This is a genomic window from Novosphingobium sp. BF6 (genome assembly GCF_058273105.1).
Window position 1 is genome coordinate 3,075,737 of the sequence record NZ_CM177775.1, and the last position, 52,798, is coordinate 3,128,534.

Annotated in this window: 63 protein-coding genes (1 of these 63 only partly in view); 31 read left to right on the forward strand and 32 right to left on the reverse strand. The window is 65.4% G+C overall.

The window, feature by feature from the left end:
* Positions 1–134: 134 nt before the first annotated feature.
* The 5 genes from AC4D6D_RS14980 (at position 135) to AC4D6D_RS15000 (ending at position 4,571) form a co-directional block, all read left to right on the forward strand.
* Entirely contained in the window at positions 135–878 is a 744-nt protein-coding gene (locus AC4D6D_RS14980) for a hypothetical protein (RefSeq protein WP_147219528.1), read from the forward strand.
* Positions 879–1,102: 224 nt separating this feature from the next.
* A complete protein-coding gene (gene dapD / locus AC4D6D_RS14985; protein WP_491325910.1) occupies positions 1,103–1,939 on the forward strand; it encodes a 2,3,4,5-tetrahydropyridine-2,6-dicarboxylate N-succinyltransferase in 837 nt (278 codons plus the stop codon).
* A 164-nt stretch (positions 1,940–2,103) separates the two neighbouring features.
* On the forward strand, positions 2,104–2,310 hold the full coding sequence (locus AC4D6D_RS14990; RefSeq protein WP_147219526.1) for a hypothetical protein: 207 nt from the start codon (positions 2,104–2,106) through the stop codon (positions 2,308–2,310).
* Between the two features lie 108 nt (positions 2,311–2,418).
* Positions 2,419–2,652 carry a hypothetical protein gene (locus AC4D6D_RS14995; RefSeq protein WP_147219525.1) on the forward strand — a complete coding sequence of 78 codons (234 nt, stop codon included), beginning with the start codon at positions 2,419–2,421 and terminating at the stop codon, positions 2,650–2,652.
* Between the two features lie 335 nt (positions 2,653–2,987).
* Positions 2,988–4,571 (forward strand): GMC family oxidoreductase, encoded by a 1,584-nt coding sequence (locus tag AC4D6D_RS15000; RefSeq protein WP_491325911.1) that lies wholly within the window; start codon positions 2,988–2,990, stop codon positions 4,569–4,571.
* Positions 4,572–4,589: 18 nt separating this feature from the next.
* Here AC4D6D_RS15000 and AC4D6D_RS15005 read toward each other — a convergent pair whose 3' ends face one another.
* Complete coding sequence (locus AC4D6D_RS15005; RefSeq protein WP_491325912.1) at positions 4,590–5,384, reverse strand: sugar phosphate isomerase/epimerase family protein; 795 nt, start codon at positions 5,382–5,384, stop codon at positions 4,590–4,592.
* A 205-nt stretch (positions 5,385–5,589) separates the two neighbouring features.
* Here AC4D6D_RS15005 and kdsA point away from each other — a divergent pair, with 205 nt between their 5' ends.
* A complete protein-coding gene (gene kdsA, locus AC4D6D_RS15010; RefSeq protein WP_491325913.1) occupies positions 5,590–6,432 on the forward strand; it encodes a 3-deoxy-8-phosphooctulonate synthase in 843 nt (280 codons plus the stop codon).
* Positions 6,433–6,455: 23 nt separating this feature from the next.
* Here kdsA and AC4D6D_RS15015 read toward each other — a convergent pair whose 3' ends face one another.
* The 3 genes from AC4D6D_RS15015 to AC4D6D_RS15025 form a co-directional block, all read right to left on the reverse strand.
* On the reverse strand, positions 6,456–7,265 hold the full coding sequence (locus AC4D6D_RS15015; protein ID WP_491325914.1) for a 3-deoxy-manno-octulosonate cytidylyltransferase: 810 nt from the start codon (positions 7,263–7,265) through the stop codon (positions 6,456–6,458).
* A gap of 7 nt (positions 7,266–7,272) precedes the next feature.
* Complete coding sequence (locus AC4D6D_RS15020; RefSeq protein ID WP_491325915.1) at positions 7,273–8,262, reverse strand: KpsF/GutQ family sugar-phosphate isomerase; 990 nt, start codon at positions 8,260–8,262, stop codon at positions 7,273–7,275.
* A 319-nt stretch (positions 8,263–8,581) separates the two neighbouring features.
* Positions 8,582–9,619, reverse strand: a complete 1,038-nt coding sequence (locus AC4D6D_RS15025) for a phytanoyl-CoA dioxygenase family protein (RefSeq protein ID WP_491325916.1) — start codon at positions 9,617–9,619, stop codon at positions 8,582–8,584.
* 137 nt (positions 9,620–9,756) lie between these two features.
* Here AC4D6D_RS15025 and AC4D6D_RS15030 point away from each other — a divergent pair, with 137 nt between their 5' ends.
* The 3 genes from AC4D6D_RS15030 to AC4D6D_RS15040 are packed head-to-tail and all read left to right on the forward strand — an operon-like array spanning position 9,757 to position 13,370.
* Entirely contained in the window at positions 9,757–10,875 is a 1,119-nt protein-coding gene (locus AC4D6D_RS15030; RefSeq protein ID WP_491325917.1) for a DUF2279 domain-containing protein, read from the forward strand.
* A gap of 39 nt (positions 10,876–10,914) precedes the next feature.
* Positions 10,915–11,763, forward strand: coding sequence for an inositol monophosphatase family protein (locus AC4D6D_RS15035; protein ID WP_491325918.1), 849 nt, complete (start codon positions 10,915–10,917; stop codon positions 11,761–11,763).
* A complete protein-coding gene (locus tag AC4D6D_RS15040; protein ID WP_491325919.1) occupies positions 11,760–13,370 on the forward strand; it encodes a capsular polysaccharide export protein, LipB/KpsS family in 1,611 nt (536 codons plus the stop codon). The genes AC4D6D_RS15035 and AC4D6D_RS15040 overlap by 4 nt, the downstream gene beginning before the upstream one ends.
* Before the next feature lie 9 nt (positions 13,371–13,379).
* On the opposite strand, the gene AC4D6D_RS15045 is transcribed toward AC4D6D_RS15040, so the two are convergent.
* Both AC4D6D_RS15045 and AC4D6D_RS15050 read right to left on the reverse strand, forming a co-directional pair.
* Positions 13,380–13,922 carry an Ivy family c-type lysozyme inhibitor gene (locus tag AC4D6D_RS15045; RefSeq protein WP_491325920.1) on the reverse strand — a complete coding sequence of 181 codons (543 nt, stop codon included), beginning with the start codon at positions 13,920–13,922 and terminating at the stop codon, positions 13,380–13,382.
* 109 nt (positions 13,923–14,031) lie between these two features.
* Positions 14,032–14,343: a hypothetical protein gene (locus tag AC4D6D_RS15050; RefSeq protein ID WP_491325921.1), complete on the reverse strand. Its 312-nt coding sequence runs from the start codon at positions 14,341–14,343 to the stop codon at positions 14,032–14,034.
* A gap of 696 nt (positions 14,344–15,039) precedes the next feature.
* On the opposite strand from AC4D6D_RS15050, the gene AC4D6D_RS15055 reads away from it, so the two are divergent.
* The 4 genes from AC4D6D_RS15055 to AC4D6D_RS15070 all read left to right on the forward strand — a co-directional run bounded on the left by AC4D6D_RS15055 (position 15,040) and on the right by AC4D6D_RS15070 (position 16,587).
* A complete protein-coding gene (locus AC4D6D_RS15055) occupies positions 15,040–15,270 on the forward strand; it encodes a DUF2061 domain-containing protein (protein WP_491325922.1) in 231 nt (76 codons plus the stop codon).
* A gap of 140 nt (positions 15,271–15,410) precedes the next feature.
* Positions 15,411–15,839 (forward strand): OsmC family protein, encoded by a 429-nt coding sequence (locus tag AC4D6D_RS15060; RefSeq protein WP_491325923.1) that lies wholly within the window; start codon positions 15,411–15,413, stop codon positions 15,837–15,839.
* A 141-nt stretch (positions 15,840–15,980) separates the two neighbouring features.
* Positions 15,981–16,289 carry an alkylphosphonate utilization protein gene (locus tag AC4D6D_RS15065; RefSeq protein WP_491325924.1) on the forward strand — a complete coding sequence of 103 codons (309 nt, stop codon included), beginning with the start codon at positions 15,981–15,983 and terminating at the stop codon, positions 16,287–16,289.
* Between the two features lie 100 nt (positions 16,290–16,389).
* Entirely contained in the window at positions 16,390–16,587 is a 198-nt protein-coding gene (locus tag AC4D6D_RS15070; RefSeq protein WP_186830009.1) for a hypothetical protein, read from the forward strand.
* Here AC4D6D_RS15070 and AC4D6D_RS15075 read toward each other — a convergent pair.
* On the reverse strand, positions 16,539–17,024 hold the full coding sequence (locus AC4D6D_RS15075; RefSeq protein ID WP_491325925.1) for a COG3650 family protein: 486 nt from the start codon (positions 17,022–17,024) through the stop codon (positions 16,539–16,541). The two genes, AC4D6D_RS15070 and AC4D6D_RS15075, sit on opposite strands and share 49 nt — an antisense overlap.
* Before the next feature lie 326 nt (positions 17,025–17,350).
* On the opposite strand from AC4D6D_RS15075, the gene AC4D6D_RS15080 reads away from it, so the two are divergent.
* Positions 17,351–17,632 (forward strand): hypothetical protein, encoded by a 282-nt coding sequence (locus AC4D6D_RS15080; RefSeq protein WP_491325926.1) that lies wholly within the window; start codon positions 17,351–17,353, stop codon positions 17,630–17,632.
* Positions 17,633–17,717: 85 nt separating this feature from the next.
* Here the strand turns inward: AC4D6D_RS15080 and AC4D6D_RS15085 are convergent, their stop codons facing one another.
* Entirely contained in the window at positions 17,718–18,116 is a 399-nt protein-coding gene (locus AC4D6D_RS15085) for a hypothetical protein (RefSeq protein ID WP_491325927.1), read from the reverse strand.
* Between the two features lie 161 nt (positions 18,117–18,277).
* Between AC4D6D_RS15085 and AC4D6D_RS15090 the strand changes: the two genes are divergently transcribed.
* A complete protein-coding gene (locus tag AC4D6D_RS15090; protein WP_491325928.1) occupies positions 18,278–18,799 on the forward strand; it encodes a hypothetical protein in 522 nt (173 codons plus the stop codon).
* Between the two features lie 11 nt (positions 18,800–18,810).
* On the opposite strand, the gene AC4D6D_RS15095 is transcribed toward AC4D6D_RS15090, so the two are convergent.
* The 6 genes from AC4D6D_RS15095 to thiC all read right to left on the reverse strand — a co-directional run bounded on the left by AC4D6D_RS15095 (position 18,811) and on the right by thiC (position 23,508).
* Positions 18,811–19,197: a YybH family protein gene (locus AC4D6D_RS15095; protein WP_491325929.1), complete on the reverse strand. Its 387-nt coding sequence runs from the start codon at positions 19,195–19,197 to the stop codon at positions 18,811–18,813.
* Positions 19,194–19,508, reverse strand: coding sequence for a YciI-like protein (locus AC4D6D_RS15100; protein WP_491325930.1), 315 nt, complete (start codon positions 19,506–19,508; stop codon positions 19,194–19,196). The genes AC4D6D_RS15095 and AC4D6D_RS15100 overlap by 4 nt, the downstream gene beginning before the upstream one ends.
* Before the next feature lie 89 nt (positions 19,509–19,597).
* A complete protein-coding gene (locus tag AC4D6D_RS15105) occupies positions 19,598–20,194 on the reverse strand; it encodes a hypothetical protein (RefSeq protein ID WP_491325931.1) in 597 nt (198 codons plus the stop codon).
* Positions 20,195–20,390: 196 nt separating this feature from the next.
* Complete coding sequence (locus AC4D6D_RS15110) at positions 20,391–21,176, reverse strand: DUF72 domain-containing protein (RefSeq protein ID WP_491325932.1); 786 nt, start codon at positions 21,174–21,176, stop codon at positions 20,391–20,393.
* The gene (locus AC4D6D_RS15115) at positions 21,173–21,466 is read right to left on the reverse strand and encodes a hypothetical protein (RefSeq protein ID WP_147219502.1); all 294 of its coding nucleotides are present in this window, start codon (positions 21,464–21,466) and stop codon (positions 21,173–21,175) included. The genes AC4D6D_RS15110 and AC4D6D_RS15115 overlap by 4 nt, the downstream gene beginning before the upstream one ends.
* A 158-nt stretch (positions 21,467–21,624) precedes the next feature.
* Positions 21,625–23,508: a phosphomethylpyrimidine synthase ThiC gene (gene thiC / locus AC4D6D_RS15120; RefSeq protein WP_491325933.1), complete on the reverse strand. Its 1,884-nt coding sequence runs from the start codon at positions 23,506–23,508 to the stop codon at positions 21,625–21,627.
* Between the two features lie 245 nt (positions 23,509–23,753).
* Between thiC and AC4D6D_RS15125 the strand changes: the two genes are divergently transcribed.
* A complete protein-coding gene (locus AC4D6D_RS15125) occupies positions 23,754–24,377 on the forward strand; it encodes an SOS response-associated peptidase family protein (protein WP_491325934.1) in 624 nt (207 codons plus the stop codon).
* 166 nt (positions 24,378–24,543) lie between these two features.
* On the forward strand, positions 24,544–25,848 hold the full coding sequence (locus AC4D6D_RS15130; protein ID WP_491325935.1) for a sensor domain-containing diguanylate cyclase: 1,305 nt from the start codon (positions 24,544–24,546) through the stop codon (positions 25,846–25,848).
* 209 nt (positions 25,849–26,057) lie between these two features.
* On the opposite strand, the gene pnp is transcribed toward AC4D6D_RS15130, so the two are convergent.
* The 5 genes from pnp to AC4D6D_RS15155 form a co-directional block, all read right to left on the reverse strand.
* A complete protein-coding gene (gene pnp, locus AC4D6D_RS15135) occupies positions 26,058–28,385 on the reverse strand; it encodes a polyribonucleotide nucleotidyltransferase (protein WP_491325936.1) in 2,328 nt (775 codons plus the stop codon).
* 168 nt (positions 28,386–28,553) lie between these two features.
* On the reverse strand, positions 28,554–28,823 hold the full coding sequence (rpsO, locus tag AC4D6D_RS15140) for a 30S ribosomal protein S15 (RefSeq protein WP_021232261.1): 270 nt from the start codon (positions 28,821–28,823) through the stop codon (positions 28,554–28,556).
* Positions 28,807–29,763 (reverse strand): tRNA pseudouridine(55) synthase TruB, encoded by a 957-nt coding sequence (gene truB / locus AC4D6D_RS15145; protein WP_491325937.1) that lies wholly within the window; start codon positions 29,761–29,763, stop codon positions 28,807–28,809. The genes rpsO and truB overlap by 17 nt, the downstream gene beginning before the upstream one ends.
* 48 nt (positions 29,764–29,811) lie before the next feature.
* Positions 29,812–30,498, reverse strand: coding sequence for a site-2 protease family protein (locus tag AC4D6D_RS15150; RefSeq protein WP_491325938.1), 687 nt, complete (start codon positions 30,496–30,498; stop codon positions 29,812–29,814).
* A 40-nt stretch (positions 30,499–30,538) separates the two neighbouring features.
* Positions 30,539–31,129: a thymidine kinase gene (locus tag AC4D6D_RS15155; protein ID WP_147219495.1), complete on the reverse strand. Its 591-nt coding sequence runs from the start codon at positions 31,127–31,129 to the stop codon at positions 30,539–30,541.
* Positions 31,130–31,255: 126 nt separating this feature from the next.
* Here AC4D6D_RS15155 and AC4D6D_RS15160 point away from each other — a divergent pair, with 126 nt between their 5' ends.
* Complete coding sequence (locus AC4D6D_RS15160; protein WP_491325939.1) at positions 31,256–32,731, forward strand: DUF1963 domain-containing protein; 1,476 nt, start codon at positions 31,256–31,258, stop codon at positions 32,729–32,731.
* Positions 32,732–32,743: 12 nt separating this feature from the next.
* On the opposite strand, the gene rbfA is transcribed toward AC4D6D_RS15160, so the two are convergent.
* The 11 genes from rbfA to pspF form a co-directional block, all read right to left on the reverse strand.
* Positions 32,744–33,139 (reverse strand): 30S ribosome-binding factor RbfA, encoded by a 396-nt coding sequence (rbfA, locus tag AC4D6D_RS15165; protein WP_147219493.1) that lies wholly within the window; start codon positions 33,137–33,139, stop codon positions 32,744–32,746.
* An 89-nt stretch (positions 33,140–33,228) separates the two neighbouring features.
* Entirely contained in the window at positions 33,229–33,762 is a 534-nt protein-coding gene (locus AC4D6D_RS15170) for a DUF1697 domain-containing protein (protein WP_491325940.1), read from the reverse strand.
* Positions 33,763–34,198: 436 nt separating this feature from the next.
* Positions 34,199–36,991, reverse strand: coding sequence for a translation initiation factor IF-2 (infB, locus tag AC4D6D_RS15175; protein WP_491325941.1), 2,793 nt, complete (start codon positions 36,989–36,991; stop codon positions 34,199–34,201).
* A gap of 23 nt (positions 36,992–37,014) precedes the next feature.
* Positions 37,015–37,743: a DUF448 domain-containing protein gene (locus tag AC4D6D_RS15180; RefSeq protein WP_491325942.1), complete on the reverse strand. Its 729-nt coding sequence runs from the start codon at positions 37,741–37,743 to the stop codon at positions 37,015–37,017.
* The gene (gene nusA, locus AC4D6D_RS15185) at positions 37,724–39,343 is read right to left on the reverse strand and encodes a transcription termination factor NusA (protein ID WP_147219489.1); all 1,620 of its coding nucleotides are present in this window, start codon (positions 39,341–39,343) and stop codon (positions 37,724–37,726) included. Before nusA ends, AC4D6D_RS15180 begins: the two co-directional genes overlap by 20 nt.
* Before the next feature lie 3 nt (positions 39,344–39,346).
* Entirely contained in the window at positions 39,347–39,907 is a 561-nt protein-coding gene (gene rimP / locus AC4D6D_RS15190) for a ribosome maturation protein RimP (RefSeq protein WP_491327258.1), read from the reverse strand.
* Between the two features lie 396 nt (positions 39,908–40,303).
* Positions 40,304–40,651, reverse strand: coding sequence for a JAB domain-containing protein (locus AC4D6D_RS15195; RefSeq protein WP_491325943.1), 348 nt, complete (start codon positions 40,649–40,651; stop codon positions 40,304–40,306).
* Entirely contained in the window at positions 40,651–41,154 is a 504-nt protein-coding gene (locus AC4D6D_RS15200) for a hypothetical protein (protein WP_491325944.1), read from the reverse strand. Before AC4D6D_RS15200 ends, AC4D6D_RS15195 begins: the two co-directional genes overlap by 1 nt.
* A gap of 42 nt (positions 41,155–41,196) precedes the next feature.
* Positions 41,197–41,496, reverse strand: coding sequence for a hypothetical protein (locus AC4D6D_RS15205; RefSeq protein WP_147219634.1), 300 nt, complete (start codon positions 41,494–41,496; stop codon positions 41,197–41,199).
* A gap of 86 nt (positions 41,497–41,582) precedes the next feature.
* Positions 41,583–42,092: a LuxR C-terminal-related transcriptional regulator gene (locus tag AC4D6D_RS15210; protein WP_491325945.1), complete on the reverse strand. Its 510-nt coding sequence runs from the start codon at positions 42,090–42,092 to the stop codon at positions 41,583–41,585.
* A gap of 157 nt (positions 42,093–42,249) precedes the next feature.
* The gene (gene pspF, locus AC4D6D_RS15215) at positions 42,250–43,317 is read right to left on the reverse strand and encodes a phage shock protein operon transcriptional activator (protein WP_491325946.1); all 1,068 of its coding nucleotides are present in this window, start codon (positions 43,315–43,317) and stop codon (positions 42,250–42,252) included.
* 159 nt (positions 43,318–43,476) lie between these two features.
* Between pspF and AC4D6D_RS15220 the strand changes: the two genes are divergently transcribed.
* From AC4D6D_RS15220 to AC4D6D_RS15255, 8 genes are all read left to right on the forward strand, one after another.
* Positions 43,477–43,677 carry a hypothetical protein gene (locus AC4D6D_RS15220; protein ID WP_491325947.1) on the forward strand — a complete coding sequence of 67 codons (201 nt, stop codon included), beginning with the start codon at positions 43,477–43,479 and terminating at the stop codon, positions 43,675–43,677.
* Positions 43,674–44,507 (forward strand): phage shock protein PspA, encoded by an 834-nt coding sequence (gene pspA, locus AC4D6D_RS15225; protein WP_491325948.1) that lies wholly within the window; start codon positions 43,674–43,676, stop codon positions 44,505–44,507. Before AC4D6D_RS15220 ends, pspA begins: the two co-directional genes overlap by 4 nt.
* 137 nt (positions 44,508–44,644) lie before the next feature.
* The gene (locus AC4D6D_RS15230) at positions 44,645–45,049 is read left to right on the forward strand and encodes a PspC domain-containing protein (protein ID WP_147219483.1); all 405 of its coding nucleotides are present in this window, start codon (positions 44,645–44,647) and stop codon (positions 45,047–45,049) included.
* Positions 45,050–45,082: 33 nt separating this feature from the next.
* Entirely contained in the window at positions 45,083–45,367 is a 285-nt protein-coding gene (locus tag AC4D6D_RS15235) for a hypothetical protein (RefSeq protein WP_491325949.1), read from the forward strand.
* Positions 45,364–45,648: a hypothetical protein gene (locus AC4D6D_RS15240; protein WP_491325950.1), complete on the forward strand. Its 285-nt coding sequence runs from the start codon at positions 45,364–45,366 to the stop codon at positions 45,646–45,648. Before AC4D6D_RS15235 ends, AC4D6D_RS15240 begins: the two co-directional genes overlap by 4 nt.
* 18 nt (positions 45,649–45,666) lie before the next feature.
* A complete protein-coding gene (locus AC4D6D_RS15245; protein ID WP_491325951.1) occupies positions 45,667–46,005 on the forward strand; it encodes a hypothetical protein in 339 nt (112 codons plus the stop codon).
* Positions 46,002–46,241, forward strand: coding sequence for a hypothetical protein (locus tag AC4D6D_RS15250; RefSeq protein WP_147219480.1), 240 nt, complete (start codon positions 46,002–46,004; stop codon positions 46,239–46,241). Before AC4D6D_RS15245 ends, AC4D6D_RS15250 begins: the two co-directional genes overlap by 4 nt.
* Before the next feature lie 180 nt (positions 46,242–46,421).
* Entirely contained in the window at positions 46,422–47,105 is a 684-nt protein-coding gene (locus AC4D6D_RS15255) for a head GIN domain-containing protein (RefSeq protein WP_491325952.1), read from the forward strand.
* A gap of 10 nt (positions 47,106–47,115) precedes the next feature.
* Here AC4D6D_RS15255 and AC4D6D_RS15260 read toward each other — a convergent pair whose 3' ends face one another.
* The gene (locus tag AC4D6D_RS15260) at positions 47,116–49,146 is read right to left on the reverse strand and encodes an NAD(+) synthase (protein WP_491325953.1); all 2,031 of its coding nucleotides are present in this window, start codon (positions 49,144–49,146) and stop codon (positions 47,116–47,118) included.
* Positions 49,147–49,248: 102 nt separating this feature from the next.
* Here AC4D6D_RS15260 and AC4D6D_RS15265 point away from each other — a divergent pair, with 102 nt between their 5' ends.
* Together AC4D6D_RS15265 and AC4D6D_RS15270 are read left to right on the forward strand one after the other, a co-directional pair.
* Positions 49,249–49,680 carry a SufE family protein gene (locus AC4D6D_RS15265; protein ID WP_491325954.1) on the forward strand — a complete coding sequence of 144 codons (432 nt, stop codon included), beginning with the start codon at positions 49,249–49,251 and terminating at the stop codon, positions 49,678–49,680.
* Positions 49,677–50,036 (forward strand): YbaN family protein, encoded by a 360-nt coding sequence (locus AC4D6D_RS15270; protein WP_147219476.1) that lies wholly within the window; start codon positions 49,677–49,679, stop codon positions 50,034–50,036. The genes AC4D6D_RS15265 and AC4D6D_RS15270 overlap by 4 nt, the downstream gene beginning before the upstream one ends.
* 7 nt (positions 50,037–50,043) lie before the next feature.
* On the opposite strand, the gene AC4D6D_RS15275 is transcribed toward AC4D6D_RS15270, so the two are convergent.
* Positions 50,044–50,565, reverse strand: a complete 522-nt coding sequence (locus AC4D6D_RS15275) for a sterol desaturase family protein (RefSeq protein ID WP_491325955.1) — start codon at positions 50,563–50,565, stop codon at positions 50,044–50,046.
* Between the two features lie 299 nt (positions 50,566–50,864).
* Here AC4D6D_RS15275 and AC4D6D_RS15280 point away from each other — a divergent pair, with 299 nt between their 5' ends.
* From AC4D6D_RS15280 to AC4D6D_RS15290, 3 genes are all read left to right on the forward strand, one after another.
* Positions 50,865–51,239, forward strand: a complete 375-nt coding sequence (locus tag AC4D6D_RS15280; RefSeq protein ID WP_147219474.1) for a hypothetical protein — start codon at positions 50,865–50,867, stop codon at positions 51,237–51,239.
* A gap of 115 nt (positions 51,240–51,354) precedes the next feature.
* The gene (leuC, locus tag AC4D6D_RS15285) at positions 51,355–52,788 is read left to right on the forward strand and encodes a 3-isopropylmalate dehydratase large subunit (protein ID WP_491325956.1); all 1,434 of its coding nucleotides are present in this window, start codon (positions 51,355–51,357) and stop codon (positions 52,786–52,788) included.
* Between the two features lie 7 nt (positions 52,789–52,795).
* Positions 52,796–52,798, forward strand: the beginning of a protein-coding gene (locus tag AC4D6D_RS15290) for a hypothetical protein (protein WP_021232333.1). It continues 162 nt past the right edge of the window; only the first 3 of its 165 coding nucleotides appear in the window; its start codon is at positions 52,796–52,798; the stop codon falls past the right edge of the window.

The window sequence follows — 52,798 nt, forward strand, 5'->3', positions numbered from 1 at the left end:
GGCTGGTGCCGCCTCGAAAATGCCCTGGAAGGGCATTTTCCAAACAATCCTGACCCGACTTTTTCCTGCCTCGGCGGGCACCTGCGCCGGGTTCACGCGTAGATAACCGGAAACGCTCGGCACGGGAGAAGATCATGACTCTGCGACGAAACCCGCTGGTGCAGGCCCTGCCATGGGCTTGCCTCTTCGCCCTTTCGGCCTGCGGTTCGGCTTCCCGCGAGGAAGCGACCGCAAGCCCTCAGGCCAGCGCGACGGATACAGAACAGCCCGCCGCCACGGCAGCCCCCCCGTCGCAAAGCCTGCCGCCTGCCGAGCCGCTGTCCTGCGCGGAGGAGATCGGCGCCACCGCCGCGCAGAAACGTGCGGACTTGTGCCGCAATGTCTCCCCGGCCACGCATCCGCCCTGCAACGTCGCCAATTCCTGCGCAATGATCGAGGACGAGATCGCTCGCAGCTGCGCGCTGTTCGATTCCAAAGGCGACCCGATGCCCGAATGCGCCGTCGATCCCAGAAGCAAGGAAGCGGCCGCCGCAGTCGTCGAGCGCTACTATTCCGCACTCAACGCGCGCGATTATGGCACGGCCTGGCAGCAATGGGGCGACAACGGCCCGCCGAACCAGACTCTGGAGAAATTCCAGGCCGGTTTCGCCCATACCCGTTCCACCCATGTCGCGATCGGCAAGCTGGAGCCGGGAGATGCCGGGGCCGGCTCGATCTACCAGCCCGTTCCGGTTACGATTGACGCCACGCTCGACGACGGCACCCACCAGCGCTTTCGCGGCACTTACGTGGTTCGCCGCGTGAACGATGTGGACGGTGCCAGTGCTGCGCAGCTGCGCTGGCATATCGATTCGGCCAAACTCACACCTGCGCGTTGAGGTCGGGCATCGGCGGCGGGTCCTCTCCTCCGCCCGCCCCACCCGTTTCCTCCGTCGAGGCGAGGACCCGCTTCCTAAGCCGAGCGCAAGATCGATGGGATCGACATCGGCGCCCTTTGCCTCAGCTTATGGCCGCCCGAGTCCTTCTTTCTTGTCCTCGCCCCCCGCACCCTTTAGGCGCGCCTGCGAACCTGCCTTTTGGCCGACTTTCTGGAGACGCGAACATGTCCGAACTCGAAACCGCGATCGAAGCCGCCTGGGATGCGCGCGACACCGTCACCCCCGCCAGCGAAGACGTGCGCAAGCTCGTCGACGAAGCGCTCGGCCTCATCGAATCGGGCGCCGCCCGCGTCGCCGAGCCGGACGGTAACGGTGGCTGGAAGGTCAACCAGTGGCTGAAGAAGGCCGTGCTGCTTTCGTTCCGCCTCAACGACAACGCCCCCGTCGCGCACGGCGCCGGTGGCGCGCCCGCCTTCGACAAGGTGCCGGTGAAGTTCGACGGCTGGGCCGACGAAGACTTCCGCAAGGCCGGTTTCCGCGTGGTTCCGGGCGCCGTCGCCCGCCGCGGCACTTACATCTCGAAGGGCGTCGTGCTGATGCCGAGCTTCGTGAACATCGGCGCCTACGTCGGCGAAGGCACCATGGTCGACACCTGGGCGACCGTCGGCTCCTGCGCGCAGATCGGCAAGAACGTCCACATCTCGGGCGGCGTCGGCATCGGCGGCGTGCTTGAACCGCTCCAGGCCGGCCCGGTCATCATCGAGGACAACTGCTTCATCGGCGCCCGTTCGGAAGTGGCCGAAGGAGTCGTCGTCGGCGAAGGCGCGGTGCTGTCGATGGGCGTCTACCTCGGCGCCTCGACCAAGATCGTCGACCGTGCGACCGGCGAAGTCCACATCGGCAAGGTTCCGCCCTACTCGGTGGTCGTCCCCGGCTCGCTGCCCGGCAAGCCCCTCCCGGACGGCACCCCCGGCCCGTCGCTTTACTGCGCGGTGATCGTCAAGACCGTCGACGCGCAGACCCGCTCGAAGACCGGCATCAACGAACTGCTGCGCGACTGATCGCGACTTCGACACTGCTTCCGGAAGGGGTCGGATGGCACGCCATCCGGCCCCTTTCGCGTTTCGGGAACCGAACAGCCTGCCGGGCGTTTTCGTAGTCGGCCCTAAATGTACGGCGGCCGCGGAAAGCCGCTCCCAAAGCTGCGGGCCATGGGAGAGCCGAGATGCAACGCATCGGTGACGAAGTTCATCTGGACGAGGACGAAGCCCGCTCGGGCAGCACGCCCCATATCGTGCGCTATGTCTTGATCGCCAGCCTGTTACTCGCGATTCTGGCCATGTCCGCGATCTGGATTTCGCGTGCCTGGTGGGACCAGCCGCCGCCTCAGGGGCATCCGGTCACGGCCGAGGAACACGCGCTGGGCGGTTGAACGGTCGAATTCGCTTGCCAGAGCGGCCGACTCGACTGATCCTGTCCCCGGAAAACAAGGAACTGCGCGCTTCCGGGCGATGCAGAGTTCTCAGGACAGGAGAAGCGGATGCAGGATGAGGTAATCACGCCCTCGCACGGCCGTCACGCCGCGCGCATTCCCCATGGCAACGCCACGCTGAAAATTCTTCCGCATATTCTGGCCGCCATCTTCGGCGTCTTTGCGGTGGCAATCGCGATTCTCTGGCTTTCCATCGGCATCTGGAGCCGCCCCGACCCGGATCAACTCGCTCCCGGCGCCGCGCAGCAGCAGGCGCCAGCCGAACCCACGCACAAGCTTTAGAAAAAGCGAGCCGCCGATGGAGGCGTGTCCCGAGCATGGCCAAGGCCGCGCTCCCGCCATGGACCTGCCGTTCGCCCCCCGACGTACGACCGGCCCCTGCACCGACGGCTCCCGTGTGAACGACGGTCAGGCGCCGTTCTCTACTGGTCCGATCCTGCGTTCGGTGGCGCGTGTATTCGCCATGTCCCGCAGCGAGGACAGGGCGTTGCAGAAATTTAACGCCCTGTCGGGCGAACCTTTCAGTCCACCATCGCCGGAGCGGGTTTCGCGCGAGCATAGTCAAGACGCGAAGGGGAGAGCTTGATCGTCCAAAGGCGGCGTCCTAGCCCTTGGCCATGGGAGAGTTCGACTACATCGTCGTGGGCGGCGGCAGCGCCGGCTGCGTGCTGGCGAATCGGCTGAGCGCGGACCCGCGCCGCCGCGTGCTCCTGCTGGAGGCGGGCGGCAAGGACGATTACATCTGGATCCGGGTGCCGGTGGGCTATCTCTACTGCATCGGCAACCCGCGCACCGACTGGTGCCTTTCCACCGAGGCGGAAGCCGGTCTGAACGGGCGCAACCTGCGCTATCCGCGCGGGAAAGTGCTGGGCGGCAGTTCCTCGATCAACGGCATGATCTACATGCGCGGGCAGGCGGCCGACTACGACCATTGGCGACAGGCAGGCAATCCCGGCTGGGGCTGGGACGACGTCCTGCCCTACTTCACCCGCGCCGAGGACCATTATGAAGGCGCCAGCCCCTTCCACGGCAGCGGCGGCGAAATCCGGGTGGAGAAACAACGTCTGCGTTGGGACATCCTCGAAGCCTTCCGCTCCGCCTGCACCCAGCAGGGCATTCCCGAGGTTTCCGATTTCAACCGGGGGGACAACGAAGGCTCCGGCTTCTTCCAGGTCACGCAGCGCCGGGGCTGGCGCTGGAGCGCTTCCGACGCTTTCCTGAAACCCGTACGCAGCCGCGCCAACCTCAAGGTCGTGACCGGCGCCGCAGTCGACCGCGTGCTGTTCGAACAGGGCCGCGCCGCAGCGGTGATCTACACGGTCGGCGGCGAGGAGAGGACCGCCCACGCCTGCGGCGAAGTCGTGCTTTCGGCAGGTGCCATCGGCTCGCCCGCGATCCTCGAACGCAGTGGCGTGGGCGCGGCGGCCCGGCTTTCTGGTCATGGCATCACGCCGGTGCTGGACCTTCCCCAAGTTGGCGAGAACCTTCAGGACCATCTGCAACTGCGCTGCGCGTGGCGCGTCACCGGGGTTTCCACGCTCAACGGGCGCGCGGCCAGTCTCTTCGGCAAGGCGCGGATTGGTCTGGAATATGCCCTCAGCCGCAGCGGGCCGATGGCCATGGCGCCCAGCCAGCTCGGCATGTTCACCCGCAGCCATCCACGCCATGCCACTGCGAACCTGGAGTACCACGTCCAGCCGCTCAGCCTCGAAGCCTTCGGCGGCGCGCTGGACCCGTTCCCGGCCTTCACTGCCAGCGTCTGCAACTTGCGGCCGGAAAGCCGGGGCAGCACCCATGTCACCGGCGCCGATCCCGCCGCCGCACCGAGCATCCGGCCCAACTACCTCTCGACCGAGGAGGACCGGTTCGTCGCGGCGCAGTCGATCCGGCTGACGCGGGAGATCGTCGCCCGCCCGGCCCTGGCCCGCTACGCCCCGCAGGAACTGCGCCCCGGCCCCGAATTCGCCAGCGACGAAGACTTGCGCCGGGCGGCGGGCCTGATCGGCACGACCATCTTCCACCCGGTCGGCACCGCAGCGATGGGCCGCGTGGTCGATGCCCGGCTGCGGGTCATGGGGATGGACGGCCTGCGCATCATCGACGCATCGGTCATGCCGACGATCACCTCGGGCAACACCAATGCACCGACGATGATGATTGCGGAAAAAGGGGCGGAAATGATGCTGGCCGATGCCCGTTAGCGGGCGGCCTCGAATTGTTTACGCCAGAAGCGCCCGCGTGCGGGCCACCACTTCCACGAGGTAGTCGCGCGCCGCCTCCACGCCGAGCGCGGCCTGCGGCAGGGCCATGTCCAGCCCGAGCGTCTTGCCGCGCGGCAGCGCATCGACGAATTCGCGTAGCGGCAGGTCGCCTTCACCCGGAATCAGCCGCCCACCGCCCGGCTCGCCATCCCCCTTGAGCATGGCATCGCAAAGCCGGACGTGGCCGATCAGCGCGGCATCGAGTTCGGCCAGTTCCCGCGCGGCGCCGCCGGAGCGGAAGAAATGCAGCGCGTCCACCGTCACGCTCACCCGGTCCCCGCCGATGTGGGCGACCAGCGCCAGCGCCTCGGCAAGATTGCGGACGGTCATGATCGGCGAGAATTCGAAGGCGAAGTCCATGTCCCGCGCGCGGGCCATTTCGGCAAGGCGCGCCATGTAGTCGAAGGCCTGCCCGCGTTCGAGGCCATTGTCGCGCGCGCCGATGCGGCGGGTGCCGAGTTCGGCGAACACGTCCATGTCTGCCGCATGGTCTTCCGGCGTCAGCGTTGTCGAACCGTTGATCCCCTCGCCGAGGCCGATGCGCAGGCCTGCGTCCGTCAGCGCCGCCCTGACCTCGCGGCGAAGCGCCACGTCCTCGCGCAGCGACCACGGCGCATAGCCCTCGGGTTGCCCGGCCGGTTGCTCCAGCCCCAGCGACACCGCCTTGCATTCCATCTGCGCGGCAAGGCGGACATGCTCGACCGGACCCATGCCGGCGACCGTGCGCATGTCGATGCCAAGGGGATGGGGCATGATGATAACCTCGTGAACCGTGGAGGGATGTGAAGACATCCTGAATAGCCGTCATTTCCCGCGCCGCGAAGCCTCGATCGCAGGAAAGCCACAGTTCGCGCGCCTTCCCCCTGCTCGCCGCCCGCTCCGCCTTTCGAAACAGCTTGACGGCAAGGCCCGCCCCGGCGACGGGCAGGGCCTTCATCGACAAGGACAGACCCCAGCCATGATCGCATCCGTTTCCCTGCCTTCCGGCGTCACTTTCGCCAACGACCGGCCTTTCGTGCTGATCGGCGGCATGAACGTGATGGAGAGCCGAGAGGCAGTGATGGACGTGGCCGCCGAATTCGTGCGCGTCACCGGGGACCTCGGCATTCCCTATGTGTTCAAGGCCAGCTTCGACAAGGCGAACCGCTCGTCGATTGCCTCGTTCCGCGGCCCCGGCCTCGACGAGGGCATGAAGATCCTGGCCGAAGTGAAGGATCGCTTCGGCGTGCCGGTGCTCACCGACGTCCACGAGCCGTTCCAGGCCGAGGCGGTGGCCGAAGTCGCCGATATCCTCCAGCTTCCCGCCTTCCTCGCGCGCCAGACCGACCTCGTGGTGGCGCTGGCCCGCACCGGCAAGGTCATCAATGTGAAGAAACCGCAGTTCCTCGCCCCGCAGGAAATGCGCCACATCATCCGCAAGTGCGAGGAAGCCGGGAACGGCCAGGTGCTGCTCTGCGAGCGCGGTTCCTCGTTCGGCTACAACAATCTCGTCGTCGACATGCTGGGCATGGACGAGATGAAGGCGATGGCGCCGGTGGTGTTCGATGCCACCCATGCGCTCCAGCGCCCCGGCGGCCGCACGGACAGCGCCGACGGTCGCCGCACCCAGGCCGCCGCGCTCACCCGCGCGGGCATGGCGCTGGGCATCGCCGGGCTGTTCCTGGAAGCGCACCCCGATCCCGACAAGGCGCTCTGCGACGGCCCCTGCGCGCTGCCGCTGGACCGCCTGCGCGCCTATCTTCAGCAGGTTCAGGCCATCGACCGCGTGGTCAAGGCCTTCCCCCCGCTCGATATCGACTGAGGTGAAGTGGCGCGGCCCGCCTCTTAGGCGATGCCGCGCTCTTTCAGAATGCGCTCGATCACCGGCTTGTCGCCCGGATTGTTGAGTTCGATCGCGTCCCACGACAGCGAATCGAGCGTGACCACCGAGACCGGCAGGCCGAGGTCGAGGAAGCGCAGCTGCTCCAGCCCTTCGAGCAGTTCAAGCTCGCAGGGCGGTGCCGCGACATAGCGCTCCAGCGCCTCGCGGCGATAGGCATAGAGACCGAGATGCAGGTGCACCGGCGGGAATTCCCGCGCCGCCGCTTCGGCCGGAAGATAAGGCAGCACCCGCTTCGAGAAATAGAGCGCCCGTCCCCGGCCGTCGATCACGGCGGTGGTCCCGCCGACGCGACCTTCGGCCTGGTCCTGCACCAGATGCTCGTAGACCGAGCGCGAGGCGCGAACCGCCGGGGTCGCCATGATCGCCTCGGGATCTTCCAGCAGGCGATCCACCAGCGCGGGCACGACACCCGCAGGGGACAGCGGCGCATCGCCCTGCAGGTTCACCACGACATCCGCCACCGGACCGAGGGTTGCAATGGCCTCTGCACAGCGCTCGGTGCCGTTGGCGCAATCGGGCGAGGTCATCACCACCTGCCCGCCGAAGCTTTCCACTTCCGCGGCGATCCGCGCGTCGTCGGTGGCAACCCAGACGCCGGCGGAACCGGGTACGCCCATGGCGCAGTCCCAGCTACGCCGGATCAGGCTGCGTTCCTCGCCGGTGGCCCCGGCGAGACGAACGAGCGGCTTGCCCGGGTAACGGCTCGACGCATAGCGCGCCGGGATGACGATCGCAAAACTGGTAGACGTCACGGAAAGGTCAGCTCAGCCCTGCGCGGAGGAAGTCGTGCAGGTGGATGATGCCGACCGGGATCTGGTTGATCGTGGCGACCATCTCGTCCTCGACCACGGCGCAATTGGGGCCGTCTTCACCGACCACGAAAGCGCAGGTGATCTGGGCATCGTTAAGGAAGCGCAGGGCATCCTCGGCCGCCATGTCGGCGCGCAGCATCTTCGGGCGCGGCGTCATGACTTCGCGCGCGCAGACCTGGTCGAGCATCTTGAAGTGACGGCGCAAGTCGCCGTCGGTGATGATCCCGGCCAGGCGGCCCGCCGGATCGACCACCCCGGCGATGCCGAAGCCCATCGAGGTCATGCAGGTGATCACATCATCCATCGGCAGGTCGAGATCGACCAGCGGCAGCTTGTCCACGCCGTGCATGATCTGGCTGACCGAAGCGAGACGCAGGCCGATCGAACCGCCGGGATGAAGCGCCTTGAGGCTCTCGCGCGAGATGCCCTGCATGTCCATCAGCACCATCGCGATCGCATCGCCGAGCGCGAGCTGCTGCGTGGTCGAGCTGGTCGGCGCAATATTGGCGGAGCAGGCCTCGGTCGCGACAGGCAGCAATACGCAGACGTCGGAACGACGCTCGACCAGCGAATCGACGTAGGAGGTCATGCCGACGACGGGAATGCCGCAGCGCTCGGCATGGTCGAACAGCACCTGAAGCTCGGCAGTATTGCCCGAGTTGGAAATGGCGAGCACCACGTCGCCCTCGACCACCATGCCGAGATCCCCGTGCGCGGCCTCGCCGGGATGGAGGTACATGGCGGGAGAGCCGGTGGCGGAAAGCGTTGCCGCGATCTTGCGCGCGATATGGCCCGACTTGCCGACCCCGGCGACGACGATGCGGCCGGAAGCACCGGCCAGAAGCTGACAGGCCTTGGTGAAGCTCGTTCCCAGCGACGCGCCGAGCTCGTCCAGCGTGCGAGCCTCGATATCGATGACTTCGCGCGCACGGGACACGATGAAATTGCTAGCCCCGACGGCTATCGGGACAACCGAATTCGACAACTTTACCCCCCTGGCAGCGTGCTTTCGATGGATTCGCATCGCCTATACCTTGCTTGTCGCAGCGCACAACTCCCGACTCCTGACATGTATTGTTAGGCATCGGCATAATCCGCGATTTTGTGCTAAGCAGCATGAGCAAGTCTGTAAACCCCGCAATACCGCCGTTTTCCTCCATTTACCGCAAATCCGGCACAGGGGTCGGTCAATAGAAGCGCGATATAGTTGACGGAATTTAATCGTGACATTTTTGCGGCAAACAAACCCGGCCCATTCAGTTTGACGCATCTACGGGACGACGCCTGCCGACACGCTGCCAGGGCTGGCCCGCCACTTTCTCGAACTTGTCCCGGATCGCCCAGAGCCAGCCGATACGACGCTCGGCAAGGCCGGGCAGACTGAGCAGATCGCCGCCCAGCCAGGGCAGGAACGGGTTCCGCCGCGAATAGGACCAGATCTCCACGCGCTCGATCGGCCGCACCGAGTCGCCACGCGCGTGAAAGCCCAGGGTGTCGGCGACGACCAGTGTGTTGCCGGGCACCGCGAGCGGCTTGGGCGGGGGGAGCCGCATCTCCGCCAGATCCTCCGCGCTTACCCGGGGCGATCCACGTGCGGAAAGGCGATCGATCGCGTCCGGATCGGCCAGGCTGCGGCGATATTCCCAGTCCAGCCGCTCTTTCGTCAGGCGATGCGAGCCGGGCACGAAGGTGAAAGGCGCTTCGTCCGCCGTGACCGGGTTGAGGAAGAGCCAGGCCTTGAGCGAGGAATGGAAGGCATCGGCATGGAGCGCTTCCTGCGGGTCGGCTTCGTTGCTGGCATCGTGGGTAACGATGGTCTGGATATAGTGCACCGGACGGATCCGGAAACCGGCGACATATTCGAACAGGGCATTGAGATCGCGGCGATCCAGCACTCCACGCAGCTGCGGAATCGCGTGCAGCATGGCCGGATCGATCGCGAGGCGGCGGGTGATCGCATCGCCCTGCCGCATCTCGCGCGCTTCGCCTTCGTAGGAGAGGATCGCGGCGCGCAAGGCGGCGAACCGTTCAGGCGGAATCACGTTTTCGATCGCGACATAGCCGTCACGGTCGAAGGCCTCGCGCCAGTCCGCGCGAACCTTTTTAGCCAGCCGCCAGCGCCGCCAGGCACAGAGCGCGCCGGCCAGCCTGACCCGCCCCCGATGCAGCCCCAATCGATTGAGTCGCGGTGAGCCGATCAGGGGATTGTCGAGAAAACTTTTGGCCGATGTCCCTAGCTGAAAGAGCCAGACAGGTGACAGGAGTAGCAATTTTATCGACTTCGGAACTCTCATAGGAAGGGCGCTACCGATTTCCCGAAAGCAGGGCAACAGCCCGTTGGGGCAATCGTCGGCGACGGATTTCGTCTTCTTCGGGGCGCTGAACAGGCTTGGCCGAATACCCGGCTCAGCTTTTCAGGATGAGAAGATACATGAGGATGGGTTCTTCCAGCGGCATCGCGCTGGCACTGGCCATCTGCCTTTCAGCGACACCGGCACGGGCAGATGAATGGGATGGTTCGCCGCCCTTTTCGGCACCGGAAATCCCCGCAACCGACACCTCGATCGGGGCCTTGCCGATCACCGTATCGCGATGGAATCTCGCCGATATCGCCTCTCCCGAATCCTCGCCCGCCCTGATCGACCTGACTCCGGCGACGCTTGCCCAGCCGGCGGAAGAGCCAGCCGATATCTACGGCCCTGCCCAGCCCCTCTCGCCCGGCGGTCCTCTCGACGCTTCGGGACATATCCCGCGCGAAGACGCTCCCTATCGCGGCTTCTTCCAGCAGGCCGGAACGATCAAGACCGAACTCGCGATCCTGTTCGTCTACATGGGCGCGCAAAGCATTCCCAAGCTCTTCAAGAAGACCGCCCCGTTCCATTTCAAGGACGAAGGCTGGTTCGGCAAGGACACCGCGAACATCGGCATGGACAAGCTCACCCATGCCTTCAACACCTACCTGATCGCCGACATTCTCCATGCCCGCCTGCACCGCAATACAGAAGGTTCGGAAGGCGATGCCGTGACCGCAGGCGTCCTCGCCGCCGGTGTCATGGCGCTCAACGAGATATCGGACGGTATCGAGACCGACAGCGGCTATTCGATGCAGGACATCGCCATGAACCTGACCGGCGCGACGCTCTCCGTGCTGCGCAACACGGTGCCGGGCCTGAAGGACAAGTTCGCCTTCAAGATCGAGATCATGCCGAACGACCAGATCTACAGCCACGTCGGCAAGAAGCACTATGCGCAGCAGCGCTTCCTTTTCGCCCTGAAAGGCGCCGGGTTCGAAGGCCTCCAACACAGCCCGCTGCGTTTCCTCGATCTCCAGATCGGCTATTACGCCACCGACTTCCTCAACAGCGACCGCGCCAGGGGTATCGAACCCAAGCGGCACCTGTTCTTCGGTCTCGGCCTGAATCTGGGCGAACTGCTGTTCGGCCGCTCGGAGTCGCGGTTCGGCAAGGCCGCCTATTCGGTGCTCGATCACGTCCAGCTTCCCTATACCTCGCTGCGTGTCGACACGCACGGCGACTTCGGCCATTGGTGACGGCTAGCTTCCCGTTCAGACCCTCAAGGCCCGCCGATCATGAACCGAAATCTCACGCCTGCCGTCGAGCAGGCGATGCGCGAGGCGGCACGTCTCGCCATCCTGCCGCGTTTCGGCACCGCGGGCGCTGCCCCGGTAGAGGACAAGGCCGAGAACCCCGGTGACAGCGAGCCGGTAACTGCCGCTGATCGGGAATGCGAAGCGATCCTGTCCGATCGCCTCGCGGGCCTGATCCCCGGCGCTCATGTCGTCGGCGAGGAAGCCGTGCATCACCGGCCGGAACTGCTGGACCAGCTCGGCTCGGGCACCTGCTGGATCGTCGACCCACTGGACGGAACCGCCAATTTCGCGGCGGGAACCGGTCCCTTCGGCCTGCTCGTGGCGCTGGCGCAAGACGGGATTCCGGTCGGCGGCTGGATCCTCGATCCGCTGTCCGGCCGCTTCTGCGCGGCGCTCTCGGGCAAAGGCGCGACGATCGACGGCGCGGCGTTCCGCGCACCGTCCGTCGAACCGACGCGTCCGATCGTCGCGGTAACACGGCTCATTCCCGACAAGGAGCGACGCGCGCGCCTGCTCACCGCTCTCGCCAAGGATGCCGAAGTGCTCGACAGCCCCCGCTGCGCCGCCGACCAGTACCCCCGCATCGCCACGGGCGGCAACCATGCGACCCTGTTCACCCGCACCCTGCCCTGGGACCACGCGGCAGGCGTGCTGTTCCTCAACGAAGCCGGAGGCCGCGCCGCCCGACCCGACGGCACCGCCTATCGCTGCGACGACCGGCGCGAAGGCCTGATCGCCGCTGCCTCGCAGAAGACGTGGGAATGGGCGGCGGATCGCCTCTCGACACTTGGCGATTCGCTTGTCGTGCAGCTAGAGACCGCGCGATGACGGTTCCCTTCCTGCGCATCCCGCCCTTTCCGGGCCATCGCGCCGCGCCTCTCGCCGAGGCCTCCCCCAGCCGCAATGCGGACGATCGGAGCTTGGCCGCCGCTCTGCGCGAAGCACGCGTCGGCGGTGCTTACTGGGGCAAGCCGGCCTCGCTACCCGAAGGCCGCTCCATTGTCGTTTCTGCGACAAAACCCGAAATAGCAGGCGAAGCCACGCGGTATCTGCGCGCAGCAGGCTTGGAATCGCAAGCCGTCTCGTTGGATCGCCTGCCCGCCGATGCCGATCCTTGGAGCCTCTGCGCCGCCGCCGATCTCGTGATCGCCGATGCCGACGACGAACTGCTGCTGGTCGCCGCCCTCTCCGGCTGCCGGGTCGAACCGCTCGGCACGGGCCGCTTCGCCGCGCTGGCCGACGCCACGATGCTGGAGGAGACACTCGCCGCCGAACTCGGACGCTGGACCTATCGCGATCCCTTCACCGGCGATGTGCTGGAACCGCGACAGGCGATCACAGTGCTGGCCCGCTGGCGCCGCCTGATCGACGCGAACCGCGCCGTCGCCGCGATCTATGGAATCGCGCCATGGAAGCGCATCACCGCCGACGCCCTGCTCTGGGACGGCTCCGGCCCGGTGCGCCACGCCAGGGCCGCCGAGCTTCCCGCCCCGCTCCCCACCGGAGCCTCGCAAGTGCTCGCCTGGATCGCGCGCAGCGACGCCCGCACCCTGTCGCGGCTCGAATCGCGCGGCGTGCGGATCGGCGAGATCGAGGACGGCATGATCCGCTCGACCGGCCTCGGTGCCAATTGCGTGCCGCCGCTCTCGATCGTCGTCGACGCGCACGGCCCCCACTTCGACCCCGCCCAGGCGAGCGAGCTGGAACTGCTGCTCGAAACCGCGACGATCCCCGAGGACATGCTCCGCCGCGCGGTGGCCTTGCGCGAACGGCTCGTTTCGGGCGGGATCAGCAAGTACGGACAGGACGCCGAACGCCTCGCCGGGACAAGAGAGACCAGCCGCAAGCAGGTGCTCGTGACCGGACAGGTCGCGGACGACCGCTCGGTGCTGCGCGGCGGCGGCGGGCTGGACAATCTCGCCCTGCTGCGCCGCGCCCGGGCCCATGAACCGGACGCGCACATCGTCTTCAAACCCCATCCCGATGTCGAGGCGGGCCACCGCAAGGGCCACGTCCCCGATGCCGAGGCGCTGCAACATGCCGACGAGATCGACCGCACCTCCTCGATCGCCGCGCTGCTAGACCGGGTCGATGCCGTGCATGTCCTGACGTCGCTAGCCGGGTTCGAGGCACTCATGCGCGGCCGCGAAGTCGTCACTCACGGTGTGCCGTTCTACGCCGGATGGGGCCTGACCCACGATCTTGGCGCCGTGCCCGCCCGCCGCACCCGCCGGCGCGGGCTCGACGAACTGGTGGCGGCCACGCTCATTCTCTACCCCCGCTACCTCGACCCGGTCACCCGCCTGCCCTGCGAGCCGGAAACCCTCGTGGAGCGGATCGCGGGGGGACAGGCCGAAGTCCGCTCCGGCCTCATCCGCCTGCGCGAGGCCCAAGGCCGGATTAAGCGCCTGCTGGGCTGGATGATGGGCCGATGAAGGCCGTTCTCAGCCGACCGAGCAGCCGTCGCCCTCGCTGACTTTCGACCCGTCCGGCTTGTACCAGGTGGCGATCGGCCCGGTCTGCTCGTCGTAATAGCAGACCGAGGATACTGTGTTCGTCGTTGCATCGACGTGGATTGCATAGTTGTGGGCGCCGCAGTCGTGCTGCTGGCACTGCGAGGCGGCGATGTCGTTGTCCTTGCGCATTACCGGCCCGACCGGCCCCTTTATCGCCGCGATGGCGGCGAGGACCTTCGGATCGGTCACCGCGCGGGACAGGCCTTCCTGCACCACGGGATGCTGGAAGAACGCATAGTCGCCCACTTTGTCGAGAGGGTACTTGCCGACATAGGCAGACAGGCTGGCCACCGCGCCGGTGGGGGCGCCGGTAGCGGCTTCGTCCGTTGCAACGCCCGCATCGGTCGGCTCGGTGACAAGGGAGGAAGGCACCGCGTCAGGCTCGGCGCCCTTGTTGCAGCCCGTCAGGCTGCCAAGAGCGAGAACGAGAGCGCCGCCCGCCGCCAGGGCGCGCCAATCAGGGTCATGCATCCGGTATCCTCCGTCACGTTCGACTCCTGTCGAATCGCATCGGAGCATCGCCGGTTCCCGCCCTCCCTGCAATCGCGCCGGAGAAAGTCCGATTTGTCAGCCCGATCGCTCAGCCGCGGATCGCCGGACGCAAGCGCATCGCGAAGGACAGCACGAAGGGCCAGAACAGCGTGGCGATCACGTCGCCGATCGTATCGTGCCAGGCCCAGGACCCATGCGCGAGCCGGTCGATATATTCGTTTCCGAGTTCGAGGATCACCACCATGGCCAGCGGCCAGTTGGAGCTGAGCTTCTTCTTCATCAGAATCGCGGTGAGAAGCCATATCGTCAGGCCCGCGTAAGTATGCGCGAACTTGTCGGGGGCCGGGCACTGCGCGACGATCCAGGTTATCGCGCGCTCATATTGGTGGACGAATTCCATGCCGCCTTATGCTGCGCCGCATCATCCCGGTCCAGTCGGAACGCAGTCATGGCAATGGAGGGACCCGCCGCCCCCGAAACATCAGGGCGCGACCGACCTCAGTCCGCCGCGCCCTGACTTTCTCCCTTCCCTCGGCCTTTTGCCGCACATGCCTACAACGCCCGCCTAGGCGCCGTACTGCAGCACATGCCGCCTGCTCCCTGTCGTCAGACCAGCTCGCGCCGGAGCCTGACCGAGGGGTCGTCGATCGCGTCGCGCCCCGTATTGCTGGCGTTTCCCGATAGACGATCCGCCCTCATCCAGGGAACAAACCGTCGCCACGCCGTCGCAAAACGATCGGGGCGAATCCCGGTTTGCATTGGATGAGGGCGAAATCGTCCGCTCGGGGAACCGGGCTATCCTGCATGAGAGCGGCACCGATCATGCTCAGCGTCATCGCAGTGCTCGCTTATCGGCCCGCACGTAACGAACCGGCTTCGATCCGATTTGCCACGAACGGGACAAGTTCCGCCTGCGATACCGTCATGAATTGCTTCACGACGTCCTTAATTCCTGGCCCTCTTCCCAGTCGGCACCGTCTTTCGCGGCCCGCCTCTCTTCTGGCTGAACACATAGCAGGCGATCAAGGAAACCGGAAGCGATCATTGGCGCAAACCCGCGGGATTCCGATATTTTGCACTGCGAAAAGAATTCGGCATGCCCTGCGATCCCACCAAGACGCTGACGTACTTGGGCCTCCACCTGACGGTAGGCTTCACCGTTGCCCATGTAATGACAGGGTCGCTGGCCCTCGCGGGTGGGATCGCGCTTGTAGAACCCGGCATCGACGCGGTAGCATTCCGGTTCCACGAACGCGCCTGGAAACGATTCAATGCTGCATCCGCTAACGTCGAAAATCCGGGCTTTCCGGCATTGCACCCTGCCTGAGCATCCGTTTGCGCCATGACAGGGCGTCAGCGAATCGGGAACGACATCTGCGGCGTCGCGTTTGCCCAGGTTCGCGGCCGAAATGTTCCGCATCCCTTTTTGCCCATCCCTTCCCGTAAATCCATGAAAGGAACACCGGCATGACGACGAACTCAGCCTCCGCCCGCTACACAGGTCTCGGCAAGGAGGGCAAGGGCGCGATCACCACCCGTTCGGGCGTGCTCAGCGACCAGCCCTATGGCTTCGGCACCCGCTTCGAAGGCCAGCCGGGCACCAATCCCGAGGAACTGATCGCCGCCGCCCACGCTGCCTGCTTCACCATGGCCACCAGCTTCGCGCTGGCCAAGGCGGGCTTCGCCGACGGTACGCTGGACACCCAGTGCACGGTCACGCTCGACAGCGCCGACGGCGGCTTCGCGGTGACCAAGTCCGCGCTGACGCTCAAGGCCAGCGTTCCCGGGATCAGCGCGGAAGATTTCGAGCGACTGGCCGACGAAGCCAAGGCCGGCTGCCCGATCTCGAAACTGCTGAACTGCGAGATCACGCTCGAAAAGACGCTGGAAGGCTGAGCATTTCCAGGTTGACCGTTTAGGGTCAAAAACTCGGAAAAAGCAGTATCAAAGTCCTAGGGTGTCTTCACCGAACGTGAAGACGCCCTAGGAAAAGCCGTCGTCGCCTGTCATGGCCGTCGTTTCAACGAAAGGACGATCATGGCAGGCGACGACGAAGATTATGTCTACGACGAGGAGAGCGGCGAATGGATGCCCGCCTCCGAACTGGCAAGCAAACGCGCCGCCGCGAATGCAGTGGAAGTGCGCGATGCCGTCGGCAATCTGCTGGCGGACGGCGATCAGGTCACGCTGATAAAGGACCTTGAGGTCAAGGGCGCGGGGCAGACGCTCAAGCAGGGTACGCTCATCAGGGCGATCCGTCTGACCGGCGATCCGCAGGAGATCGACTGCAAGTACCCCGGCATCAAGGGCCTGGTCCTGCGCGCGGAATTCGTGCGCAAGCGCTGAATGGGGTCCCCGGCCGCCCTCCACGGAACGGCCCGGAATTTCAGGCGTTTTACTCTCGGAAGGGGGCAATCGGAGAACCGCATTGCCGATGAAGACGCCAATGAAGATTCCCATGCTCGGCGCGGTGGTCGCCGCCATCGCGCTCGGAGGCCTGGCGGGCGCTTGCCTGCCTGCCGGGGCCGAGGCGGACGATCCGCCGACAGCAGCCCAGACGCCCCGCGAAGCCGCCTCTTCGCCCCGTCCGGACGCTCAGCGCGGCCCGGAGGCGCCCGAAGTTTCCCCGCCGCTCGGCCGCTGACGATCCGTCCAGGCACAGCCCTGCCGGGTCTCTTCACCGATTTTCAGCATTACCGTTAAGGGATAGGCACGATCGGACATCCCGTCGCTGCATTGTCCCGGTGCGACCGCCAATGTCAGTTCGGCACCGCCGCGCATCCCGGTGAACGACAGCCCGCCGCGCCCGGCAAAGCGTGTGACAGGGATGATCTCCCCCGTTTGTGAGTCCGGCGTGGAATAGGTCATCCGCTTGCCGGTTACGTCGCCACCCCAGAACGGTTCCGTACCAAGAAAGTGAACGGTGTCTCCAACACCGATTTCGTGGAAGGGCACGTGGTCCCCGGCGTCTCCCGGCATGTCCTTCCCGCCGCCATGGCAAGCCGCCACTGCGAAAGCGGCTCCCAGAGCCGCCACGTATCCAAACCCGACACGTCGCATGGCTGCATGAGCTTTCTTCATGGCCCGACTTCTATCGGCCTCACGCAAATCACGCAATCGAGACCTCCTGCGAAGCGCTGCATCATCCTCAACGGCCACCGATTCGCCCGAAAGAGAACGTTGGTTCCGCGCCGAATCAACGAAATTTTAGGTCAGGACCATTTTTTCCGGCATTCCAGTTACCGCTAACACAATCAATCGTCGCAGGAATTTGCAAAGTTGCACTTTGTGCAACACCAGTGGCAAGTAATGCCATTGCGACGGCAGCCCCCGACAGACATGTTGCACTGCAACAAGATAAGGGGTGCCCAAGGCAATCTCCTATCGCTGAGACTAAGGATTTTGCCATGCTGAAGACCGTTTTTGCCGCTGGCGCCGCTTTCGCCGCCGTTGCCACCACCACTGCCTACGCTGATGAAACGCGCGATTTCTCGCACGACGGCGTGCACTACAACTACACGACCGAGCAGAAGGGCAAGGTTACCGTGATCTCCGGCACCGCCCAGGGTCAGGTTCCCTTCCGCCTTTACGTTTCGGGCAACCGCGTGACCGGCACCTACAACTCGCGCAACGTGAACTTCCGCCTCGCCGACGCCAAGGGCGCCCTGGCCCAGGCCGCTGCCGAGTAAGGCACCTTATCAGGGCTTCGGCCTGAATGAAAAAGGGCGCTCCCCAGCCGGGTGAGCGCCCTTTTTGGTGCCTGGAACCCGGCTTTCAATGCCGTTTCTGAAGTACCTCCTCGTGCCGGATAAGGCGGATTTCCAGATCGCCGCCTTCCTCGAAGCCGTGCTTGGCTGCAATCATGCCGCGCATTTCCTCGATGGCGAGTTCGTCCGAATCCGGCGGCACCTTGTAGCGCGCCAGGACCATCCCTTCCTCGACGTCGATCACGCTGAAATGGCTGGAAATGCAGGAGGCGGCCAGAGCATCGAGATCGAGGCCGTCCGCCAGGTTCCAGGTCTTGCCCTCGCGCGATCGGATGCGCTTGCGGCAGTAGCGGCAAGTGCAAATCAGCGTTCCGTCGTCCTCCCGCTCCCGCCGTCCATCGGGTTCGTGGACGCGCGAGAACCAGCAGGGCGTGAGCGAATAGGCGTCTGACCGTTTCGTAAACATGCGTTCACCATGTCACTGCGAGATGAACGGTTCCTTTTCACGGGCATAGGTATAATCCCCATTGCCCAGAGCATTAGCCGCCAAAACCATTCACCTCACCGACATCGGGCCTCGGATAGGCCTATATTGGGAAGGTGAGGCTGGCGTGACGTGGAGTTGAAATGGGTTTCGGCAAATGGTTCCTGGTGCTGGCCGCAGGCGGCGTCGGCGCAGGCGTGGTCGTTGCGGGCATGACGACCGGCCGGATGCAGAAGTATCCGGAAGGCTATGCCCTAGGCGGTGAGGCGCGCCAGTCTTCGCGCGGCGATCGCGCCTATGCCGCAGAGGAAGAGCAGGGCTACGCTCTTTCCGACGACGACTATACCGGCAGCGACCACTCCGGTTTCGGCCCTCCGCGCGGACGCATGGTCATGCTCGGCGGTCCTGGCTGGGCCGATGACGGGTACTCCGCTCCCGCTCCGCGCTGGAGCGACGAAGACGGCGGCGGTGATGCGCCCCGCTTCATCGCCGCCCCGCCGCGCGCCCTGCCCGCCCCGCAGGGCTACATGCCGCAGCCGACCGCGCCGCGGAACTCCGGCTCGGCAAGCCCCTTGTCCCCCGGCCGCGATTCCGCCGCCGAATCGGCCGCCCGTGCCGCCGGAGCCGCCGCCGATGTCCTCGCCGCCGAGCGCGAGGGCGCCTGACGGATCCGTCCTCAGGCCAGCGTCAAGAAGACTTCCGCCTCGATTACCCACTGGCCGCCCAACTCGCGCCACTTGGCCGTGTAGGTCCCGGACGCCGCCAACACGTCGGAAGTGCTGTCTATGCCCTTCCAGCGCCCGTACTCCATCGCGATCGGCTCGACCGGCGAGATCGTGACCTGCTCCGGCGTACGGGTGTAGACCAGCCGCGCCGCGCCCGCGAACTCGCGGCGCCAGACTTTAACCTGCCCCATCCGCCCCGAGATCAGCGCGCTGTCGGTGCCCGTCACCATCACGCAGTCCCGCGTGAGGATCGGCCCGATGGCAGCGGCGTCGCCCTCGGCGATCGCCCGGTTGAATGCCGCCCGCCGGGAACGGATCGCGAGTTCCGCCGCGCTCACGCGTGACCGTCGGCACGGACGGGATTGGCCGCCGATTGCCCGACGACCGTGGCCCAGCGTCGTACCGTCCAGCGCTCGACAATGCCTTCGGTCACATAAGGATCGGCCCTGGCGAAAGCCTCTGCCGGTTCCGGCCCCTCGCCTGCAAACAGCAGCAGCGCGGTATCGACCGGGTCCTCCACCGCCCCGCCGAGCACCAGTTCTCCGCGTTCCACCGCCGCCCAGGCCAGCGCCAGATGCGGCTCGCGGTACTGCGGACGGCGCTCCAGATAGTCCGGCGCGAGATGGTAGGTCAGCAGATAGTGATTCATCGCAGGGCTTTCGTGCTTCGAAGTAAGACCAAGGGCCTTACACGAAAGCCGGCGGGTGTGGCGCGCGGGAAGTCGAAAATTCCTGTTTCTCAGGAACAGCCCTCGACATACCCCAGCACCGGCATCGTTCCGACGTGGATCAGCTTGACCTTCCCGTCCTGCCCGATCTCGAACCGGAGTGCCGGGTCGCCGCTTCCGGCATTGGGCGCCGTGAGATACTTTGCCGGAGAGCCCTCATACTTGTGTGGTTCCTCCCGGAAGCCCGCGAACCACTTCTTCACATCGGCCTCGCTGGAGCCGACACCGATCCCTTCGATCAGTGTGACCTCGGAGCGCTGGCCAAGCGTGATGCGTTGCACTTTGCCTTGCTCGACGATGGCGTAAACGCCCGGATAGTCTGGCGAGGTCACCGTGCGGCAGGCATCGCTCTGCTGCGCCCCGCGCTCGGCCCAGGACGACCCTGCAGGCACCGCCTGGCCGATCTTCAGATCTCCCAGCCCTTCCAGCGACAGCACCTTGGGATCGGCAGTGGCCATGGGCGTGGCGACAGGCGCTTCGGAGACGGTTTCGTCCGTCGTGGCGGAAGAGGTGGCCGTATCGCTGGGCTGTTCCGGCGCCTTGGTAGGCTCGGGCGAACAGGCCGCAAGAGCGACGGCGAGAACCGATGCGGTGAGAAGATTTTTCATGGCGGCTACAACGAAGGGGAAGGCGCGAGGTTCCGAATGGTGACATCGCGCCGCGCTTCGAACCTTTTAACCTTTGCGAATGGGTGAGAGGCTCCCATCGAACGGCGGTTTTCCGAGAGCCTGCTCATCTTACGACGGCAATGTGGACGGTTCCAGAATGGCAGGTTTCAGGTAGACACCGGAAATTGCGGCCGGATCAAAAAACGCCTTCGCCTCGTCGATCCGCAAGCTTGGCGATCAACGCCATCGCCGCTGCCGGTGCCCGTTCCTTTGCGCCGTTGATGAAGAACAGGAACACATCGCGCCCTGATTGCGACCATTCCTGGGCGCGTCCGGCCCAGAGATCCAGTTCGGCGTCAGGGTAGCCCTGCTCGATCCCGGCCTGCGCGTTCTGGAGACGGGCGTAGACGAAGGGGCCTGCCTCGGCGGCCTCCGTAAAGGCCGGGTACTTGGAACTGTCGGCAAGGATGACGGCGACACCGGCCTTGCGGGCGAGATCGAGAAAGGCCGGATCGTCGAAGCTCTCGTGACGCGGTTCGATGGCGTGGCGCAGAGCGACGCCCTCATGGCTCGCCGGCAGCAGGGCGAGGAAAGCGGCGATCTCCTCGGGGTCGAACCGTTTGGTGGCGGCCAGTTGCCAGTTGATCGGACCCAGCCTGTCGCCGAGTTCGACGATCCCCTGCTCGATGAAATTGGTGACGCTCTCTCCCGCTTCGGCGAGGTTCTTGCGGTTCGTGCAGTAACGCGAGCCTTTGAGCGCGAACTTGAACCCGTCCGGCACCGTATCGCGCCACTTGGCGAAGCTGGCCGGTTTCTGGCGGCCGTAGAACGTGGCGTTGATCTCGGTGCCGGTGAGGTGCTGGCCGACATATTCGAGTTCGCGCGCCTTGGAGACGCCCTTGGGATAGAACGTCTCGCGCCAGGGATCATAGCTCCAGCCGCCGATGCCGATATGGATCGCGCCGGAGCCTTGCGCGCTCACCGGGGCTTGGCCCGCGAAAGGCGGCGACGATTCGCGGTCACGCGCTTGCGATAGTGGCGGACGGCCTTGTGCGCGGTCTTTTCGGGAGACGCGAGGCCGCCGGTGGCCAGCTTGATCGCCAGTTCGGCATTGGCCTGAAGCTTTTCCGTGACCATGAGCATGTTTTCGCGGTTGCTGCCGCGCCCGGTCATCATGTCCGTCGTCCGCATGCCGATAACGATCATCGAATCGGCCCAGAGCCTGTAGCTGTCGTGCGCCAGTTTCATCCAGTCGTCGGCGGGGGTGCGCATGAAATCGGATCTCCTTGGAGGTCCGACCCTAGCACTCTTCGTCGCCCTCGCGAAGGCACCCTTCCGCTATTCTTCCCGTATAGGGGCCGGGAAGAAAGCGGAGGGCCGCTTTCGCGGGGACGACAAAGAGTTTGGCGACCGTTCAGCCGGTTAGCGCCTCAATCGTGCTCGCGGCCGCCGGATCCCATGTAGAGTTCGCTGCCGGTTTCCCTGAACACCTTGCTCATCTCGGCCATGCCCGCCTCGGCCTCAAGGATGGCCAGCTTGCCGCCTTCCTCGGCCGCGATGAAGCCGGTCGAGGGCTGGTTCTGCTTGGCGGCAAAGTCCCGCACTTCCTGGCTGATCTTCATCGAACAGAACTTCGGCCCGCACATCGAGCAGAAATGCGCGGACTTGGCCCCTTCCGCCGGAAGCGTCTGGTCGTGGTACTGCTCGGCGGTGTCGGGATCGAGGCTGAGGTTGAACTGGTCGCGCCAGCGAAATTCGAAACGGGCGCGGGACAGCGCATCGTCGCGGACCTTGGCGGCCGGGTGCCCCTTGGCCAGATCGGCGGCATGGGCGGCCAGCTTGTAAGTGACGACGCCGACTTTCACGTCGTCGCGGTCCGGCAGGCCAAGGTGTTCCTTGGGCGTGACGTAGCAGAGCATCGCCGTGCCGTACCAGCCGATCATGGCCGCGCCGATGCCGCTGGTGATGTGGTCGTAGCCCGGCGCGATGTCGGTCACGAGCGGCCCGAGGGTATAGAACGGCGCCTCGCCGCAAGCCTCGAGCTGCTTGTCCATGTTCTCCTTCACCTTGTGCATCGGCACATGGCCCGGCCCCTCGATCATCACCTGCACGTCCTGCGCCCAGGCGCGCTTGGTGAGTTCGCCAAGGGTGTAGAGTTCGGCGAACTGCGCCTCATCATTGGCGTCCGCGATCGAGCCGGGGCGCAACCCGTCGCCCAGCGAATAGGCGACGTCGTAGGTCTTCATGATCTCGGTAATCTCGTCGAAGCGTTCGTAGAGGAACGATTCCCGATGATGGGCGAGGCACCACTTGGCCATGATCGAGCCGCCGCGGCTGACGATCCCGGTCACGCGCTTGGCGGCGAGCGGCACGAAAGGCAGGCGCACGCCGGCGTGGATCGTGAAGTAGTCCACGCCCTGCTCGGCCTGTTCGATCAGGGTATCGCGGAACACTTCCCAAGTCAGGTCCTCGGCAATGCCGCCGACCTTTTCCAGCGCCTGATAGATAGGCACGGTGCCGATCGGCACGGGCGAGTTGCGGATGATCCATTCGCGGGTGTCGTGGATGTTGCGCCCGGTGGAGAGGTCCATCACCGTGTCCGCGCCCCAGCGGATCGACCAGACCATCTTGTCCACTTCGCTCGCCACGTCCGAGGCGACGGCGGAGTTGCCGATATTGGCGTTGATCTTGACCAGGAAGTTGCGGCCGATCGCCATCGGCTCGCTTTCGGGGTGGTTGATGTTGGAGGGGATGATCGCCCGGCCGCGCGCCACTTCCTCGCGCACGAATTCGGGGGTGACATAGTCCGGGATCGCCGCGCCCCAGTCCTGCCCGTCGCGCGCATATTCCTTCAGCATCGCGCGGCCGAGGTTCTCACGCTCGGCGACGTATTCCATCTCCGGCGTGATGATGCCCCGGCGAGCGTAGTGCATCTGGCTGACGTTCATGCCCGGCTTGGCGCGCAGCGGGCGCTTCACCACGTTGGGGAACGCCGGGACGCCTCCCGAACGATCAGGTCCGAGTTGGCCGTTGTCTTCCGGCTTCACAGCGCGGGCGTCGTAGTCCTCGACATCGCCGCGTGCCACGATCCACTCGCGGCGCTTGGCCGCAAGACCGGCGGCAATGTCGATGGTGACACTCGGATCGGTATAGGGGCCGGAAGTGTCGTAGACGCGCACGGGCGCCTCGCCCGAACCGGATTCAAGATGAATTTCCCGCATGGCGACGCCAAGCGGCCCGACGTGAATCTTCTTCGACCCGCGAATGGGTCCGGTGGTAACGCCGATCTCCAGCTTGGAGTTGATGTCGGCCATAAGCGATTTTCCTTCGGCTTATGGACGAAAGAAAGGTCGCGACAGAAGAGTCCTGTGGCCCGCCCTTCCCTCCGCCCGTGTTAACGGGTTCAGGTTCAACGGGTCGGGCAGCGTGACCTGCCCCTCTCAGCCATTTGTTTCCGTTCGGCTTTCGGATTCGAAAGCCTTGGACACAAGCTCCCCGGGGATGGGCGGACGATAGACGCGGCTTTTCCAGCCGTCTAGGGCCTCGAACAGACATGCCGATGATCTATCGCCTTGACGCGCCCGCCCGCGACGTTGCCCGTACTTTCGGCTTCGATGCGGGCGACGATCCCTGGCCCGGCGGCTCGGTTTCAGCGGGCGGGTTTGCCCCTGTCATCACCATGGGGCGCGAATTCGTGGCGGGCCCGCGCCCGGAAAAGCGCCTGCCGCGCCGGATGGTCCCCCGCCTCTGGGGCGTACCGCCACCTCCTCAGGGGTGGGATGAGCGGCGCCACGGCATCCTCACCGTCCGCAATCTGGAAAGCCCGTTCTGGATCGGCAACTTGCGCAACAGCGAGTTCCGCTGCCTCGTTCCCGCCAGTGCCTTCCTGGAATGGGGCAAGGTCGATCCGCGCGACGGCAAGCGCCGCCAGTGCTGGTTCGGCGCCTCCGACCAGCCGATCTTCGCGATGGCGGGCGTGTGGAAGGACAGCGAAGTGCCCAGCTTCGCGCTGCTCACCTGCGAAGCCAACGCCGCCTTGCGCGCCGAAGGTCGCGACACGATGCCGGTGATCCTTCCGCCCGAAGCACATGAAGACTGGCTACGCGGTGACTGGAAGCGTGCTGCGGCGCTCGTCGCGCCTTACGGTTCTTCACGCATGACGCTGCGGGTTGTCGGGGCGTAAGGCGAAAAAGCAGACAAAAAAGAAACCGCGCAGCATACCAATTCCAGCCCACTCCTTTGCGCAATTACCTGAAGTTAATCCATAATAACTTCATCTTAATGCTGTTTGTTACGGTTCGTTAGCTGTCAGGCGATATCTTGTCCGTTTCGAGGCAGGCAGGGTGTGGATGGAAAATTTCGACAGTATTCCATCGCCGGGGATGTTCTCGCCGGACAGGACGATGACCATGGCGCGGATGGCCGTCCATGCGGTCCAGTTCGCCTGCGCGATCAGTGCCGTCGCGAGCTTACTTACCCACGGCACGCTATCGCGGGCACTCGCCGGGTTCGCCGCGGTGACGGCCCTGTTCACGGTGAGCGTCGGCATTCGCTACGGAAGGCGGGCGGTTGCCGAACTCGACGGACACCTGACGCTGGTCGCGCAGGCCAGCGCGGCGCGCTCACAAGTCGAAGAGCTGTTTGCGATGACCGACATGCTCCAGGCCGCCGACGACAAGGAGGATGCCGGGGCCGTGCTGATGGCAAGCGCCCGGCGCCTGCTGCCGGACCTCGACGGGGCGCTCTACCTCTTCAACAATTCGCGAGACCGGCTGGACCTGGCACAGTCGTGGAGCCAAAGGCAGGCCTTCGCCCCGGCGCCTACGCTGTTTCCCGAGACCTGCTGGGCGCTCAAACGCGGCAAGCCGCATGTCAACGATATGCAGGTTCACGGCGGACAGGTCGGCACGCTCTGCTGCCCGCACGCGATCGGCAAGGCCTCCAGCATCGAAGTGCCGATGATGGCGCGCGGTCAGGTGTTCGGGCTGCTCGTGCTCGCCAGCGAGGCCGCCGATGCCCGCGAGCAGCTTCAGGACGTTACCCGGATCGCGCGGGCACTGGCGGATTCGATCTCGCTCGCGCTGTCCAACATCGCCTTGCGCGAGAAGCTGCGCACCCAGTCTCTCCGCGATCCGCTGACCGGCCTCTACAACCGACGCTACATGGAGGATGCGCTGGAGCGCTACATCAACCTGGCGCAGCGCACCGGCACTTCGATCTCGGTGCTGATGATCGACCTCGACAACTTCAAGCGCCTCAACGACGACCACGGTCACGCCAAGGGCGATGCCGTGCTGCGCGACGTGGCGGGACAGCTTGTCAGCACCCTGCGCCCCTCGGACGTGATCGCCCGCTACGGCGGCGAGGAGCTGCTGGTCATCATGCCCAAGTGCAGCCTCGAACATGCCGCCGCCAAGGCCGAACTGCTGCGCCAGCGGGTGGAGGCACTCTCGGCCGCGCATGGCGCGCAGGTCAGCGCCTCCTTCGGCATCGCCACCGTGCCCGAGACGGCGACGGGCGCAGGCGACGTCGTGACCATGGCCGACAGCGCGCTCTATGCCGCCAAGCAGGCGGGCAAGAACCGCGTCGTCACCGCCCCGCGCCGCGTGCGCGGTGAAGACAAGGGCGCACCCCGGTTGGCTGCGGCGAACTGAGGGGGAACAGCCCCCGACCGCGCGGGCGCCCCAAGCCCCATTAGTCCTTGCGAGGAGGCGAAGCCGACCGGCAATCCAGAGTTGGCTGGATTGCTTCGCCTCGCTCGCAATGACGAAGATCGGGAATTTTCATAGCGAGCACGAAAAAGGGGCCGCATCGCTGCGGCCCCTTCGTCTTTTCGGGTCCTGAATGGCCGATCGCTATGCGATCAGTCCTCCTTCAGGAACGCCGGCATGTGATCGGGATCGCCGCCGCCGTTGTTGTCGCCGCGCGGACCACGGGGACCGCGATCGCCCCGGCCTTCACCGCGCGGACCACGGTCGTTGCCGCCACGGCCGCCGTCACGACGCGGACCACGACGATCACCGCCGCGATCCTCGCGCGGACCACGATCGCCGCGCGGTTCGCGCGGTTCGCGGGCCGGACGGGTGTCTTCCAGCTCGGCGCCGGTTTCCTGGTCGACGACGCGCATCGACAGGCGAACCTTGCCGCGCGGATCGATCTCGAGGACCTTGACCTTGACTTCCTGGCCTTCCTTCACGACGTCGGTCGGCTTTTCGACACGCTCGTTCTTCATTTCGGAGACGTGGACGAGACCGTCCTTGCCACCCATGAAGTTCACGAAGGCACCGAAGTCGACGATGTTGACGACCTTGCCGGTGTAGATCTTGCCGACTTCCGCTTCCTCGACGATGCCGAGGATCCACTTCTTGGCGGCTTCGATCTGTGCGATGTCGGAGGACGAGATCTTGATCACGCCTTCGTCGTCGATGTCGACCTTGGCGCCGGTTTCGGCGACGATCTCACGGATCACCTTGCCGCCGGTGCCGATGACGTCACGGATCTTCGACTTGTCGATCTGGATCGTCTCGATGCGCGGTGCGTGAGCCGAAAGTTCGGTACGGGCCGAACCGAGGGCCTTGGTCATCTCGCCCAGGATGTGCGCGCGGCCAGCCTTGGCCTGCTCCAGCGCCTTGGCCATGATCTCGCGGGTGATACCCGCGATCTTGATATCCATCTGCATCGTGGTGATACCGGCTTCGGTACCCGCGACCTTGAAGTCCATGTCGCCGAGGTGATCTTCGTCACCCAGGATGTCCGACAGGACGGCGAAGTCCTTGCCTTCCAGGATCAGGCCCATGGCGATGCCCGAGACCGGACGGACCAGCGGCACGCCGGCGTCCATCATCGACAGCGAACCGCCGCAGACGGTGGCCATCGAGGACGAACCGTTCGACTCGGTGATGTCCGAGAGAACGCGGATCGTGTAGGGAAAGTCTTCCTTCGAGGGCAGCACCGGGTGCAGCGCGCGCCATGCCAGCTTGCCGTGGCCGACTTCGCGGCGGCCCGGAGCGCCGAAGCGGCCCACTTCGCCGACCGAGTAGGGCGGGAAGTTGTAGTGCAGCATGAACGACGAGTACGACAGGCCTTCGAGGCCGTCGATCATCTGTTCGGCGTCCTTGGTGCCCAGCGTGGTGGTGCAGATCGCCTGCGTTTCACCGCGGGTGAACAGCGAGGAACCGTGGGTGCGCGGCAGGAAGCCGACGATCGCTTCGATCGGGCGGACCTGCTCCAGCGTGCGGCCGTCGATGCGCTTGCCGTCCTTGAGGATGGCGCCGCGCACGATTTCCGCTTCCAGCTTCTTCATGGTCTTGATGGCGACCATCTGCGTCTGCGGGGTTTCGTCCGCGAAAGCTTCCTTGGCCTTGGCGCGCGCGGCGTTCAGGGCATTGGAGCGCTTCGACTTGTCGGTCAGCTTGTAGGCGGCGGTGACGTCCTTGCCGACGGCCTTCTTGAGCTTCGCCTTGATGTCGGCCGTGTTGTCCGACAGGTCGATGTCCCAAGGTTCCTTGGCAGCCTGCTCGGCCAGATCGATGATGAGGTTGACGACCTTCTTGATCTCGTCATGCGCGAACACGACGGCACCCAGCATCTCTTCCTCGGTAAGCTCCTTGGCTTCCGATTCGACCATCATCACGGCATCGCCGGTGGCGGCGACGACGAGGTCCAGACGGCCGTCGGTGAGGGCGGCGGTCTGCTTCGGGTTCAGCGTGTATTCGCCATCGACGAAGCCGACGCGCGCGGCGCCGATCGGGCCCATGAAGGGCACGCCCGAGATGGTCAGCGCGGCCGAAGCGGCGATCATCGCGACGATGTCGGCCTCGGTCTCGCCGTCAAAGCTCAGGACCTGGGCGATGACGTTGATTTCGTTGTAGAAACCTTCAGGGAACAGCGGACGGACCGGGCGGTCGATCAGGCGGCTGGTCAGCGTTTCCTTTTCGGTGGCGCCGCGTTCACGCTTGAAGAAGCCACCCGGAATGCGGCCGGCGGCCGAAAACTTTTCCTGGTAGTGCACGGTCAGCGGGAAGAAGTCCTGGCCTTCCTTCACCGACTTGGCGGCGGTAACCGCGCAGAGCACGACCGTTTCGCCGTAGGTGGCGAGGACCGCGCCGTCGGCCTGACGGGCCACGCGGCCGGTTTCGAGAGTGAGGGTCTTGCCGCCCCACTCCATGCTTACGGTTTTGACGTCGAACATAAGAGGTTTTCCTCAGCCCACCGGCCCTATTGCAACGGCGGGGTTTTCTGCCGGGTATGCCGTCCCGGTCCGGTGTGGAGCCGCTTTGAGCCCCTGGGCCTGCCGCCGAATTGCGGACGTACCCCTGATGCAAGAAGCGGCCCGCTAGGGGCCGCTTCCCGTTAAGTCTTACTTACGCAGACCCAGCTTCTGGATCAGTGCGTTGTACCGCGCGACGTCCTTCTTCTTCAGGTAGTCGAGCAGCGAGCGGCGCTTGTTGACCATGGCCAGCAGACCGCGACGCGAGTGGTTGTCCTTGTGGTGAGCCTTGAAGTGCTCGGTCAGGTTGCGGATGCGCTCGGTGAGGATCGCGACCTGAACTTCCGGGCTGCCCGTGTCGCCAGCGACGCGTGCGTTGTCCGAAATGATGTCCTGCTTCTTTTCAGCGGTAACCGACATAGTACTTTACTCCGCGACATCCGATAAGGTTGAACCCTCTGACGACGCGGGCTTCTCCGCCCGAAAGCTCCATCAGCGCGACGGGAGTGATCCCTTCTCGCGCCCAGTAGAGCCCGTCTTCATGGGGCAGTTCGGTCAGAACGCGGCCCTGTCGGACCGCTCTTGCCTGCTCCGAACCGAGGTCGATGGCCGGGATGTCGTCCAGCCCCACCTCAAGTGGCAAGAGTATCTGTTCAAGCGCAGCGCCCTTGCCGATTTCGTTCAATTTGTCCAGCGAAATCGCGTGAGACAGGTCGAACGGACCGGCCTTCACGCGGCGCAGCATGGACACTGTTCCGCATGTTCCCAAGGCCTGTGCGATGTCGCGTGCAAGGGAACGGATGTAGGTGCCCTTGGAGACATGGGCGCGCAGAGTTGCCCCCTCTTCCGCATCGAATCGCTCAAGGCTCAGTTCGTAAACTGTCACGCTGCGCGACTTCAATTCCACTTCCTGCCCGGCACGCGCGAGGTCGTAGGCACGCTCGCCATCGACCTTCAGTGCCGAGTAGATCGGCGGCACCTGCTCGATCGGGCCGGTGAAGCGCGGCAGCACCGCTTCCACTTCGGCCTGCGAAGGCCGCACCTCGCTGGTGGCGATGACCTTGCCCTCGAGGTCCAGCGTGTCGGTCTCCTCGCCGAAGCGCACGGTGAACTCGTAGATCTTGCTGGCATCGAGCATCCGCCCGGTCAGCTTGGTCGCTTCTCCCAGTGCGACGGGCAGGATGCCGGTCGCCAAGGGATCGAGCGTGCCGCCGTGGCCGACCTTGACCTTCTTGCCATAGCCCGCCTCGCGCAGATTGCGCTTCACGGCGGCGACCGCCTGCGTGGAACCGAGGCCGAGCGGCTTGTCGAGGATGATCCAGCCATGAGGGGCCGGGCGGGTTGCGGGCGTGGAAGTCATGCCTTCCCCCAAGTCGCGCGGGCCGGGTTTGTCAACGCTTGCCGAAAGTCAAACACCCGCCACGAACTGGGCCAGCGCGAAATAGTGCCCCGTCGCCCACATGACCGGCGGCGCGACCAGTCTGCCGACGATGCCCCACTGCGGGAAGAAGTAGGGCACCACCAGCAGCAGCACGATCAGCAGCGGAAATCCGTAAGGCCGCAGCCGCGCATAGCCCTCGGCCATTCCGCGCGGCAACAGCCCCTCGATGATGTGCGATCCGTCGAACGGCGGGATCGGCAGCAGGTTGAACAGCGCGAGGAACACGTTGATCATGATGAAATTGCTGAAGTTCTTGGCGACGAATTCCAGCACCGCGCTATCCGCCGATCCCGCAAACCGGACCAGCAGCCCCAGCAGCACCGCACCGATCGCCGCCAGCACGAGGTTGGACCCCGGCCCCGCCGCCGCCACGACCATCATGCCCCGGCGCGGATCGCGCAGGCGCCAGCGGTTGACCGGCACCGGCTTGGCCCATCCGAAGATCGGCGCGCCCGCCAGCGCCAGAGAGCCGGGCAGGATCACCGTTCCGAACGGATCGACGTGCCGCAAGGGATTGAGCGAGAGGCGCCGCTGCTCCTGCGCGGTCGGATCGCCCAGCGCCAGCGCGGTCCAGCCATGCGAGACCTCGTGAAAGACGATGGCGAGGATCAGGGGAACGATGAGCGCCGCAGCGTCCAGCAGGGTCTGGTTCATGATCGTGATCTAGGTGTGCAGAGGGCGGTGCGCAATGCGCTCAACATCCCATGGCTTCCCCGAAATGCTTGCGGCAGAGCGCGACGTAGCGGTCGTTGCCGCCGATCTCGGTCTGCGCGCCCTCGCGCACCGCCGCGCCTGCGCCATCGACGCGCAAGTTCATCGTCGCCTTGCGGCCGCAGTGGCACACCGCCTTCAGCTCGATCAGGGCATCGGCGATACCCAATAGCACTGCCGATCCGGGGAACAGCTCGCCTCGAAAATCGGTGCGCAGCCCATAGCAGAGCACCGGAATGTTCTCGCGGTCGGCGACATGGGCGCATTGCCAGGCCTGCTCCGGGGTGAGGAACTGCGCCTCGTCCACCAGGACGCAGGACAGCGGCTCCACTGCATGGACCGCGCGAACCTGGGCGACGAGATCGGTATCCTGCTGGAAGCGATGGGCCTGGGCATGGAGGCCGATGCGGCTCTCGATCGCGAAATCCTCGCCGCGTTCGCCGCTACGGTCGTCGATCCCGGCGGTCCAGAGCATCGTGCGCATGCCCCGCTCGTGATAGTTGAAGTTCGCCTGAAGCAACGTCGCCGACTTCCCGGCATTCATGCTGGCATAGTAGAAATAGAGTTTGGCCATCGTTGCTGGGGATAACACGCCCCATGCCGCCCCGCACCGCGCCTGCGGCGATTGTCCCCGCTTGAATGAAACCGCGTGCCGTTATCTAATCCCGCGGGTTCGTGAGAGCTTGGCGGGGAGTTGGGCATGAAGAGGTGGATCGCCGTCGCCGTGATCGTCACGCTGGCCGGACTGGTTTCCGGCTACGTCATCGATGCCCCGCTCACGCCTTCCGCCGATGCTTCCTGGCGAGAGACGGCGCGCTTTCTCGACGGCGGGGCGGCCGGTCTCGTCGCGATCCTCGGCTATAAAGGTGCGGTCGCCGGGCCACTGGTGCTGGGCGCCCTGCTCTGCCTGCCGGTGCTGGCGCTGCCCTTGCGCCTTGGCCGCCACCAAAACGCATCGCCCCTGCCCGGCCCGGTCTGGCGACCGGAGCCGCTACCCGAGGAACACCGTATCGGCGGATCGCGAACCGCCGATGCGCCGATGCCGCGCCCGGTCGTGCTGGTCCGCAAACCACGGCAGCGCACGCGCGACTGGTTCGACGACCTCAGTTGGCTGGGCGGTCTGCCCAGACTGGGAGACACCCCCTGGCCGCGCGGCCGCGACGGGACGGCACTGCCTTTCGCCGCGCAGATCGATCTCGCGGACATCGCCCGGACCTGCCCCGAAGCGCCATTGCCGCGCACCGGCTCGCTGGCGTTCTTCCTCGGCTCCGGCGCGGTGGTTCCGGTGCCTGCGGGGAATCACGATTTCACCAGCCCGCCCGAAGACTTCGGACATGGTTTCTTCCCGTTCTGGCCGGTAGAGGCTTTCGCCGTCGACGTGCCTGAGCAACTGCCGGGAAGCGAAGGCACGGCGGCGCAAGCAATCTCGGCGTGGCTGGCACGCCGCTATCCGCCACGCGACGGTCCATTGGCAGCAGCCGAACCGGTCGAGCGGATCTGGTGGCACGGCGTCATCCATCTTGCGGATTGCTATCGCCTCGCACTTCATGAAGCCTCGCGCCTCACCGGCCGGCGCAAGGCCCGCACCAGCGACGCGCGCGAGGATCTGGAACTGCTCGGCGCCGATCCGGCGGCGACACCCCTGCTGCTCGAGACCGCCCAGCGCGCGCTCGACCGCGAGGACGCCCGGCTGCGCGAGCACAAAGCCCAGTACGATGCGCTGGCGCGGGTCTCGGCGGCGATGGACCACTTCACCGAAGAGCGCGAGCCATGGGGCGTGCTGACGCAGGACGAGTTCGCCGTGCTTCGCGATGTTCTCGCCCATGTCGAACGCGACTGCGCCGACCTCGTGCGGGCTTATGCTCCGAAAGACCTGCCCGAACTGGCGACTTTCACCTTGCGCGCGATGATTTCCGGCCCGCCGGAAGCGCTGGCGCACGTCGGCGATGCGGAACTGGCGCGCATCAACGCCGGATACCGACTGGCGGGTCGTCACCAGCACGGCATGTTCGGCAATCCCGATCGCCGCGCCGAGGTGCTGCTTCTGCAACTCGCTCAGGACGACATGATGGGATGGGACTGGGACGGGTCCCGGCTCTACCGGTTCCGGATCAGCCCGGCCGATCTCGCGCAGGGCCGCTGGGATCGCGTCAGCCTGACCTTCGAGAGCGGCTGACTGCGATAACCCTCAATCCTCCTCGAGATCCCGCTTCACGCGCGGATCGTTGAGCAGGGCATCGATGCGGCTCGCCTCGTCGAACGTCTCGTCCGGAAGGAAGCGGATCTTGGCGGCGAACTTGAGCTTCAGCCGCTGCGCGACCTCGCGCTGGAAGAAGGCTGTATGCGTGCGCAGCGCCTTGAGCACCCCTTCCTCGTCCTCGCCCAGCAGCGGCTTCACGTAGACCGTGGCCATGCGCAGATCGGGCGTCATCCGCACTTCGGTAACGGACACGGAATGCGCGCTCAGCGTCGCGTCGTGGACCTGCTGGCGCGTGAGGATTTCCGAAAGGACGTGACGCACCTGCTCACCCACCTTCAGGAGGCGGACGGAGTGCTGTTCGGGCGTGACTTGCTGACGTACCATGGCTTTGTCCCATGTGGGCGGATCACCGCATTTTGCAACACGTGATTACGGCTCCGGACCGCTACGGTCCGGTTTGATACACCGTTTTCTCACATTTTGGCGACGATCCGCGCCAGCGAGCGCACATTGCGCGCCGTACCGCGGCAGCCGAGGCGCTTTTCGATGAACTCCATCGTCAGCAGGCTCTCCGCAGGCGGACGGGCATAGTCCACGAACAGGCAGCGCGTGCCCAGCGCCAGACGCTCGCCGCCCAGCGAACCGTGATCGGCCACGAGCCGGTCGAACCGATCATGATCCGGCTGACCCGAAAGCAGCACGGTGTGAACGAAGCTGTCGCCGCTCTCCCCCGCGAACGGGTTCGCCTCCACCGCCGCGCGAATTTCCTCGCGTGTACGCACCGCGACGAAAGCCTTCAAGTCGAACCGGTCGCGCATCAGATAGGCCAGCAGGTCTTCCAGACCCTCGCTCGGCCGATCCTCGTAATCGAACAGGACATTGCCACTGGAGATCACCGTCTCGGCATTCTCCAGTTCCTCGCGCTCGAAGGCATAGCGCAGATCCGCCATCGACAGACGATCGCCGCGAACGGTCAGGGATTCGAAAAAGGCACAGTAGCGGGTCATCTTGAAAATTCCGGGAGGTGAATGTATGATTGGCCTACCACGGTAGACGTTTTCACATCACCGTCCGGGCCTGGGTGTTGCAGCATCCGGGCCCGTTTTCTTGTTAGAGATCGGCTCTATCGGAGACTGACGTTGCAGCGCCAGCCTCCTTACCGACTATCGGCGCCTTACCGGCGGCTCAGCTCGATCAGCTTCACCAGCAGTTGCAGAAGTGCGACCAGAAAGGTCGCTCCGCCGAGAACCAGCATTACCACGATTTCCGTGCTCACATGACATCATCGTCCTTTCCGTCGCCGTTGCGACAGGACAGCCATGAACGTGCCACCACGCGGGATTCCGTTTAAATTCCTGACACGCGATCCACATGCCCGGAAAGAAGAAGGCCACCGCCGGATGTCTCCGGCGATGGCCCTCGTTCCTGTGTCTGGGTAACGCCTTAGCCGACGGTACGTTCGCGGTGGCTGACTTCGAAGACTTCGAGGTGGTCGCCCGCCTTGATGTCGTTCGTGTCGGCCAGCACGACACCGCATTCCAGACCGGCGCGCACTTCGTCCACGTCGTCCTTGAAGCGGCGCAGCGAGGAGATCGTCGTCGCCGAAACGATGACGTCGTTGCGGGTAAGACGCGCGCTGAGACCCTTGCGGATGTAGCCTTCGACCACCAGCAGACCTGCCGCCTTGTCGCGCTTGCCGGCCGGGAAGACCTGCTTGACTTCGGCGCGGCCGACGACGGTTTCGATCCGCTCGGGACCCCAGATGCCGGCCATCTGCTTGGCGACCTCTGCGGTCAGTTCGTAGATGACGTCGTAGTACATCATCGGCGTCTTGGTTTTCGCGATCTGCTCGCGCGCCTTGGCGTTCGGACGGACGTTGAAGCCGACGATCGGCGCACCCGAGGCCGAAGCCAAGGCCACATCGGTCTCGGTGATGGCACCCACGCCCGAATGCAGGATGCGCACCTTGATCTCGTCGTTCGACAGATTGTGCAGCGCGGCGTTGATCGCCTCGACCGAACCCTGCACGTCCGCCTTGACCACCACCGGATACTCGATGACGTTCTGCTTGGCAGCCAGTGCCGAGAACATCGTGTCGAGGCTGGCGGGTGCCGTGGCAGTGCGCTTGGCGGTCGCCTGTTCCTGACGGTAGGACGAGACCTCGCGGGCACGCTGCTCGCTCTCGACCACGGTCAGCAGATCGCCGGCCATCGGCACGCCGCCGATACCGAGCACTTCGACGGGCATCGACGGCGGCGCCGCCTTCACCTGACGGCCCTTGTCGTCCAGCATCGCACGTACGCGGCCGCTTTCGGTGCCGACGACGAGGATGTCGCCGACCTTCAGGGTGCCGCGGTTGACCAGCACGGTCGCCAACGGACCCTTGCCCTTGTCGAGCTTGGCTTCGATCACGGTCGCCTCGGCCTCGCGGTCGGGGTTGGCCTTCAGCTCCATGAGTTCGGCCTGGAGCAGGATCTTCTCGATCAGCTCGTCCAGACCCTTGCCGGTCTTGGCCGAGATTTCGACGTCCTGCACGTCGCCCGACATCGCCTCGACGACGACCTCGTGCTCAAGCAGACGCTCGCGGACGCGCTGGGCATTGGCTTCGTGCTTATCGATCTTGTTGATCGCCACGATCATCGGCACGCCGGCGGCCTTGGTGTGATTGATGGCCTCGATCGTCTGCGGCATGATGCCGTCGTCGGCGGCGACCACCAGGATCACGATGTCGGTCACGTTGGCACCGCGCATACGCATCTGCGTGAAGGCGGCGTGGCCCGGCGTATCCAGGAAGGTGACGAGATCGCCGCCCTTGGTCTTGATCTGGTAGGCGCCCATGTGCTGCGTGATGCCGCCGGCTTCGCCCTTCACCACGTCGGTGCCGCGCAGGGCATCGAGCAGCGAGGTCTTGCCGTGGTCGACGTGGCCCATGATGGCGACGACAGGCGGACGCGACTTCAGGGTTTCGGGTGCATCGACGTCCACCGAGGTATCGATGTCGACATCGCTGTCCGAAACGCGCTGGATGTTGTGACCGAATTCGGTGACGAGCAGTTCGGCGGTATCCTGGTCGATCGTCTGGTTGACGGTGACCATCATGCCCATCTTGAACATCGCCTTCACCAGGTCGGCGCCCTTTTCGGCCATGCGGTTCGCCAGTTCCTGCACGGTGATCGCCTCAGGGACGATCACGTCGCGGACCTGCTTCTCGCGCTGCTGCGACTGGCCGCCGAAGTGCGCACGGCGTTCCTTCTCGCGGGCACGCTTGAGCGCGGCGAGCGAACGGGCGCGGGCGCCCTCGTCGTCGTTCAGCGCACGGTTGACTGTGAGCTTGCCCGACTGACGGCGGTCGCCGCCCTTGCGGTCACGCTCAGGGGTGCTGCGCGGCGGCGGAGCGCTGGTCTTCTTGACGCCGGCCGGTGCCTTGGGCGCGGTGGAACCGCCGGTATTGGCGGCCGGCGCGGTGGGGCTTGCAGCAGCCGGAGCCGAGGCCGGAGCTGCCGGAGCGGCAGCGGGAGCCTCGGGCTTGCGCACCGGCTGAGGGCGCGCGACCGGGGTGAAGCGGCGCGGCGCGGGCGCCGGAGCGGCCACGGGTGCAGCGGCAACCGGAGCCTTGGCGGGAGGCGCTTCGGCTGCGGGAGCCTCGGCAGCAGGTGCAGGCGTTTCGGCAACGGCTGCCGGAGCTGCCGGAGCAGCGGCCTCGGCAGGTGCTTCAGCGGGCGCTTCCGGGGCAGCGGCAGGGGCTTCCTGTGCGGCCTGAGCTTCGGCCGCGCGAGCAGCCTCTTCTTCCACGCGCTTGCTTTCCTGGGCGCGATTTTCTTCGGCGCGGCGCTTCTCTTCCTCGAGAGCGCGCACCTTTTCCTCATGCTCACGGCGATTCGCTTCTTCGAGCGCGGCGAGTCGGGCTTCCTCGGCCTCGCGCTGAAGACGAGCGACTCGCTCCTGCGGCGTCTCGTTCGAGGGAATCGGGCGGCGCGCCGGAGCCGGCGGCGGCGCGGGGCGTTGCGGCGCCGGCTGCGGTGCGGCAGCCTGCGGCGCGGGCGCCTGCGGAGCCGGAGCGGCCTCGACGGCACCCTCGGAACCGGGCTTGCCGAGCACCTTGCGGCGCTTCACCTCGACCACGACCTTGTTGGTCCGGCCATGGCTGAAGGTCTGCTTGACCTCACCCGCTTCCACGGAACGCTTAAGCCCCAAAGGCTTGCGGCCCAGAGTCGGTTTGTTGTCGGTCTCGCTCATATCTCTCGTCGTGCCCTTCGATCTCAATTCGTCGCCGCCGGCGCAGCGCGATGCGCCGGTCCGGTGCCACCATCCATACCGTCCCCGTCCGCCTCGGCGCGGGGCTGCCCCTGGAAATGCAGAAGGCGCTGCAACTGCGCCGCGACTCGTTTGGCCGAGCCGCGATCGTTGAGCGCCAGGTGAACGACGTTGTCGCGGCCCAATGCCACAGACAGCGTCTCTCGGTCCAGAGGCAAGCGTGTGCCCTTGAGACCGCTTCCTTCCGCCTCGCTCCCGACTCTCCAGGCCTGGTCGAGCTTGCGCGAGCCGTCTTCGCTCGCATCGGCGGCATGGGCAAGCCAAGTGACCCGGCCTTCACGCGCGTTCTGCGCGATCCGGTCGGACCCCATGAGGAGCTTGCCCGATTTCAGTTCGAGGCCCAGCCGATCGGTCAGCGCGCGGATCAGCGCCTGTTCGATCCGGTCGGCGAGGTCTTCCGGGATCGTGAGCGCGGCGCCTTTGTAGGCGCGCGCCAGCGATCCCTTTAGTTTGCCCTTATCGAGCGAAATTTCAAGGTCCGAACGAGAAACGCCGATCCACGCGCCGCGCCCGGGGGCACGCGCGTGGATGTCGGGTAAGACCAATCCGTCCGGCGAGATCGCCAGACGGATGTAGTCTTCACGCGCACCGGTCTCTCCGGAGAGAATGCATTTCCTCTCCGGACCGGTGCCGTCGATGTCGGAGCTTACGCGCTCATTGCGAGGATTCCGCATCGGCGGCCTCCTCGGTTGCCGGTTCGTCTTCGAACCAGTGGGCGCGGGCTGCCATGATGATTTCGTTACCCTGTTCTTCGTTCAGGCCGTACTCGCCGAGCACGCCGCCCTTGTCTTCGTCACGCGCACGGCGGTTCACCGAACCGTCGCGGCGGCGCTGTTCCGAACGCTTCTTGGCGATCAGTTCGTCGGTGGCCAGATCGGCCAGGTCGTCGAGCGTCTTGATGCCCGCCTTGCCGAGAACCACCAGCATCGCCTCGTTGAGGTGCGGCAGTTCGGCCAGCGCATCTTCCACGCCAAGGGCGCGGCGCTCTTCGCGGCTCGCCTCTTCGCGGCGATCCAGCGCTTCCTGGGCACGGCTCTGGAGTTCCTCGGCGAGTTCCTCGTCGAAGCCCTCGATCGCGGCCAGTTCGTTCAGCTCGATATAGGCGACTTCTTCCAGCTCGCTGAAGCCTTCGGCCACCAGCAGCTGCGAAAGGGTCTCGTCGACGTCCAGCTCTTCCTCGAACATCTTCGAGCGCTCGGTGAATTCCTTCTGGCGCTTCTCCGAGGACTCGGCCTCGGTCATGATGTCGATCTGCGAGGCGGTCAGCTGCGAGGCAAGGCGCACGTTCTGGCCGCGGCGGCCGATCGCCAGCGACAGCTGGTCATCGGGAACGACGACTTCGATGCGGCTTTCTTCCTCGTCGATGACGACGCGGCTGACGGTCGCGGGCTGGAGCGCGTTGACGACGAAGGTCGCGGTGTCTTCGCTCCAGGGAATGATGTCGATCTTCTCGCCCTGCAGTTCCTGCACGACGGCCTGGACGCGGCTACCCTTCATGCCGACGCAGGCGCCGACCGGGTCGATCGAGTGATCGTTGCTGATCACACCGATCTTGGCGCGCGAGCCCGGATCGCGGGCAGCGGCCTTGATCTCGATCACGCCGTCGTAGATTTCGGGCACTTCCTGCGCGAAGAGCTTCTTCATGAAGTCCGGATGAGCGCGGGAAAGGAAGATCTGCGGACCGCGGTTCTGGCGCTCGACGCGCAGGACCAGCGCGCGGACGCGCTCGCCGACGCGAGCGGCTTCGCGGGGGATCTGCTGGTCGCGGCGGATCACGCCCTCGGCGCGGCCGAGGTTGACGATCACGTGGCCGAATTCGACCGACTTGATGACGCCGGTGATGACTTCACCCGCGCGATCCTTGAATTCCTCGTACTGCCGGTCACGCTCGGCATCGCGGACCTTCTGGAAGATCACCTGCTTGGCCGACTGCGCATCGATGCGACCGAGGTCCACCGGAGGCAGCGGATCGACGATGAAGTCGCCGATCGCGGCGCCCTTCTGGAGCTTCTCGGCCTGCTTGAGGTCGACCTGCTTGAAGTAGTCCTCGACATGCTCGACCACTTCGACGACGCGCCACAGGCGCAAGTCGCCGGTGCGCGGATCGAGCTTCGCGCGAATGTCGTTTTCCGCACCGTAACGGTTGCGGGCCGACTTCTGGATGGCTTCTTCCATCGCCTCGATGACGATCGACTTGTCGATCATCTTCTCCGAAGCGACGGAGTTCGCGATCGCGAGCAGCTCGGCGCGGTTGGCGGAAATCGCACTGGCCATGGCTTAGTCTTCCTGTTCCTCGACAATCTCGTCGGCCCCGCTGACGTCCAGCGGGCGGGTTGCGGCGATCAGCTTGTCCGTGAGGACCAGCCTTGCGGAATGAATGATGTTCAGCGGGAACGAGACCCGGCCGGACTTCTTGTCGTCGACCGTGACCTGGTCGCCGTCGATACCGACGAGCTCACCGGTCAGGCCCTTGCGGTTTCCGTCCACCGGCTCCGTCAGGTTCACCTTAACCTCGTGACCGGCCCAGTTGGCATAGTCCTTCGGGCGGGTCAGCGGGCGGTCGATGCCCGGCGAGCTGACTTCGAGACGATAGGCTTCCTCGATCAGCACGTCACCGGCTTCTTCCAGCGCGTCCATGCGATCGGAAATGCGGTGCGAGAGCTTCACGCAGTCCTCGATCACCAGCTGACCCGTCGCCGGGTTCTCGGCCATGATCTGGAGCGCGATCTCATCGTCGCCGACTTCGCTCTTGCCGAAGATTCGCACGCGCACGAGGTCGAATCCCAGGGCCTTGACCTCAGGTTCGATGACTTCGGTGATGCGTGCGATGTCGGCCAAGCCCAGTTCTCCGGTGCGTTTCATGATGCTGCAAGCGACATTCGGTGCCACGCAGTTTCGCGCCGGCCCCTTCCGGCGCCAGCCCGAACCTTGTTTCACCAATGTCGGGATGAGGCGCAAATAAGCGCATCGCCGGTAAAAAGCAAGAGAGGAGTCTGGCGCCGTGTTTGCCGCCGGACAAAACGACCCAAGCCCTTGCCCGGCACGCCTTCGGCATCATCAAAGGCTTGCGGCGGCGCACTCAAGGAAGCCCCTAAGGAAAACGAGCGGACGCCCGTTCCGGTCCAAAAGTCGGTTTGGACAAAAAAGCAGGCCGGGCGAGTGTTCGGGTGGGGGGGGGTGCTCGCCCGGCCTGCGTCCGGCGGCGGACGGACCGCCTGCCGGTAAGTTTAGGAGTCACGTCACGCCGCGACTCAGCAGTCCGGCCCGTCGCATGGAGACCGCACTGCGTCCACCAACCACCAGGTGGTCGTGGAGCTCTATTCGCGAGGCTGCGCACATGGCCGCAAGCCGCCGCGTGGCGATCACGTCCGCCCGACTGGGCTGCGGATCGCCGGAAGGATGGTTGTGCACGAGCACCAGACCCACGGCCCGCTGCTCCAGCACGCGTTTCAATACGGACCGGCAACCCGCCCGGATCGCCGCCTCGCAACCCGTCGTGCAGGCCACCTGGCCGATCAGCCGCCCTTCGGCGTCGAAGGGCAATTCCAGCATCACCTCGCGGCGCAGGCACCCGAGATGCATTACCAGGGTCTCGAGGACACTCCTCGATAGGGGCCGCACCCGAGTGCAACCCGGGACCAGTCCTGCCACGAGGGATCGCTGCCATGCCGCCGCCTGCGCCAGACATGCAGGATCGTACCGAGTGCAATCGCCGAGAGCGCCAGGAACGTGGGCGTTCCCCGCATCACCGCGTAGACCGTCGGCGGAATGCCGATATCCGCCCACCGCGCGAAGTGCGCGCTCAGGCTGAGCAGCTGCAACGAGGTTGCCCATAGCGGCCATATCCTCCGGGCCTGAAGAGCGAGAGTGCCGAACCCGGCCGTCCCCACGACATCGGTCATGAGCGAAGAGGGGTCGACACTCCTGAAACCGCTGGGCAGCAGGCTTTCTCCTCCCGCCTGGAGCAGGACCATCGCCAGGATGACCCCAGCCCCCCAGCGCTCGGGCGCGCCGCCCTGCCAAAAGGCAAGAGCGATCGCCACCGCGAGCAGCAGGAAGAAAGCAAGCTGTTCAACATTTCCCAAAGGCATATCCCACTTCGAACCGACCGCGAATTTGGCCGCGTATCAGGCCGCCAGTTCGGCCAGCACTTCGTGCTCGTCCTCGGCCTTGTCCGGGCAGCGGATGGGAATATCCATGGTCTCGGCCAGCTTCGACAGGTCGCTGTGCGCCCGCACCAGTTCCGAGCGCGCCTCGATCAGGCTGCGCTGCATGGCCGCCACGCGGGCCATCGGCCGCTGGGTGCTATGGGCGTTCTCGACGATCGCCAACCGACCGCGCGCGATCTCGACCATGAGTTCGCTGGCCTTGGCGAGAAGCTCATCCATGTCCTTCTCGACCGACTGGATGCTCCGGGTGATCCGCATTCCGACAATATCCGGTGTCATATTCGTCGCCTCCCACGGGGAAAATCCGAGATGAAGGCACTCGATGTTAGGGGAGCCATGGCGCCCTAGAGCAGTTTTCCCAGCGTTTCCGCGATCGCCAGGGTGGCCGCAAGGGTCACCGCCATGATCAACGCCAGTACGAAAACCGCTCCTACGCGCCCTGCCCTTCCGAACTTCGCATCGAATGCCTCCAGGCCCGCCGGCTGTGCGATCCGGGTATCGAACCATTCCGGATGCCCGACCATGGGAGCCATGGGGCGGGCATCGGAAAGAACGAAGACCGGATCGACCGACAAGTCCTGGTCGCTCTCTTCCCCCTCATCCGGCCCGGCGTCGACACGGGAAAAGCCATATGTGGATTTGCCACATAGTTCGAGAAGCTGGCCGTAGAGGCGGGCCGTATCCTTGCGGTTGACGGTTCCCCACTTGTCCCGCACGCCGTTGATGCGCTGGTCGACGGTATTGGGCGCAATACCGAGTTCGCGGGCGATTTCCTTGGTGGTGCGATGCATCAGCAGCAGGTCGAGCACCTCGACCTGCTTGACCGTCAGGTTTTCCAACAGCTCTGTCGCCACGGAAGTGTCGGTTATATCTCGCACATCGGCCCTCATTCGCGCCTGCCGTGCACTATAACGGCAAATCTCTCTAGGAGAAATTATAGAGAAAACCGCTTCGGAGGTTTCCCTAAGGCCGCCTTAATCCTTATTGTTTACCGCCACTTGACCAGAGAAATCAGGCGGAAGTATCGCCTTCGGAACGCCTTTCGGTTTCCGAAAGGCGGTGTTTTTTCATACAATGGCGCAACTGGTCATACGTCAGCCCGATCGCCCCGGCCGCGCGCCTCTGATTCCAGCGATGCCGGCCCAGCGCCTCGACCAGCAATCCGCGCTCGTAGGCCTCCACGGATTCGCGAAGCCCCAGCCCGGACAACGAGGATACCCCGGTCGGCATGGACATGGGAGCCTGAGGCGCGGCAACCGGCACCTGCCGGACGCGCTCCGGCGCCGCTGCCGCAGTTGCTGTCTTCCACGGGCTTTCGAAGGGATCGAAGACGATCTCGGCGATCGCTTCGTATTCGTTGGCCCAGCGGTAGACCGCCCGCTCCACGACATTGCGCAGTTCGCGCACGTTGCCCGGCCAGTCATGGGCGTCCAGCACCGCCATCGCCGCAGCGGAGAAGCCCGGCCAGGTGCCCCACTCCAGTTCGCTCGCCATGCGCCGCCCGTAGTAGTCGGCCAGTTCGTAGACGTCCCCCTCCCGCGCCCGCAGCGGCGGCAGGTTGATGACCTCGAAACTGAGCCGATCGAGCAGGTCGGCGCGGAACGTGCCTTCCTCAGCCATGCGCGGCAGGTCGGCATTGGTGGCGGCGACCACGCGCACGTCCACCTGAACCGGGCGCGAGGCGCCGATCCGCGCGATCTCGCCATATTCGATCGCGCGCAGCAGCCGCTCCTGCGCCGCCATCGACAGGGTGCCGAGTTCGTCGAGAAACAGCGTTCCCCGGTCCGCCTCCTCGAAACGCCCCGCCCGCGCCCGCACCGCGCCGGTGAAGGCCCCTGCCTCGTGCCCGAACAGTTCCGCCTCGATCAGGGTCTCCGGCAAGGCGGCGCAGTTCATGGTGATGAGTGGCTCGCCCCAGCGCGGGGAGAGATGGTGGAGCCGCTGGGCGATCAACTCCTTGCCGGTCCCGCGCTCGCCGATGACCAGCACCGGACGCCGCACCGCAGCCGCCCGACTGGCCCGCTCCACCGCATCGAGGAAGGCAGTGGACTGGCCGATGAACTGAACATCTCTCTCCATTCCCAAATATTAGCGAAATTTCCCATTCATTGGCAATTCATCTTTTCAGCGCCGCGCCAACAAACCTCTGAAATCGCGAAAATCCGTACCTTTCTGAAATTGGCACGCCCCTTGCGATGACTTGGGCAAATTCACGAGATCCGACAGAGGAACACCACGATGTCCTTCCAGAACGCCAGCTTCGTAGCCAGCAGCCACCAGAGCAAGCAGCCCGGCTCGACCCGCGAGCGCAGCAAGCTCGACTGGGCGATCATCGCCGCCGTGCTGGCGATGGGCACGCTCAACCTCGTCGCTCTGAGCGACCGGATCGCCCCGCCGGCCCACGCCGCCGCGCCCGTTTGCGGAGCGCCGCTCCAGTGAGCAGGCTCGACGCGGAAATCGAAATCCTGCAAGGATCGGCGCAGGACGCTCCGGCTTTCCAGCCTGGACGCGCCCGCCCGTTCGATACCGGTGCTTCCCGCTTCAGCCCGGCCCGCAAGTTCAATCCCACCTCGATCAAAGGAACCGCCAGGATGGGTATCTTCTCCCGCACCCGCGACATCATCGCCGCCAATTTCAACGACATGTTGGACAAGGCCGAAGATCCCGGCAAGATGATCCGCCTCATCATCCTGGAGATGGAGGAAACCCTCGTCGAAGTGCGCACCAGCAGCGCGCGCACCATCGCCGACCAGAAGGAACTGCGCCGCCACGTCGGCAAGCTGGACCAGCTTCAGCACGACTGGAGCGACAAGGCCCAGCTCGCGCTCAGCAAGGACCGCGAGGACCTCGCCCGCGCCGCCCTGCTCGAAAAGAAGAAGGCCGCCGACATGGCCGAGCAGCTTCGCGCCGAGATCGCCGTGCTCGACGATGCCCTGCGCGCTTACGAGGAGGACATCGAGAAGCTCCAGAACCGTCTGCGCGAGGCCCGCAGCCGCCAGTCGTCGATTGCCGCTCGCTTGCAGAGCGCCGAGAATCGCGTCAAACTGCGCACCCTGCTGTCGAGCGAGCGCGTGGACGAGGCTCTGGTACGCTTCGACCAGCTCGAACGGCGCGTCGACTATGCCGAGGGCCGTGCCGAGGCGATGAGCCTGGGCGACAATCGCCAGCCGACGCTCGCCGACGAAATCGCCGCGCTCCAGGACGGCGACACGATCGATGCCGAACTTGCCGAGATGAAGCGCGCCATGAGCGCGGGCAAGGCGGAATAACAGCGGCGCACCTGGCATCCCGGCAGGTGCATGCCGCCCGCGTAGGGCCATGACCGGGAATGCGGGTCTTACGACCCGACCAGTCGAAAGAGAGGCCCGGCCTGAGTCGGCGCCTCTCTCAGGGAAAGGGAAAGCCAGTGTCACGCGGACAATTCTATCTCGACAAGTCGAACGCCAAGCTCGCCGGCGTCTGCTCCGGCATTGCCGACTACACCGGGGTCGACACGCTCTGGATTCGCATCGCAGCCGTGCTGCTCACCTTCTTCGTCTCCTTCGTGACGATCCCGATCTACATCGCGGTCGCCCTCATGGCGGACAAGCGGCCGATGAGCCTTTACAGCGAAGCCGAGGAAGAGCGCCTGCTGCGCCGCATGGAACGCCGCAGGAATCGCCAAGGCTATGGTCTCATGCGTTCGGCGCCGAACCGTTCCGGCCGCCTGCGCAGCGAACTCTCGGACATCGACCGCCGCGTCGCCGAGATGGAAGCCCACTATACCAGCAGCAATTCACGCCTCGCCGCCGAAATCGACAGCCTGCGCTAAACCGCAGCCACGGGTAACAGGGACACACCCAAGATGGACTCGCACACTCTCGCCCTCCTCATTCCGCTGGCCCCCTTCATGATCGCGGGCTTCGCGATCTGGACGCGGCACCAGCGCCGGATGGCCGAACTACAGGTGACGGCGACCGCCGAGAAGGCCGCGCAGTACGCCTCTCACTCCCGCGAACTCGAAGAGCGCGTGCGGGTGCTGGAACGGATCATCACCGACGGCGGCTACAACACCGCCCTCCAGATCGAGGCGCTTCGCGACACCCGCGATGTGGAAGCCGGGGAGCAGGCGAAGGAAACCCGCCAGTGAGCTTCGGGGACTTCATGGGGCTGACCGCCGTGATGGGCGCGATGATCGCCATCGTCGCCATCCTCGCCGGGGTCTACAAGCGCCGCCTCGCCTTTCTCGAACGCAAGCTGGAGATCGCGGCGGGCCAGACGGCCGAGAAGGCGGCGCAGTACGCGACCCACAACGCCGGGATCGAGAACCGCCTGCGCGCGCTCGAAACCATCATCACCGACGGCGCCTGGGACACCGCGCGCCAGATCGAATCGCTGCGCGCCACCGATGGCGAGCCGCGCGCGAACTGAACAGGGGGGCAGACCGACATGGATTACGCAACGCTCGAAGTACTCTCGCCGGTGCTGGTCACCGCCACGGCGCTGGGCATCGGCGGCTGGATCTTCAACAACTGGCTGCGCATGCGCCACGGCTATCCGCTGGAGAATTCCTGGGGCAAGGCGGTCTATCCCAAGGACAACGAGGCGCAGGCCCGCGTCCAGCTGCTGACACAGGAGAACGCCCAGCTTCGCGCCGAGATCGGCGCGATCAAGGACCGCCTCGCCAGCGTGGAGCGGATTGTCACCGATCAGGGTTATGATGTAGCCCGCCAGATCGAGAGCCTGCGGGAAGCCCGCGCCGGGGCCTGGAACGAGGTGACGCAATGAGTTTCTGGACTGCCGTCGTCGTCATTTTCGCGATCGCCTCGATCACCTGGCTGCGCGCGCAGAAGCTGCGCGGCGAAAAGCCGGGCTTCCGGCTGGACGGCCACAGCGAGCGCGAGCACGAACTGGAAAGCGAAGTCGAGAACCTGCGTAAGCGCATCGCCGTGCTCGAACGCATCGCCACCGACGACCGCCGCGAAAAGGACCTCGCGCGCGAGATCGAATCGCTGCGCGACTGACTTGACGAAGTGTCGTGCCGGACGAAGATCTTTCGAAATGCATGACCGTGATAGATAAAACCGGAAACGTTGCGCGAGAATAAGTTTTCATTCTCAATATCTCTGAAATGACATGATTTTCACTCGCGCACCCTCCTGCCGAATGACATCGACAGAGCATTCCTTTCAAGGAGGAACGACGTGTTCAAACGCCTTCTGCCCCTTCCCGTCATGGCCGCTCTCTCGATTGCCCCGCTCCATGCCCAGGAAGCCGATCGTCAGTTTCCGGTCAGCGCTTTCGACGCCATTCACACGCGCGGTTCGGACCGTGTGAAGGTCGTTCCCGGCGAAGCGCCCTTTGCCATCGCCACAGGGGCCCCCCGTGCACTGGATGCACTTCGTATCGAAGTGAAGGATCGCGTTCTCTACATCGATCGCAAGCCCGGTAACTGGCGAGACAAAGGCGCGACCGTGACGGTTTCGGCAGCGGCGCTTCGGGCTGTGACGATATCCGGCTCGGGCTCTGTCGAAATAGCGCAAGTGACCGGCCCGCAATTCCTGGGAAGCATGCGCGGTTCCGGCGCTCTCTTCCTTAACGGCGTGGATGCCGACCTCGTGGAAATCCGTCAGACCGGCTCGGGCGCAGCCAGAGCGACCGGCCGGGCGAAGGACACCAGGCTTTCCGTTCGCGGCTCGGGCGACATCGACACCCGCGCATTGCAGTCCCAGGATCTGACGATAGACATGACCGGCTCCGCCTCGATCCGTGCGGAAGCATCCGGCACCGCACGGATCAATACGCGCGGGAGCGGCTCGATCGATGTGAAGGGCAGCCCGCAATGCGTGATCGACCAGAAAGGCACCGGCACGATTCGCTGCGGCTGACAGCAGATAGTCAGCCCTTCGGCACCTTCGCATCCAGTTCCGCCAGCCACACCGCCGCGCTGGCGTCGGACGGCGCACGCCAGTCTCCGCGCGGGCTGAGGGCACCGCCAGAGGAGACCTTCGGCCCGTTCGGTACGGCCGAGCGCTTGAACTGGCTGAAAGCGAAGAAGCGCCGCAGGAACTTCTCCAGCCAGGAACGGATCGTGGCGAGGTCGTATTCGTTCTTGCGGTCTTCCGGGAAACCGGCGGGCCACGATCCGGCCGCCGCCTCGCGCCAGGCGTGGAGCGCCAGGAAGGCGACTTTCGACGGCTTCTGACCGAAGCGCACGATGTGGTGCAGGAAGAAGTCGTTCAGCTCGTAAGGCCCGATCTTCGCCTCGGTGCTCTGGATCGCGCCGTCCGCGCCCGCAGGCACGAGTTCGGGCGAAATCTCGGTGCCAAGGATGGCGAGCAGCACCTCCTCGGTCTCGGCGCCGAACTGGTCGGTCGTCGCGCACCAGCGGATCAGGTACTGGATCAGCGTCTTGGGCACGCCCGCGTTGACCGTGTAGTGGCTCATCTGGTCGCCGACACCGTAAGTGCACCAGCCGAGCGCCAGTTCGGACAAGTCCCCCGTGCCGATCACGAAGCCGTCGTGCTGGTTGGCAAGGCGGAACAGGTAATCGGTGCGCAGGCCTGCCTGCACGTTCTCGAACGTCACGTCGTAGACGGGTTCTCCATTCGAGAAGGCATGGCCGATGTTCTGGAGCATCGTCGTCGCCGTGGGGCGGATATCGATCTCTTCGGCGGTGATACCGACGGCGTTCATCAGCTTCCAGGCGTTGGACTTGGTACCGTCGCTGGTGGCGAAGCCGGGCATCGTATAGCCGCGGATGAACGTGCGCGGCAGGCCAAGCCGGTCGCAGGCGCGCGCGGCGACGATCAGGGCGTGGGTCGAATCGAGCCCGCCCGAGATGCCGATCACCATCGACTTGGCGGCCGTGGCCTCGATGCGGCGCATCAGGCCGTCGACCTGGATGTTGAACGCCTCGTAGCAGTCGGCATCCAGCTTGTCGGCGCGCGAGGGCACGAAGGGGAAGCGCGAGACCGGGCGAATCAGGCCGATATCCCCGCCTGCCGGGGCATGGCGGAAGCGCACGGTGCGGAACGTCTCGTCGGGATTGCCCGCCACTTCGGCCGCGTCGTTGAAGGTGGGCACGCGCATCCGGTCCATCACGATGCGGTCCACGTCGATGTCGGCGATGCAGAGTTCCGCCTCCAGTGAGAAGCGCTCGCTCTCGGCCAGCAGGTCGCCCAGTTCGTAGACGATGCCCTGCCCGTCCCAGGCAAGGTCGGTCGTGCTCTCGCCGTGCCCCGCCGCCGAGTAGATGTAGGCCGCCGTGGCACGGGCGGATTGCGAGCGGCAGAGCAAGTGCCGCTCGTCCGACTTGCCGATGACGATGTTGGAGGCGGAGAGGTTGCACAGGATCGTCGCCCCGGCGAGCGCGCCGTGCGAGCTGGGCGGGGTGGCGGCCCAGATGTCCTCGCAGATCTCGATGAAGAAGCGGAAATTCGGCAGCACTTCGGAGGCGAAGACCAGATCGACGCCGAAGGGCACCTCCTGCCCGTTCACGCGGATGGTCTGGCCCTTCAGCGTCTTGCCGCTGGCGAACCAGCGCTTTTCGTAGAATTCGCGGTAGTTGGGCAGGTAGGACTTGGGCACCACCCCCAGCAGCCGCCCATGGGCGATAGCGAGCGCGCAGTTATAGAGCCGTCCCTTGTGCGGCAGCGCCGCGCCGACCAGCAGCACGGGCGAGAGATCGGCACTGGCCTGGACGATCTCCGCCACGGCCGCTTCCACCGCCTCGATCATCGCCGCCTGCAAGTGCAGATCGTCGATGGCGTAGGAGGAGAGGCACAGTTCGGGGAAGACCAGCAGGTCGACATGCGCCTCATGCGCGCGCTGCGCCTCTGCCAGCACGGCGTCGCGATTGAAGGCGACATCGGCGGTGCGGACCTTGGGCGTGGAGGTGGCGACGCGCACGAAGCCGTGTTCGTGCATGGAGAAAAAGGGATGTGCACTCATGGGCAAATCCCTGACAGGATCGAGAGCCGGAGGCAACTTCCCCTTGCCCTCCCCCGCGCCGCGCTTAAATGGCAGGTCATGCGCAGCCTCGACGACATCCGCGAAGAATACGAGTTTTCCGAAGGCGATGAACGCTATCGCCTCTTGATCGGCCTCGGTGCCGAACTCGATCCCATGCCCGACGCGCTGAAGACGGACGCGACCAAAGTGCGCGGCTGCTCGGCCAGCGTATGGGTCTATCCGATGGCGCGCGAGGACGGCACGCTGCACTTCCTGGCGGACAGCAACGCGGCGATCACCAAGGGCATCGTCTCGCTGGTGATCTCCGCCGTGCAGGACAAGCCCGCCGCCGAAGTGGCGCAGACCGACATTGCCGCCGAACTGGCGCCTTTCGACCTCAAGAACCAGCTCTCGTCCAACCGGACGCAGGGCGTGCCGAACATGATCGCGCTGATCCGCGAGACGGCGGCGCGTTATGCGCAAGATGCGGGAAGCGCCGGAGCCGCATGAAGAAGGCCAGCCGCCCTCTCTGGCTGGCGGCGGGGCTGTTCTTCGTCGCGCTGGGCACGATCGGCATCTTCCTGCCGGTCATGCCGACCGTGGTGTTCTACCTGCTGGCCGCCTGGTGCTTCGGCAAGAGCCATCCCGAATGGGCCGAGCGGCTCTACAACCACCCCACCCACGGACGCCACTTGCGCGACTGGCGCGACCGGCGGGCGATCAGCCGCAAGGGCAAGGTCTCCGCGATTCTGGCGATGACGGCTTCGATTCCGTTTACGTGGTTCACGGTCGGCTGGCCCTGGGTGTTGATCCCGGCCGGGGTGCTGGCAGTGATCGGCCCGTGGATCTGGACGCGGGCGGAGTAACGCGCGCTCAGCGCTCCTCCACGGCCTCGCGCAGCACGGCGATACCCTGTTCGCGCTGACGGCGCAGTTCCTGCTTGAGCACCGCGGGATCGCGCGCGACGACGAAGCCGAAGCTCACCCCGCCCTCCTTGCCGATCGTCGCATGATGGAGCTTGTGCGCCTGCACGAGTCGCTTGGCATAGCCGCGTTTGGGCACCCATCGGAAATAGCGCTGGTGCACGAGGCCGTCGTGGATCAGCGTGTAGATCACACCATAGAGCAGCACGCCCAGCCCGATCCAGGTCCCCGGCTCCCAGGCCTGAACACCCATGACCAGCGGCGAACCAACCGCGAACATCGATATGCTGATGGCCGCGCCGATCAGGGCGTAGAGATCGTTCTTTTCGAGAAGGTTGTCATGCGGCTCGTGATGGTCGCGGTGCCATGCCCAGCCGAAGCCATGCATGACGTACTTGTGGCTCGCCCAGGCGACGAATTCCATCGCGGCGGCGGAAGCGAGCACGATCAGGGCGGCAGACAGGAATGACATGGCCACCTTCTAGACCTTCGCGGCCGGAATGTCAGGCGCCGGTATATCAGGGGGAGGAAAGATCGGGAATGCAGATGCAGCCGCGACGACGCGGGGGTGGTGCACGGCTGCCCTGCATTCCTCTTATCTTTCAGGCGCCCTCTCCCGTCGGGTCGCATTCGCGCTCTACATCGCCAACTCCGCGACACTTAGTTACAAATGCCGACAGGACTGTGACCTCCGAGTCTTCTCTCGTTCATGTTTGCCGGCTTAAATCTGAATGCACGGAACAAACGCCGGTAAAGAGAAGGAAAAGTCCCATGCGCAAGATCGCCCGTTTCATCGCTCCCGCCCTGGTTGCCGCGCTCGGCTTCTCGGCCGTCGCACCCGGCATCGCCGAAGCTGCCGCGCCGCACCGCGAAGCCGCCCGCATCACCCCGAATCGCGAAGCGCGCATCCGTGCCGACATCGGTGCCCTGCGCGGCCAGATCGACCGCGCCGCTGCCCGCCGCACGATCAGCCAGCGCGAAGCCGGACGCCTGCGCGGCGAAGTCGGCCAGATCCAGCGCCTCCACGCCACTTACGCCCGCGGCGGCCTGACCGCCCGCGAGGTCCAGACCCTCCAGGTCCGTATCGACCGCGTTCACGCCGCATTGAAGGCCGAGCGCAACGATCGGAACAACCATCGCCGCTGATCCGGCTCGCTCGCCGATGAAGCCACAGTTGACCGCATAGCGAATAAAGTTGCGCGAAAAGGCGTGCCGGTTCCCCTTGAATTGCGGGTCCGGCGCGCCTAATCGCGCTTTCACCATGACCACGAAACCGCGCACCCTGTACCAGAAGATCTGGGACGCCCACGTCGTCGACACGCGCGACGACGGAACCAGCCTCATCTATATCGACCGTCACCTCGTGCACGAAGTGACGAGCCCGCAGGCCTTCGAAAGCCTACGCGTGGCCGGTCGTCCGGTGCGCCGTCCCGATCTTACCCTCGCGGTTCCCGACCACAACCTGCCGACCACGGCGCGCAAGGATGCCGCAGGGCACGTGCTGCCCATCGCCGATCCCGAAAGCGCCCAGCAGCTGGCCGCGCTGAAGCGGAACGCACCCGAATTCGGCATCCGCTACATCGACGCCACCGATGCCGAGCAGGGCATCGTCCACGTCGTCGGCCCCGAGCAGGGCTTCTCGCTGCCCGGCGCCACGATCGTCTGCGGCGACAGCCACACCGCCTGCCATGGCGGCATCGGCGCACTGGCCTTCGGCATCGGCACCAGCGAGGTCGAGCATGTGCTCGCCACCCAGACCCTGCTGCTCAAGCAGTCGAAGAGCTTCGAGGTCCGCGTCGACGGCAAGCTCGGCGCCGGGATCACCCCCAAGGACGTGGTGCTCCACATCATCGGCGTGATCGGCACCGCAGGCGGCACCGGCTATGTCATCGAGTTCCGCGGCAATGTCTTCGAGGAAATGTCCGTCGAGGGCCGTCTGACCGTCTGCAACATGGCGATCGAGGGCGGTGCCCGCGCCGGCCTGATCGCCCCTGACGAGACGACTTTCGCCTATGTCGAAGGCCGTCCCTATGCGCCGCAGGGCGAGGACTGGGACAAGGCCGTCGCCTGGTGGAAGAGCCTCGCCACCGACGAGGGCGCGACGTTCGACAAGACCGTCGCGATCCGCGCCGAGGATATCCAGCCGACCGTCACCTGGGGCACCAGCCCCGAGGACACCTCGGCGATCGGCGGCGTCGTTCCCGCACCGGAAGACTTCGCCGACGCCTCCAAGCGAGACGCCGTCAAGGTCAGCCTCGACTACATGGGCCTGACGCCCGGCACGAAGCTGACCGAAGTGGAAGTGCAGAACGTCTTCATCGGCTCGTGCACCAACAGCCGCATCGAGGATATCCGCGCCGCCGCCGCCGTGCTCAAGGGTCGCCACAAGGCCGACAACGTCAAGTGGGCGATCGTCGTCCCCGGCTCCGGCCTGGTGAAGGCGCAGGCCGAGGCCGAGGGTCTCGACAGGATCATCATCGAAGCGGGCCTCGAATGGCGCGAGCCGGGCTGCTCGGCCTGCCTCGCGATGAACCCCGACAAGGTTCCGGCGGGCGAGCGCTGCGCCTCGACCAGCAACCGCAACTTCACCGGGCGCCAGGGCCCCGGCAGCCGCACCCACCTGATGAGCCCCGCCATGGCCGCCGCCGCCGCGGTGACCGGCAGGCTCACCGATGTCCGCGAACTGGTAGGATAAGCAAGACATG

Bases quoted from the DNA above. Each gene is read 5' to 3' on its own strand.
- AC4D6D_RS15025 (WP_491325916.1), bottom strand. From the start codon at position 9,619: ATGAGAGTTCCGAAGTCGATAAAATTGCTACTCCTGTCACCTGTCTGG.
- AC4D6D_RS15265 (WP_491325954.1), top strand. From the start codon at position 49,249: ATGCGCAGCCTCGACGACATCCGCGAAGAATACGAGTTTTCCGAAGGC.
- pnp (WP_491325936.1), bottom strand. From the start codon at position 28,385: ATGTTCGACGTCAAAACCGTAAGCATGGAGTGGGGCGGCAAGACCCTC.
- kdsA (WP_491325913.1), top strand. From the start codon at position 5,590: ATGATCGCATCCGTTTCCCTGCCTTCCGGCGTCACTTTCGCCAACGAC.
- AC4D6D_RS15115 (WP_147219502.1), bottom strand. From the start codon at position 21,466: ATGCGCACCCCCGCCGACGACTGGATGAAACTGGCGCACGACAGCTAC.
- nusA (WP_147219489.1), bottom strand. From the start codon at position 39,343: ATGGCCAGTGCGATTTCCGCCAACCGCGCCGAGCTGCTCGCGATCGCG.
- AC4D6D_RS15055 (WP_491325922.1), top strand. From the start codon at position 15,040: ATGCCCTGCGATCCCACCAAGACGCTGACGTACTTGGGCCTCCACCTG.
- AC4D6D_RS15085 (WP_491325927.1), bottom strand. From the start codon at position 18,116: ATGTTTACGAAACGGTCAGACGCCTATTCGCTCACGCCCTGCTGGTTC.
- AC4D6D_RS14990 (WP_147219526.1), top strand. From the start codon at position 2,104: ATGCAACGCATCGGTGACGAAGTTCATCTGGACGAGGACGAAGCCCGC.
- AC4D6D_RS15035 (WP_491325918.1), top strand. From the start codon at position 10,915: ATGAACCGAAATCTCACGCCTGCCGTCGAGCAGGCGATGCGCGAGGCG.
- AC4D6D_RS15155 (WP_147219495.1), bottom strand. From the start codon at position 31,129: ATGGCCAAACTCTATTTCTACTATGCCAGCATGAATGCCGGGAAGTCG.
- AC4D6D_RS15050 (WP_491325921.1), bottom strand. From the start codon at position 14,343: ATGGAATTCGTCCACCAATATGAGCGCGCGATAACCTGGATCGTCGCG.
- truB (WP_491325937.1), bottom strand. From the start codon at position 29,763: ATGACTTCCACGCCCGCAACCCGCCCGGCCCCTCATGGCTGGATCATC.
- AC4D6D_RS15195 (WP_491325943.1), bottom strand. From the start codon at position 40,651: ATGCATCTCGGGTGCCTGCGCCGCGAGGTGATGCTGGAATTGCCCTTC.
- AC4D6D_RS15250 (WP_147219480.1), top strand. From the start codon at position 46,002: ATGAGTTTCTGGACTGCCGTCGTCGTCATTTTCGCGATCGCCTCGATC.
- AC4D6D_RS15125 (WP_491325934.1), top strand. From the start codon at position 23,754: ATGATCTATCGCCTTGACGCGCCCGCCCGCGACGTTGCCCGTACTTTC.
- AC4D6D_RS15245 (WP_491325951.1), top strand. From the start codon at position 45,667: ATGGATTACGCAACGCTCGAAGTACTCTCGCCGGTGCTGGTCACCGCC.
- dapD (WP_491325910.1), top strand. From the start codon at position 1,103: ATGTCCGAACTCGAAACCGCGATCGAAGCCGCCTGGGATGCGCGCGAC.
- AC4D6D_RS15205 (WP_147219634.1), bottom strand. From the start codon at position 41,496: ATGCGGATCACCCGGAGCATCCAGTCGGTCGAGAAGGACATGGATGAG.
- AC4D6D_RS15005 (WP_491325912.1), bottom strand. From the start codon at position 5,384: ATGCCCCATCCCCTTGGCATCGACATGCGCACGGTCGCCGGCATGGGT.
- AC4D6D_RS15180 (WP_491325942.1), bottom strand. From the start codon at position 37,743: ATGCGGAATCCTCGCAATGAGCGCGTAAGCTCCGACATCGACGGCACC.
- AC4D6D_RS15030 (WP_491325917.1), top strand. From the start codon at position 9,757: ATGAGGATGGGTTCTTCCAGCGGCATCGCGCTGGCACTGGCCATCTGC.
- AC4D6D_RS15100 (WP_491325930.1), bottom strand. From the start codon at position 19,508: ATGAATCACTATCTGCTGACCTACCATCTCGCGCCGGACTATCTGGAG.
- AC4D6D_RS15150 (WP_491325938.1), bottom strand. From the start codon at position 30,498: ATGAACCAGACCCTGCTGGACGCTGCGGCGCTCATCGTTCCCCTGATC.
- AC4D6D_RS15275 (WP_491325955.1), bottom strand. From the start codon at position 50,565: ATGTCATTCCTGTCTGCCGCCCTGATCGTGCTCGCTTCCGCCGCCGCG.
- AC4D6D_RS15065 (WP_491325924.1), top strand. From the start codon at position 15,981: ATGGCAGGCGACGACGAAGATTATGTCTACGACGAGGAGAGCGGCGAA.
- AC4D6D_RS15260 (WP_491325953.1), bottom strand. From the start codon at position 49,146: ATGCACGAACACGGCTTCGTGCGCGTCGCCACCTCCACGCCCAAGGTC.
- rbfA (WP_147219493.1), bottom strand. From the start codon at position 33,139: ATGGTACGTCAGCAAGTCACGCCCGAACAGCACTCCGTCCGCCTCCTG.
- AC4D6D_RS15000 (WP_491325911.1), top strand. From the start codon at position 2,988: ATGGGAGAGTTCGACTACATCGTCGTGGGCGGCGGCAGCGCCGGCTGC.
- rpsO (WP_021232261.1), bottom strand. From the start codon at position 28,823: ATGTCGGTTACCGCTGAAAAGAAGCAGGACATCATTTCGGACAACGCA.
- AC4D6D_RS14980 (WP_147219528.1), top strand. From the start codon at position 135: ATGACTCTGCGACGAAACCCGCTGGTGCAGGCCCTGCCATGGGCTTGC.
- AC4D6D_RS15105 (WP_491325931.1), bottom strand. From the start codon at position 20,194: ATGAAAAATCTTCTCACCGCATCGGTTCTCGCCGTCGCTCTTGCGGCC.
- AC4D6D_RS15080 (WP_491325926.1), top strand. From the start codon at position 17,351: ATGCTGAAGACCGTTTTTGCCGCTGGCGCCGCTTTCGCCGCCGTTGCC.
- AC4D6D_RS15070 (WP_186830009.1), top strand. From the start codon at position 16,390: ATGAAGATTCCCATGCTCGGCGCGGTGGTCGCCGCCATCGCGCTCGGA.
- AC4D6D_RS14995 (WP_147219525.1), top strand. From the start codon at position 2,419: ATGCAGGATGAGGTAATCACGCCCTCGCACGGCCGTCACGCCGCGCGC.
- thiC (WP_491325933.1), bottom strand. From the start codon at position 23,508: ATGGCCGACATCAACTCCAAGCTGGAGATCGGCGTTACCACCGGACCC.
- AC4D6D_RS15060 (WP_491325923.1), top strand. From the start codon at position 15,411: ATGACGACGAACTCAGCCTCCGCCCGCTACACAGGTCTCGGCAAGGAG.
- pspF (WP_491325946.1), bottom strand. From the start codon at position 43,317: ATGGAGAGAGATGTTCAGTTCATCGGCCAGTCCACTGCCTTCCTCGAT.
- infB (WP_491325941.1), bottom strand. From the start codon at position 36,991: ATGAGCGAGACCGACAACAAACCGACTCTGGGCCGCAAGCCTTTGGGG.
- AC4D6D_RS15280 (WP_147219474.1), top strand. From the start codon at position 50,865: ATGCGCAAGATCGCCCGTTTCATCGCTCCCGCCCTGGTTGCCGCGCTC.
- AC4D6D_RS15220 (WP_491325947.1), top strand. From the start codon at position 43,477: ATGTCCTTCCAGAACGCCAGCTTCGTAGCCAGCAGCCACCAGAGCAAG.
- leuC (WP_491325956.1), top strand. From the start codon at position 51,355: ATGACCACGAAACCGCGCACCCTGTACCAGAAGATCTGGGACGCCCAC.
- AC4D6D_RS15090 (WP_491325928.1), top strand. From the start codon at position 18,278: ATGGGTTTCGGCAAATGGTTCCTGGTGCTGGCCGCAGGCGGCGTCGGC.
- AC4D6D_RS15130 (WP_491325935.1), top strand. From the start codon at position 24,544: ATGGAAAATTTCGACAGTATTCCATCGCCGGGGATGTTCTCGCCGGAC.
- AC4D6D_RS15045 (WP_491325920.1), bottom strand. From the start codon at position 13,922: ATGCATGACCCTGATTGGCGCGCCCTGGCGGCGGGCGGCGCTCTCGTT.
- AC4D6D_RS15160 (WP_491325939.1), top strand. From the start codon at position 31,256: ATGAAGAGGTGGATCGCCGTCGCCGTGATCGTCACGCTGGCCGGACTG.
- AC4D6D_RS15170 (WP_491325940.1), bottom strand. From the start codon at position 33,762: ATGACCCGCTACTGTGCCTTTTTCGAATCCCTGACCGTTCGCGGCGAT.
- AC4D6D_RS15270 (WP_147219476.1), top strand. From the start codon at position 49,677: ATGAAGAAGGCCAGCCGCCCTCTCTGGCTGGCGGCGGGGCTGTTCTTC.
- AC4D6D_RS15235 (WP_491325949.1), top strand. From the start codon at position 45,083: ATGGACTCGCACACTCTCGCCCTCCTCATTCCGCTGGCCCCCTTCATG.
- AC4D6D_RS15040 (WP_491325919.1), top strand. From the start codon at position 11,760: ATGACGGTTCCCTTCCTGCGCATCCCGCCCTTTCCGGGCCATCGCGCC.
- AC4D6D_RS15075 (WP_491325925.1), bottom strand. From the start codon at position 17,024: ATGAAGAAAGCTCATGCAGCCATGCGACGTGTCGGGTTTGGATACGTG.